Here is a 51,152-nt window from a genome sequence, read left to right on the forward strand (position 1 = left end):
ACACCTATTACATACGAGCAGCCGATTGCCTGGCTTGGGCGCCACATGATGGGCGACCCGTCATGCTGCGTGCGCCGTCGGTTGTTCAGCCGGGCTACCCCTCAATGTAATCAGTCCTCGCGAGGGCGGGCGAGGAGTCGCACGCCCTTGATTCAAGCTCTGATCCAAACCGATATTCGAACTTATGTTCTAATAGATGTCGTGATCAAGGGTGGCAGTCCAGAGGATGTCGAGCGCATGATGGCTCGCATGGATGCGGAAGCCACCCGTCCGATTGACGACCCGGCACCCATCCGAGAGTTCCCCAAGTTCGGCCGACCACTGGTCTACGTTGGCGGTATCTATGGCAAAGCCGTGGGGTGGACGCAAAAGTACGGTCTCATCGAATGGCTGGACTCTTCCGGAAAGTACCACATGGGGTGGGCCCACTCCTCGAGCATTAAACGGTTGCAGCCGGAAGAGTGGAAGGGCAGTAGCAGGCTCTAAGCGAACTGGTTGAGACCTCGGTGGACGCGGGACGGCCTGGCCCCAAGAGGACCAGGCCGGATGCCACTTCATTTTGGTTGTAATGGGCCGGAGCAGTGCCACCCCTATTTAGGAGTCAGCGGACGAAACCGCAGTCACAGGCTGATCTCGTTCCGCACCGGCCCGCCTAAAGGGGGCACTGCAACCGGCCCCTTCGTGGCGATGCTGTAGGCGGGTTGGGCTGCTTCAGGGGCTGGCTGCAGACCAGCTCCCATTGCAGCTTCGGGACCAGCCGCCGCTCGTGGAGAACGGTGATACGCAGCCGTGCCAAAGCGGAGGTCTGGACCGATGGTTTCAGCCACGATGCGCCGCGCTTCACGCTTCTCTCCATCCTTTTCGAAGGCGCGGAACTCAAGTTCGCCCGACACCGTAACTGGGTCGCCCTTCTTCAAGGAGTTCGATGCGTTTTCGGCGAGCGCCCGGAACGCCGAGACGTTATGGAAAACAGGCTCGCCGTCCTGCCAGGATCCGTCTGCTCCTTGAATCCGTTGATTCACAGCGACCCGCAATTTGGCGTGCGCAACACCCGACTCCCCATACGTGAGCTCGGGGTCGGCAACGAGATTGCCGACGATGTTGACCGGAATCTTGGTGCTCATATCTTCTGTCCTTTCCTTCGCAGACGGGGCGGTCCCGTCCAACGCTTTTGGTCGGCTACGGGCCCGATATCTCCAACCCTCGCGAGGGCGCACCCGGCTGCTGCAGGCCCGCATAGGTTTCCTGGCCCTGGAGCCTAGGACCGGCGTCAGCCGCCGGAACCTTTCCACCGGTACCCGGAGGATCCGTTACTTCAAGAATCTCCTTGCTGGCCGCAGTGACCCGGCCCAAGACGGACTTCGCTATGTCCACTCGAGAAGCAGGTTGTCTCCCGGAGGAGTCGTTACCCGCGGCTGAATGCTCCGCCTCAATAACCGCGTCAGCCCAGCCCGATAGGTAGCTTGCTGACTGGGGACCCCGGTCAATTCCGTGCGCTTTAAGCACGGTGTACGCAACTGACTCGGCTTCGACTTCAGCTAGCCCGCGGTGGTCCACGCTGCTCCCATAAAGCTTGCCCACGGCATCGTCCGGACCGTGCAGGAGAACATGCCCAAGCTCATGCGCCAGCACGGCAATACGTTCCTCAGGGTTTAGCCAACCGCCCACTTGGACCTGGCGCTGAGCGAAGTCAGTGAAGCCGCTTGTCAGTCCGTACTGCGCGTCCGTGACGTGGATTGAGAAACCATGAGCCCGGCCAACTCCAGCCAACGCTTCCCACAGCTGAGGCGCCTCGGAAGACGAATGATCAGCTGGTCTCGGGACCAATAGCGGATGACCCTGGGTTTGGGAAACGTCAAAGACCGCTTGGCCGCGCCACCCGGTAATAAGAGTCTTCTTCCCCTCATCAACCGCCCCTCTGGGAAGCTTGTTCCCCACAGGAACGCGCTGACGTGTTCCATCGGGCAGAAGCAGCTGTTGAACGCGGGCGGTCCTGGGCGCAATGACCCAGAGGGCATGCTCACCCCGGAGGACAGTGCGGCCATGCCGTTCCCATTCTTTATACCCCGCTACGAGCGTCGGCTCATCGGTCCCCCGCTGCGCCATCTGCATCATCAGTAAAGCAACGTTCCCACCGGAATAGCGCCATAAAGTGGCGGAAGCGTCCAGCAACACTTGCCAATGTGACGGTGACTCGACCGCCTGCTCCAGGATGGAGTGCAGACCATCCATCAACGCGGCGACGCGTTCCTCCGGCGCCATCCGGCGAGCGCCCACCCCGTCCGGAGCAGAATTCTGGTCAGACGGGACGGTGGAGGGAACTTCAGATCCAGCGGCCACGACAGCCACCCTTCATGCTTCTTGGGCCGCAGCATTGCTGCGCAGACAACGGTTCATGGTTGTGCGCCGCACGGGCGACATGACTCAGAAGTCAGGAACCAGCTGATGGGCGGCCTTACACCACTCCAGGAAGGCAGGGTCATCGTTAGCCAGAATCCTCGGTGCCGGTTCCTTATGCAGCTGCAGCCCCACGCATCCTGCAGTCCTGGTATGCGTCCTCAAGCGTTCGACGGCGTGCGGGAGCCTTTCGTGAAAGGCAAGCGGGCCGAAGCCCGGGTCGTCTGGTGCGTAGGAGGCAAGCTCCGCGCGCTGCAGCGCATAAAGCTCGGCCACTGTCTCGGGGTGACGCCACCAGCAGTCCGGAACGACCGACGTCGTCAGTTGATATGTGGCGACAAGCCACCGCACCCACGAGAAAAGGGAATTCCATACGTCCTGTGACTGCTCTGGCGTCATCTCCCGCCAGCGGCGGGTCACGGACTTGGAGGCCGCAGCCGGAGTGAAAGCCGATCTGAACAACTGTGCGGTGATCTCGTCATCACCGAAGGAACCCGAAGATGGCACATCAAATTCATCAGTGTCGCTATGGCTGCGCATCAGGTGCCACTTCGGTCTTCTGCTGACGCTCCCTGTGCCCGTCAACCAACACCCGTTCCATTTCGGCTTTCAGGCGGCGGAGCTCCCCTGCGTCCTTTCGCTTGTGCCACTCCAACAGGTCCAAAAGGATGGGCCGGGTGCGCCGGCCGAGCATGAGTGCCGTGCCAACAGGCAGGCGTCGGATCTCGTCCAGGGCGATTACCGGGCTTTCGCGTATCTGCTCACCGTCCTGCCGCCCCTGAGAAGACCAGGATCGGGTGGTGAGCGTAAGGCTCCGCTCCCCCAGCAACCCAGCGAGTGAACGCAGGTCCCTTTCGTCCGATCCACCGCCAAAGATCACTTTGATGATGGCCGAGTCCCAGATAGTTGATGCCTCGTCGATGGACCACCCTGAGCGGGCCTGGGATAGCGACTGCAGAACCACCAGTGTTGAGATCCCGATTCCCCCGCCGTCGGACAGCGCTACCGGGAGCCCGGGCCATGGAGCGAGGTTGGCGATCTCGTCGAGGATCAGCGAAAGCGGCGGATCCAGCCGGCCACCAGCTGCGACGAACGCCATTTCCCGTGCTGCATTGTCGATGTCATCGATCAGTGCGGAAAGGTATGGTCCTGCAGCAGCTGCCCCGGCTCGTGTGCCAATGAGATAAAGAGTCCCCCGATCCCGTATGAAGGCCTTGGGATCGAACTCTTCCGACTCCTCCTGCGGATTCAGTGCGGCGAGCACTTTGGGCGACGACAGCGGTGCCACCGCCGCCGAAACCCCGATCCACGAATTGGAAGTATTCCGCGGGTCATCTTCCAAGATGCCCATCAGGTCGGCCTGCCAGCCAAGCGCTGCCCCCGGCTGACTCAACACCTCCAGCGCTTCCCGCGCCAGTACAGGGCTGGAGGACCAGCGTCGGAAAGCCGTCACTCCCTCGCCGCAAAGCGCCGCTGCATGCAGCAGGCACTGAAGGACTATCAGCGAGCGCTTCTGCCACACTGCGTTCTCGCCCTTCATCTCGGTGTCCGCGGTGATGACCAACGCCCGCCGGGTAGCAATATCAGGATCCTCACACCCGCGTACGGGCGACCAACGAAGCGACGATGGAAGTCCTGACATGCCCTGGGGATCAAAAACGGTGACGGGTCGGCCTCCAGAGCCCCGTGCCTTCATCGTCACAACGAGATTGTCCGCGCGCGTTGAAGTCGTGACTACAGCGCCCGGCGCATCGAGGATGGCGTTGATGACGACATAAAGCCCCTTCCCGGATCGCGGAGCACCTTGAATCACCATCGACTCCTCCGTGGAGACATGGACGGTGACACCGCGGGAGCGGCCCAGCGTCCACGACACGTCCTGCACCGAGGGGTTTGCGAGTCCTGGACGCGTGAACTTTCCTCTTTTCCGCACGGCCCTCGCCCCAAAATCGTGGAGAATCTCGGCCCGGCGGGCAACGCCCTCGCGGTTCAATATGTCTTGGCGCAACCAGCCACCCGATTGCTTCCATCGCCGCCAAAAGACCACCGCACCGACGGCGAGCGCAGCAACCAGAAGTAGGGCCGGAGCCAGAACCCACCAGACGCTGTCCGTGCCGAGCGCACAATCAGCCCGGCGAACAACAATCCATTCCATTCTGTTGGCGATAAGTCCGACGGCGGCCGCAGAGTTGAAGGGCGACGGCGGCATGGAGCCGCACTTCCAAGAGCCCGCCACATGCGCTGCGGCCTGCACCACCGCGCAAAGACAGACATAGGCTGCCGCGCCCACAAGGCCAGCGGAGACCAGTGGATTTTCGCTTGCCGCGCGCGAGCTCACTGGCCGTCTCACAGCATCCTGTCATCTGTCCCGAAAACAGCAAGCTCGTCAGTGGTCACTCGGTTGGCAACGATGAAGGAGCGATTGCCCACTTTCCAGAGCCCGACGCCCTTCGGAAGGTTCTCAACATGCTCGCACTCCGCTTCGGTCAGGCCGAGCGCTTCCTTGGTCAGCCGCATCGCGTCATGCTTCTGCCGGTAAATGACCCTAGTGTCAGCCTCAGTCAGCAGGCCCAGTGCTTTCTGTCTGTGTCCGCTCGTGCTGTCACCGATCTCGTTGAGGTCGGCGACCTTGTGCATGATGAGCAGGTTTGCGATCCCGTAGGTTCTGGCGAGACGCCACTGTTCGCTCATCTTTGCCAACATGTACGGATCTGCGAGCATGCGCCACCCCTCGTCGTACACCACAAGCCGCTTTCCGCCGTCGGGGTTGGTGATCGCCGCTTCCAACCAAGTTGCGCCGCAGGCCGCCGCCAGTGAAAGCGCCTGCTCCGAGGCTCCGATCAGCGCAGAGGTATCCATCACCATCATGGGCGCGTCAGCGTCGAAGGCCACCGTAGATGGCGCGTCGAACATACCTTCGAGGTCGCCCGATACAGTGCGTCGCAGTGAATGGCTGACGGCGGTTGCACCGTCAGTTCCAACTAGGGCGGTCATCTCCTTCGACGGCTTGAGGAGGTGGTCCAGCACCATGGGCAGGGTCGGGTTCGAATTCTCGGCCATCGTTTCCATGAGGGCGATGTCCAAGGCGGTGTGCTCCACGGGGCGAAGGGGCGTGCCCTGCCGCATTAGCGAGACCAAGGCCCCGAGGAGATACCGACGCCGTTGCCTCACGACCGCTTGCCACTGAGCCTCGGTGAGCGCAGTGGAGCGAGGACCGGCGTCGAGGGGATTTACCCTTGCGGGTCGGCCCGGGCCGATGGAAATGACTTTACCGCCGACAGCCTCCGCTACTGCAACCCACTCGCCCTTGGGATCAGACGCGACTGCCGCCTTTCGCCCTAGGGTGATTGACCGCGTCACCAGCGACTTTCCGCACATCGACTTGCCGGTTCCAACTGTCCCGATCACAACGATGGACGGGCCGCTGATAATCCCTTTGTCATACAGGATCCAGGGATCGTAGGAGAAGGCCCCGGACCCGAAAACGTCGGTGCCGATGTAGGTTCCCTCATGTCCCAGCCCCGATTCCGTAAGGAACGGGTAAGCGGCGGCAAACGTCATGGTCGATGCGCGGTGGGGCGCCGGGCGCAACCGATGAGGACCTCGCAGGGAGTTCGGCTCGTTGCTCCCCCAGTCACCCGCGAGCCGAAACCCCTGGGGGTCGCGTGGCTGGTCCCCTATCGTGGCACTCGCCCACCCTGCAGCGGGTGGTGCGAGCCGGCGTCGTGCTTTCCTTTCCGTTCGGTTCTTTCCCGACGGTAGATACTCGAAGCTTTTCAATGCTTGTTTCAACGCAGTCCCCTTCCAAGCGGCAGGCCGCCGGCGACAAACGCGGCCCATTGCTGTCCGTAGAGAAGCCGCAGCTCAACGAATGCTCCTGCGGCAGCGGACTCAAGTTCCTGGCGATGCCGGGCCAAGTCCTCCAGTGACGTCGCCGTGACAGTGATGTAGGCCGCCGGGCGGACATCGCCATGGCCGGCAACGATCTCTTCCTCCCTTTGGATGACTTCTTCTTCCTCCGCCTTTTGCTCACGAGTGAGAGGCCTGTCGAAGCGGGCGTTGATGCGGCGGCGCGTCTCGTGCGCTTCCTGCGCGGAGCGGATGTCACGGAGGGCTTCCGCGGTGGGTACTGCCCGTATGACTTCCGTGAACGTGTGGCGGAATTCGCCCACATAGATCAGCGGATGCAGGAAGCCAGGAAAGACTTTCTGGCGCGGCCATTCAGCGATCCAGAAGGTCTGGTGGAATCCGGTGTCGGTCCGCAGGTAGGTCCAGTGTTCCTCCACGGCCATCGGGCCCTGGCGGTGGAGGGAATTCATGTCCTTACTTGTCGGCTCGTCCGACGGCGAGGCTGCCGCCACCGGCGCTTTGGCGGGCGGCAAAGCGGCGGGATCGAATGCCCCACGGATGATGCTTAGCAGTCCGGGTTCACGAACCCACTCTTCTACCTTCACGCTGTGGGTACCGAGCGACGTTTTCATCGCATCGACTTCCAGCCGCAGGACGTGTTCCAGGCCAACCGGTCCCCCACCTGACTCCCTGATCCGGCGTCGAGCCTTGCTCGTGTCCAGGACAACCACCACGAGGAGTTCGTGGCTCATGGTTGATCCGGCTGCACCGAGCAAGTCCTCGTATGCGCGTTGTCCCCACGCAGCCTTATCGCCAGCCTGTGCCGGCACGGCGTTGTCTTTGTAAAACTCCCAGAGCGCAGACGACGGGTAGGGCACTGTGTAATCCTGGACCGCGATCCTGGCCACGCCTGGCCGTTGGGCCATGCCGGCTTGCACACGTGACCAGGCTTGGACAGCCCACGCTTTGTCGTCTGCGTCCAGGAGCGCAAAAGACCTCGTGCTGCATCGCAACACCGCGATCGCCTCCCGGCCGGGGCGGTCAACCATGAAGCACTCACCACTGGCCGTTGTTCTGATCTCCAGATTGCCGAGGCCGCCCGGGAGAGCGAGCCGACCAGCAAGTTGCGGAGCTTGGGGCTTTACAAGGAACCGCGTTTGTCCTGCCGCTGCCCGGTAGAAGAAGACGGCTAACTGTTTCGCCCATACCGGATAAGGGATGCGGGAATACTGGAGGAGCCCGAGCAGCAGAAGCCCAAGCCAGAGGGGTCCGGAAGAAAAAAGGCCAACCGGCCCACTACTCGCAGAAGCAACGACGGCAACCGCCCCGCCCCCTGCAACTATCAACAACTGGTACCACTTGAGGCCAAGGAAGAACCCGCGGCGCTCGTATCTCGGGAATTTCACGGCCTCAAGGGCACGAGCATCTTCAGACATGTGGGTTTCCTCCGTTCGGAGGGTTGATTCTTGGTGGTTGGGGTTTCGGAGGCCTCGCCCTCGAAGGGGCCGGTGCGCTCGCGTAGGGATGCGCTCGCGGTTCGGCACCTCCTGAAGGGACCTGCCGAGTAGGTGCTGGGGCAGTCTCGCCTTGTCCGTGAGGATCTATGCGAATGAGGCCCTGCTCTGCCCCGGGTGCCTGCAAACTGTTCGAGACTCCTGTGGCGGTCCCGGTTCTCAATGCCAGCTGGCCGCGGTCACCGTGGGGCGACGGCATCCCGGACCGGACAGTGGGTGCCAGCGCTTGAGTCGGGAAAATACTGCGGGTTGAGCTGATGGGGCGAGTCATTGCAGAACGACTTACCAGACTAGCGAGTGTAAGGCGACCACCTGTCTGCCTACTGATCTGCCGAGCCGCCACACTACTGCTGCGGGACAGAATATGGCCGCCGCCGGCCGTTTGGGCCGCTGCCGCGAGTTCCCCGCCCGCGAAGCTAACCAAGCGCAGGGCCATCAAAGGTGCGCCGCAGGCAAGCGCCATACCCACCGTTCCGGCTGCCAATCCGGCAAAGGACTTCGACTCTGCGAAGAGCTTCACTGCAACGGCCAGGACCGTTCCGGCCAAGGGTTTCGCCAACACCAGGGCAATGACCACCTCGCACCAGCGGCGTGCCCAGGACTTGGTCTTGTCCCATGGCAGAAGCATCAGGGCCACCGGCGCGACGGCCGCCAAGACGACGAGTGCAAAGGAGCGGAAGATCATTGAGCACATCAGGATGAAGGCAAGAATCCACACGATAATAACTGCCATCACCGTAACGACGACGGCGCCGGCCGGGCCCCCTGTTGTTCCAGGCGCAAGCGAGACCAAGTTCCATTCCCGGCCACTTCCTTCTGGTGCCCGTTCAAAGCCGAAAAGCCTCATGAACACGAGGTACGGGTCTGAACCAATTGACTCGAGCAGCGCGGCTGAGGCTAAGTCACTCGCCCGCGTCAGTTGCCGGACCAGATAGACAGCAGCACCGACAAGTGGAATGGCGGCAGCGCCACCGAGCATCGCACGGCCAATCCGTCTCGGCTGCTGGCTTACCAGGCCCGATAAGACCTGAAGGATCATCACGACGACGAGCGGCGTCATCATGACGACGACCCACCAGCTCGTCAGACCCTCGATGGAGAGCCACTGGGAGTCGTCGACGTTTGAGACAGAGAAGGCGCCAGTAATGAAGGCCCACAGCCAGGACGCCATGTTCTGAAGGATGTTTGCGAAGAGAGACGTGACTGCGCCCATGGCGTTGTCGTTCGCTTGTGAGACCAAACCGCAGCCGGGCGGCCACCATCCATTGAGGTCGCACTCAACAGGCATGAGCTAAAACCCAAGCGGAAAAGCTGTCTGCGACCAGAGGATGTAGCCGTTTATGCCGCCGAGAATGGCAGCCACCGGGCCAGTCCAAAGGAGGATCACGCCGCCGCCCGAGGCAAGGCGTGACGACTGGCTAAGTTTGCCAGCCAAAAGCATCGCGGCACCAATGATGGCCACGATGGCAATGATGATGAAGGCGCCGACGAGGATCCCGCCGCCTATCTGTTTGAGCGATTCCAGGAAGGGAAAGCTCGCGTTCGGGGTGATCCCCGGGTCCACCGCTGCGAAAAACATTGGTGCTCCGTCCGTTGGATTCCATGGAGTGAGCAGATGAGCTCACGGGTTCATGGAAGTTGCGGGATGAAGCGACATGACTTCCCCCAAGTTACAAGCGGCAAGAGCGCCAGACTCGTAATGACTCCGGTGAGGCTCATGATTGGCAGTGGGCCGGTTGAAATCTGTAAAACCGCTCTTTAGCAGGCATTAAGGAAGTTGTTCACACCGCCACCGTCGGGTATCAAACTCCCGTCGAGCCGTCATTCGATCGACTTCTCGATAGATCGCATACGCCTTTTCGAATTGTTTACGGATGCCACTACTTGTTCACGGGATGACTATCGACGCCTTACCAGAGCGGCTATGCGCGCTTCTAGATAGGCCCATCCCGACCGTCTTTCATTCACAACTTGGTTACGAGGTACTGCGGCTCGAAGCGGGATGGACCCCTTGAGCGGTGGGCAGGGGCGACGGGTCAGCGCTCTTGGTCCTCACCGGTATTTCGCCGACCCAACGTAGCCCCGGGTGCATTTCAAGTCCTGCAACCCCAGAATGCCGGCGCGACCTTCGAGCCGACCAATGACACGACTCGACTCTAGCTCGAGTCTCAACTCGATCGGAATCTACTTGACCGGGGCTAATCCTTCCTCGCGAGGTTTTCGATCTCCTTCTTCAATGCAGCAGGTATCTCGACCGCCGAGAAGTTGGTGGCACGAAGCCAAACCAAGGCTTCTTGCGTGGTCCAGTCTTCAGTCACAATGAGATGGGAAATGGCAATTGTGGCCGTCCGTGATAACCCAGCCGACATCAAGGCAACTTGGCTAGGCCGCGCCACGCCAAGTTCTAGCATCATCGTCACGTCGAATGTTGGAACCGCATCGGTAGCTCCCTGCTGGGCGGCGTATGTCGCGAGCACATCGTTGTAGCACGCGAGGTATTTGGCCGACTGGAATCGCACGACCGTTTCGATGTCGCTCATAACGTCGCGAATCGCTCGAGGCAACGGGTACTTCTCCGTCTTTCTCTGCTCAATGAGCGGAGCCAGCGGCATTCCGTTCATCCAGTTAATGACCAGGCCAGCGATCTGCCACTTCCGTTTGTCCTCACCTGTCTGCGGTGAGTGACCGAAGGCTGTTGTCATCGTCGCTCCCAGCCGCGCATACACGTTCTTATAGCGCTCCTTCACTGCAGTCGCGGGCTTCGGAATCAATAGCGCTTTCGCGGGCAATCCGCTCTCCTGGAAGTTCTTCAGGAGCCTCATCATGGCAATTGGGGAAATACCCGCATGTTTGGGGATGAGCGAGGCGGGTGGTTCAAACTCATTTACAGCGAGCTCAATCCGCGCATACACGTACTTACGGACGCTTTCGTCTTCGATAGAAGCAAGTTCGTGTTCTAGGCTGCTGCCGCTGACAAAGCGTGCGGCCAAATAGCTAAAGAGCCCCTCTCCATCAGCATTCGCATCCACGGACGTTTCTGCAGTCTCGAGATACTCGAGAAGTCCGGTCGGGTCCGAAAGCCCGGAGGGAACCGCCCTCCGGAGCATGAACCGTCCTCGCACCGCAGGTATGTGCGTCCATGCGCCCGGCTTGTTAGTGTCAATGCAGATAACGTTCCCCTGAAACTCCTTCCCCCAGCGCCCCGCTCGGCCCGCCAAATTCCAGAAATCCAATTCGCTCATCGGATTGCCCTGCCCCTTGCGCGGAGCACGAATGAAAATATTCCTGCACGGCAAGTTTACGCCCTCGAGCAGGGTTGAGGTGCACACGAGATAAGCGATTCGGTCTTCCTCGAACAGCCGCTCGATTTCAGCTCGCACAGCCAGGGGCATGTTTCCGTAGTGAAAAGCAACACCGTAATTGAGCGCCTTTATCAGCGCGTAATCCGGATGCACCGCAGTTGCAATGAGCGACTGTAACTCAATGATCTCGGGATCCAACGCTGCCGAGGTCTCACCTATAAGGGAGCAGAGTTCGACCGAGATCTTTTCCGCGTCGTTGGGTGTGTTCGCGTAAATGATGTTGCCACCACGAGAGCCAAGCGACTGCGCAATCGCCGCGATTGTCTTGTAAACACCGGATGGACGGCTCGGTAGCGAAACCGTACCGATAGGGACGGCATCGCCGCCATGGATTAGTGCCACCGATCGCTCGCTACGGGTGCCGGGGATGTGTTCAATCCTGAATAGGTTCTGGTTTACTGTCACGGTCTCGGAAGCGAACGCTGAGCCTCGGGCGAAAACGGGCTTGTCGCCAAGGAGCAATTCTGGATTCTGGCTCATGGGGCTTGCAAAAAGCACCTGAGTCGCCGGGTTAGCGGCTACGGTTCGGTCAATGACCTGCTGAAGAAGGATCCCTCGGTGCGCTGAGCCCAGCCCTTGCGCTTCGTCGATGAACAAGAGGTCCACGTGAAAGTCCGGCCGTGCTACCTGCACGAGATGCAGCCGCTCCTGGGTCATCACCAAAACGCGATTTCCGGTTTCATGGATCGATTGGTCCCACGGCATCATGAAGACCGAGGTCTCTTTTTCAACTGTCGCACGGAAGCTCGCGGCTACCTCTTCGACTAGCGCGCGCGTAGGCACAATGTAGGCGGCAGAGAAATCATCGTGGACCCTGAGCTGCTCCAGGAACCACTCACGTAAGATTCTGGACTTTCCGGACGATGTTGGTGCCGAGACGCTGAGCCAGTCATTCGCCTTGGCATCAAGCCAAAGCTCGATCTGAAATCCATTCACGGCGAGGTTCTCGCCGGTTGAAAGAGGAATGGAATGCTTCAGCTTGCTATTGATCACTTCCAGCTCAATGGCAATAGGCAAGGATGCTGAAGCGGAGCGGTCGAACAACCCCTGCTTTTCCGCAAGGCGTACGGCGAGCCCATTCCCGTCCCTCTCGAGCAGTGCTGTCGCGGCGAGTCGCTCTTCGGGGCGAGCACCCTGGTCTTGCAGACAGCCGGAAGCCACGCGCAGCACAGCGATCTGGGAGGCTTCGGACGGCTCCGAGGTTAGCGCACTCGCGCATAGAAGTGCGAAATGCCAACTGACATCAGGAATCTCGGCCTGCAGGTTCAGCTTCGGCAGGTCCGTCTGTATGGCTCGCAGGCGAAGAGCCCAAAGGATCTCTCTAAACTTTCCAGATTCAAGTGCGGCAACAGCCGCGGCCCCCGCCACTATTGCGCTCCAACTCGTGCGCGAACGGCCTGACGGAGCTTCATGACGGACGGAACAGGGACGCAAAAGACATCGATGGACACCGAGAGCAGATTGTTGTCAGCGACTCGCTTACGGATCGCTTTGTGCCATCGCTCTACTTGTTCAGCGATCTTCGCGAACTCAGTGTCAACAGCGACTGCGACATTCGGATAACTCGAGATGTCAAAACCGACCAGGCAAACTCCATTCCAACGGACTTGGATACTCTCGGGGTAACCCTCATCAAAGTAGCGAATTAGGTGGGCGACAATTTCCTCATCGTCTACATTCAGGTGCTCTCGCACTAGAAGAAGGTCACGCTCCCGGGTGTCATATCTCTCCGGATCTAAGAAGGGAGCGATGCTTTCGAAACAATCAGTAAAGGCTTTTGTGCTGTTCTCGTAGAGCTTCGACTCTCCCCAGTAGAGGTCTAGGATGCCGTCATCTCGAAGCGCCGCGTGAACGCCGTCAGAACCGTGAACGTGCATTGAATTGTTTGTCTTGAGCGGCATCTTCGACAGTATCTGCGGGTATCCAAGTACGCGCTCCATCAGAAGAAATAGGAGGAGCTCCCCACCCTCTCCTGAGGTATCGGATCTCACGAGCAGATCCCTTGCTTCAGCTTGCAGTGCAACGATCTGGTCGGTAGCGCCCGTCGTTTGAAGGTGCTCCCACGCACTCCTGATTCGATCTCGAGGGATAGCAAAATCAAGTAGCGCGTTGCCCATTGTGTTCGCCAACTGCTGCGCCACAGGCTGTCCGTTTGGGTCGACCGCGAGAAAATGGGTGCGGACAGTCGTACGTGAATCCTCCAGAATTACCGGGTCGGCATGCGCCGTTAGAAGATGAGCGAACGAACTATCGTCTCCACGAGCAAGCCTGCCGAAAGCTTCGACTACCCACTCTTGGTCGGTCTCAGCCGAAACACTACTCAGAACTACTCCCCAATTCGCGCAACTTCGCGATTTCGCGATTGAAGGGAACACTACTACGATGCATTCGCCGCCGCGATCATTCGTGGGGCGAGTCACGGCTTTAGTCCACAAAGCTATAAAGAGCGATGTGCAGATGGCTAGAATCAACTCTTGAGCTCTGCACGATCCTGACGAGAGTCGAGATTCGGACGTGGGTCGGACTGGACAGCTTGGGCGTGTCGCCAAGACGGCGGCAGCGCCAAGGTGCGGTTCACGGGGGCGATGCGAAATTCCGTGACGGCTGCCGTCCTCCTGCATCTCACCAAACATCTCGATCTGAGACTCAGTCACGTCATCCGAAGGCCGCATGTGGACGCGCCGTTACGGGCATTGCCTGTCCCCGAGATGTCGGGATTGCCTTCGCCAAGTTGAGGGGAAAAGTGGTAACTAATCAGCGGACCCGTTTTTGACACTGTTGGCTCGCTCAGCAGCCGTAACGTACTCTCACGTTTTCTAAGAAGGCTCATGCTCGCCGAGGCTTGGCGCTGGCGGGCGTGCTAACAGCTTCCTTTAGCGGGAAAGTCAAGATTTGTGTACAACTCGCGTTGTCGAGTTGAGATAGCCGCCGTCTCGGATCCAGGCGACACGAGCTGAATCAATCAGGTGTGACCAAACATGGCCTGGTGCCGCGAGCTCGCTAAGCTGTGAAATTATTTCGCTGTTTGACGCACCTGCCGTCCCGGCGGACACCAGCGCTTGCATTCTGGCCGCATGAAGCGTGTCAGATTCATCAAAGTAAATGGTTGGATCGTTCGAGATCTCGCGTATTGAACGACGTGCTACAAACAGATTGTCATAGACCCCTTCCATTAATCCGATGAGCGCCGAACCGCTACCGTCTAGCGCCCGCGACTTGCCATCCATACTTCCACCTATCTTGTTCCACGGCGGTAGCAGACCACGGTCGAGGACGGCAGTCTCGATCAATTGGCCTTCGAGCATGGCGATCGAGCGTCGAGCCTCGATGTCGTGGTCGAAGTCGATCGACCAGTCCACGACAGTCGAACCAATCTCCTTCTTCAGTCGGGCAATGTTCGCTTGATGGAGCGGAGACTGCACGAAGGCGGAATAGCCGAGAAGCGGGTGCTTGTCGAACCACGCTTCGATATTTGAGAACTTCGATGAGCCAGGCTTTACGTCAACAATCCCATTGTGTTGTGCAAACCTCGATGAGAGATCTGTTGCGAGACCGAGGTAGCGCAGCGCATGGCTCGACGGTGATTGTTGTCGTTGTGGATCCGGGTCGTAGAACGCGTAGACCCCACTACTTGACCACCCAAGGCTGTCGGTCGCAGAAGCGAGATCCTCAATGGCGTCGCGCAAGTCCTTCGCTTCGTCTCTGCCATACACATCCCAAATGACTGTTCCAAACATCGAACAAGTGTTGCATATCTCCCATTCGGTAAATTCGCCAGGCCAATAGAGCGCGTCTTTATCTATAATTCGGCCTACAGGTATGCGGCATGGCCTCTACTCGTAAATAGTCAGCCAGCGCATCCGCAGAGTCCAGAACCCGGTTCAGTTCGCCGCGCTCGATTCCTGCCAGATGGCGCGGCCTGTCCCCGAGTTCTTCAGTGGGGCCCCTCCAGGGACAGGCCTCCGGAAACGGCGAAGGTCAGGCAGCTGCGCGTCAAGCACCGACTCGAGGGGACTAGCCGCTCCACAAACCTTGGATCACTTCCAGAAAGCATAGGTTCCGAATCGATGATCGATACCCATCCACTTCGAGCAGGAACGAGCCCATAACTGCCCTGAGTACGACCGCCGTAACACCGGGCCGCCCGGGGAGACCGGGGAGACAGAGCAGATCACCGTCCAGCTCGACCGGTTGAGCCTAGCGGCGCTCGAGGTTCTCCGTTCCGATGGCACCGGCACATCAGACGCCGTGCGCGCGGCGGTCATCGCTGCTGCAAAGCAGAACCCGAAGCCATCACGCTGCGACGTCAGGCCACTCGTCATTGATCTGCTGTATGCCGATCGACTGGACGTGCTAGCCGCTGACGCTCCCCCGTTGACCAACTGTCAGCGATACGTACTGACCGCGGCGTTCACGTGCCGACGCAGTACGAGGCTCAGCGAAGGGCAGTGGTAGCGATGCGAAACGTGGGACACGACGCGTGATTCTGGGCATACGAGGCCCGCCAGACCGCACTCACAGACATGCAGGGCGGGGTGCTTTGCATCATGCGGACTTGGTGTAGGAGCAACGAAACGCATGACAGCGGGAGAAAGCCAGATCGACCACCTCGCTACCTGCTCAGTTCGATCGCCGTGTGCGGCGTCTGCGGTGCGAGCACAAGAATCGGCTCACAAAACACCGGCTGTCGGTCACCCGAGGCAAAGAGCAATCCTCCCGCTACCGCGTATGCGCGTGCGCTGGCTCCAAAGGCAGAACCGCCTTCCACGTCTCGATACGCCAGGAGCACCTGGACGAGATCGTCACTGACGCGGTGCTGGCACGGATCGTCGAAGCTGAGTTCCAAACACCCCGCGGTCTGGCCGAGGACGAGGATGATACAGAGCGCCGAGCATCGCGTCTATAAATCAAGGGCCACTACGTTTGGTTCGCGACCGTGCGTGAAGAAGCTGAGAGGCGCTCGCGACAAGAGTGGGTCGAGACACAGGAGCAAATAGTGCTTCCGAAGATCTAGGCAGCTCTTTACCATCCACGCTCTCGAAAATCTGGACCCCCTGGTGCGCCATCTAAGAAGGCACGTCGTCCGCACGCTCCTGATTCCTGGGATCGATCCTGTCAATGCGAAACGGGGTCAGCGGGGCCAGAACCCGGGCAGAGTCAAGCTCATTTGGCGAAGCCACTCCGAGTAGACCTGCCATGGTTCAAGCATCTGTTCGAAAACAACCACCTCAAAGAACAGCGAAATGGGACTTTGCTCAGGTCAGATGCCATTTCAGTACCCACCTCAATACCTCCGCCAGTACCCACCTTGAAATACTTTCGGCGAGTCTGAAATGTCTGCTGATTCGTTGGTAAGCAGCTCGTGGCAATTTGATCTGGTGGTTCGGGCGACCACAGTTACGAAGGTCGCGATTGGCCTGCGGATCGCTCCTCGACCATACGTGTCGGCGTCAGTGTCTGGAGGTGTGTCCTCCAGGATCGGTTTATATGCCGAAATTCCTCTGGCCTGGGCCCTGCGTGCGCCATCGAACCTGACGTGAGCACTTAGCGCCGTAAGAGGTCAAAGTAGGCCGCACCAGGGTTCCAGCTCACCGGATGCAACAATGTTCCCACAGCCGGGTTTAGCGCACTCCACATCATGCCGTCGCCCGCGTATATGCCGACGTGGCCCCAGTTATCGGGTCCCTGAGGATTTTGAACCACAAGATCTCCTGGTTGGGGATCCTCCGTTCGGACACCCACCCGCCACTGTTCTACTCGCGGCAACTCGATACCGGCTTGCCTGTAAATCCACTGCACGTAGCCAGAGCAGTCCCATGCTTTGAAGGCAGTCCCTCCCCACACATATCTCCCACCCAAACCTTCCTGCGTGAATCTCAGAATGTCCTGACGCAGCTGGCTCAAGTTCGGGGAAGACCCCCCCATGACGCGGCGCGGTCGAGGAATCCGCACAGGAGGCAGGAGCAGTGCCACCCTCAAGCGCAGCGACAATTGCGGTCGCAGCCGGCTCCCAACGCGCATACAGTTCAGGAAAGGCAGACACCTGCACCGCTTGGGCCGCTAGACCTTTGTCCATTGTCTGCCAGCCGGGAACGTCCAGCAGTCCGCGAGGACTGCCGCGATTCGGTCCCGACGGCCCGCCAAAGAAGGCACGCGCGTTGTAAGAGGCGTCCATCAGCTGCTCAACCGTCCCCCAGCCCGCCGCCGGACGCTGCTGGGCTGAACCGATCGAGTCGTGGTCACGTCCAACGCCGTCATTGGGGAAATGCAGGGATGCCGGCACGCTGGGGTTCGCGAGCATGCGCAGGCTCGACTCCTGCAACGCCATCATGATGGCGATGATCTGGCCGGCGCGCGGTATTCCAAACTGCTTGCCCACCGCGATGTACGTTCGTGCAACGCTCTCCTGCCGGGGCGTCAGCTCGTAAAGCACGCTCCCAGTATTCCGAACCTCCAAGCCAGCACCGGTGACGCTAGGGGCAGTGTCCACCTCGGTTCCCGCTGGCGTACAGGCAACTGCGGATTGGCGCGCCGTACCAGTTACCGCCGCCACGCCTCCGGCAAATGCCACGGCGCCAACAAGCAGAGCGAGGAAAGCGGCCGCCGACACGACCTTCACCAATGCCCTGCGCCGCATGAGGCCTGCGACGACCACCAGTGCAGCCACTAGTAGACGATCCTGTCTGCGGTCGCGTAGAAGCCCACCATGGCGCAGCGCTCAGCTGGCGCGGTGGTGGCGGGAGGACAGTTAACCATCACCGTGACCGGTGCGGCATAGGCACTTTTGCCGCTACTGGACTCGTCCACAACTTGCACCGTTACCGTACACACGTGAAGACCCTCCCACGGCGCCGGATACTCCTGAACTTTGGCCAAGTCGAGATCACAGCGCAGGGACTCAGCGGTGCCGCTTCGGCGAGCGGACTGGTCTGCCAGGGTGGTGAACGTCCCCGCCATCACGCCAGTCCCTTCAAACTCCCGAACCAAGACAGATAAGGGATTCGATCCGTCAGGCAGCAACTCCCACCACGACCGCACCTTGGCATATACATCCGAGTACGACAACGAACGGCTGTCCCAGCTATAGATTCCCTCTGCTGCCGCAACGGCGAGCGCCCGGTAATCGCGGGTACGTGGCAGAACATCCGGCGTTGCCTCCGCCGTAACGGTCGCCTCGTCAGTAACACCGGACCTACTGCCTGGTGCATTGGATGTGCCTGATGGCTTCGTCGTTGCAGGCGCAGTTGCGGACGTGGTCGGCGGGACTTGTCCTTCGGGGCTATCGGCAGGCCAAAGTACGAAGACTGCACTAATAATGAGCAGGGCAACCAGCCCTGCCGCCAGCGACTCCCGGAGGCCAAATCTTCGGAACCAATTCATAGCCAACTCCGGTGAACGACAACCATGATCTAGAGAGCCGGCCTGTTCACTTCATGCTGAAGCACGCGCCAAGCTGCCTGGTACAGCTGGCGGGCAAATCCGATATTCACCGCGATGTATCTCTCGGTGACGCCGAGCTCACAAGCCAGAGCAGCCATCTGGACGGACCTATCCAGTCCTCGAAGTCCCGGACGGACAATAGTCTCCGCGACGCTCCGGAGGACGTTTGTGGGAAGGCAGTTGGCAGCGCAGCGGCAGAGATCGTCGATGCCTATTCCTGGTTCGGGGTGGCAGTTCAAGGCCGTGTTGATAGTTTTGGCCGTCAGCCGAACGACGGTTACGGCATGCCATCGACGCCGGTCCTTCGGAGACGGAGGTCCGTAGTGCCTCGGCCCTGTAAGGCTGGATACGGCTAGTCTCCAGATGTCCTCACTGACGCTGCGCTGGACCAGGCCAAGCATGGCCTGTGCCCAGGCTTGATCAACATAGTTGTCGACATCGTTTCCCGCCGACCCAGCATGGACGATAGCAAGAAGCTCCGGCGAGCTTTCCGTCGTCGTGAAGTCGACAAGCAAGGGCAACGTTTGATGGCTAAGCTCGCGTCGGATATGGGCAGCGCAGATCTTGTTGCAGACACCTTGGACCCATGCTTCAAACGGGATGCCGGGCACTTCCCGGTAACGTCCCCGCGCAACTCCGTCCCAAACGGCCACTCGGATGTCCTGCATGACGTCGTCGACATCGCAGGATCGCCCAATCCGCGCGAGCCGAGAAACGACGTAGCGGTGCACCCCATCAACCGCGACCATGATGCGGTCGATCTGGATGACGGGTTCTCCCGGCGGCGGTGCGCTTCGCAATGAGACGTCAACATCAGCGACCGTCTCTGATCCCTTTGTAGATTGATACGCCTTGGCTTCAATTTCCATGGCTTCACCGCTTTGACTGTTCAGATCGAGTAGTTCTCAGAGTCGCGCAAATCGGCCACCCCAGTTCGTGGATCTGGAGATCCAACAACCGCCAGAAGAAGGTATAGGAATTATTGTCGAAGATAACTAAAGTATCGTCAAGAGTGCTGTTCTTACTTTTTGCGCTACCTTCGGGAAGAATGACGGTATGCCGAGAATTACGCAGCCTCACGACGCCGCCTGGTCGGCCGACGTCGAGGCTGCCGTCGCAACCTTCGGCAATCGAGCGCGAAACGAAATTCTTCGATTCCTCACGGCCAGTGGGCCTGCCACGCGCGGCGACATTGTCGCCGCTGTCAGCGCGGGCGATCCCAGCGTGGCCAAGCATCTGGCCGCACTCGAAGAGGCAGGAGTGGTGATGGTCGACGTCGAGCCTGGACGTAGACACGGACGGTCACCGCGGTATTCGGCGAACCCAGTCCGGATCAAGGAACTGCTCGACGCTCACCTTAATTACTTGCTGGAACAGTAACCGCAGCGCGCTGAAAAGGTGAGCCCGAGATTAGTCGGGGCGTTCCGGCGCCTCATCCGCGTGCAACTGCGGAGTGGCCTCGGCCCTCTCCCCTTCTGGCCGACGGCTGATGTCCTTATTCAAGTACTCCGTGATCGCCCGAAGCGTCTCTGGCGACACGTCACCTAGGGTGCGGGCAGCGAACGTCTTTACTCTCGCGGCGCGAAGAGATTTCACAAACTCAAGCTGGGAATCGATGCGCTCGGGAAGGCTTGAGTCGTCGCTACCTAGCAGATATGCGGGATCTACGTTGAATATCTCGCACAAGGCGCCAAGAAGTGCCGAGTCGCTCACCAGCCTTCCCGTTCCGTCCTTCATGTAGAACCAACGGGCCCTGGAGAGTTTGATCCCCTTGTCTTCCAGCTTTTCCTGGACTTCACGGAAGGTGACGGGTTGTCCTCGCTCGGCAACAACAACATCGAGCAGCAGGTTCAAACGGCGTGCAAGTTCGGCTTGAGGAGACAATTCCGCGCCTTTGAGACCTTCCTCGTCTCCGGACACAATGCACCTCCCAGCCCTGACATGACTACCGTCAGCAAGCACTAATTGTTGCCCAGTATTGTCGTGACCCTCTCCACATGCAATGAATAGCGCTACGTTCTTCCATCAGTATCTTGATGAGCGTATCGTTTTGCTGTAGACCCGTCTACATCGGGCAACAGCCGTTCCCTCGTCACCTGATTGTGGTCTCTATGGCGAACATCTTGATGAACCGGACGCGAAGCCGCCTCATTCGCTATTTGATCACCCATGGTCCGGCGAACTGCAGTGAGATTACTGCAGCCCTCACCTTGTCTGCTTCCACTGTCCGTAAACACCTCAGTGTTCTATGCGAGGCAGGCGTAGTCATCCTCGGGTCGGGAATGTATAAAGCGCGACGGGATATGGTCGAAAGGGAACTTGTAGACCTTGCGGCCACGTTTCAGTCAGCCGGCAGCGACTTCAGGAAGCGCGGAACGGACGACTTCCACTTGTCGGTAAAGGCGTTCCACTTGAATGAAGGCCAACCCCCCAATGCATAGCTTCCCGACGATCGTAGCTCTAATGGCAGGAGAACCGGCGCGCTTATCTTGAGGCAAGCTTGATCAGCTGCGGTTTGCATAGCCCGATGGCACCACAGGGGTCTCGCAGCCTGCCCACCCGTGGATTGCCAGGTTTGGTTCCTGCGCCTTGGCGGTTGAATCGGCAGGCATCTGCCGCTGAATAGCAATCCTGGCGAGGGGATAGAATTTATCGGCGTCGGCGCTGTTCCCGGCGGCCCGGAATTCGTCGACTTTGCGGGATGCGCCTATCGCCTTGCTGCCCCAGGTGTTCACGGCGCGGGCGTGGTCGTCTTCGCCCATCCGGAGGTTGCCGATGGTCTGAGCACGCCCTCCTCGAAGCAGCTCGTTTTCGACCGCCCATACAACCGGCACCTCGATATGCCCCGGATGTCGGACTGGCGGAACTAGCGTGCAGCGGTCTACCCGATGCTGGAGAAGTCCTTCGCGATGCGCTGACGGTTTAGACCAACCGGCCCGCTGCCCCAATTTTCGATCGGACAGCGGTCTTTTAGTTGCCTACGATCCCGCCTCCTGCATCGCCGAAAACGGCCGTCCGCATGAAAAACCCACCCTTTTGAGGGCAAAACCCACCCGTACCGGCCGGGAACGAACCCCCGGTCGGTCTAATTTATGCCCCGTTTTGTCGCGGATTCTAGGGGTTTTTTGGTGCCTGGAGGGGGTAAACCGGACTGCGTCGGCGCTCCCTTCCCTCCAAAGAAGAACCGGAGCAAGCGGGATTACCGGCTGGCATGGCTGGAGGCGCTCCAATGATCTGGAACGGCAGTATGAGCAATGGCAAGAGATTGCTGCTATCGCACCCGGCCCAAAAATATCTCCACTGCGAGCCTTGGACATCATTGGCTGGGAGCTGGGCAGGCGTACGCATTGAGGGGCGGTGCTCCGGCGCGAACGACATCCAGGCGTCGCATGCTGCGTTGGCCAGGATCACGCTGACGGAGCGGCCCGAGCGCGCAGGACTACCGCCGGGCAGGCGGCTTCGTCTTAGCGGCGTATTGCGACCGGCCACGGCCATGCACCGTCTCCCCCGCCTCCGGTGGGTGTTGGCGCGGTACTTCTTGAGGTACCGGTTCAGGGTCGCGCGCGACGAGACACCCGCTGCCGCGTGTCGTGCTCGAGCACAGCTAAGGGCAACGGTATGAAGAAGCTATGAGTTCTTTGACGGTGCATGAAGTCGAGCAGCTCGTCGCTCTGCGCCTTTCCCTAGAAGATGCACTGACTCGCGCCAAGGGTGCGACCAAATATCGACGAGGGACTGCGATCGTAGCCTTGGACGCAACAGTCGAGCGTGCCAGCTCGATAGTAGCGGTCACACGCAGCCTCCCGATTCCCAAAAGCGGCAAACTGGAAGACCTGATTAGTAGCCTTAGGGAGAGTTTCGGCTCCAGCTGGAAGCCCGCGGTGCTGCCGGACATTCGGCATCTGCGGCGCGCACGTAACGCCTCTCAGCATGAAGGACTCGAGCCGGACCGCGAACAGGTTCCCCTTTGGGCCAGTGCGGCCAATGTCTACGTTTCCAGTCTTATCGATGCCCAGTTCGATGTAGACATTCTCACGGTGGCCTTGTCGGATGCCATCCGCGATCCACGACTCCGTCAATTCATTCGTGAAGCCGAGACAGCACGGGCGGCGGGGGAACCCGGTTCCTGCGTTGACAAAGCCACAGAGGCCTACGGGGAGGCATCGACGAGGTGGACCAGGCTCCGAGGTGACCGTCGACCTGCCTTTGCCCCTACGAGCAGCCAGCTGCTCGATAAGAAGAGCCACGATTTCGTCAACGGTCGGATCGACAACGTCCAGTCGGTATTGGACGCAGCGGCTTTTTCCCAGGACCTGGCGGAAGCGGAGTGGTTCACGTCGGCCATCGCTGAGCCAAGCGAAGTGATGGACGCAGACGATGCTGAACGGGTGTTGGCCTTTGCTTTCGAATGGATAGTCGAATACGAACGGGCCGCAGCTTCGTGGACCCCGAATCGAAGACATCGCGCCGCCGTGGCCCGGCGGAAGGTGCGGTCCGGGGCCGGTCCGGCTCGCATCGACAGTTGCGTATCAGTCGACTTCAGATATGGGACCATCCGGGCCATTTTCAGCATCGCCGATGTCCCGCCTGAAAAGGATTACAGCGTATGGGCGCGGACTGTCCAGGACTTGCTTGCTGAGGGTGATCTCACCTCATCCTGGACGGTATCCGATGACGGAACAATCGAGGTACGCAGGGCAGTCAAGGCACCATCAGATACTGCAGACGAAGTGGAGGTATTGTCTTCCGCGCTAAAACAGGCTGACGTCGTCTTAAACGAGAAGCTGCAGGCGGCAGCGAAGGAAGATCGGCTGGCTCGGCAGAGACGCGATGAGTATGCCGAATCTCTGGAAACGGTCCGCGCCGATCTTCCGGCCTGGGTGGAGGACATTCAGTGGTCTGACGAGGGCTTCGGTGGTGGGAAGACAGAGCAGCTGCTGGTTACACTCGCCAAAGATATGTGGAGGTTGCGGTTTGGGGAACGCGGTGAGGGCAGTTTCTATGACAACCGGACGACCATCTATGACGTCATTCGAAATCACGAGCTGGTCGACCAGTGCTACGGCACCGGGGGGCGCAGTGATATGGGCATTATGCCGGTTCTCAATGCAGAGCATCTGGCGCGCGTGTTCAAGGATGCTGATGTGGTGGTGAGTCGCCAGCTCGAGATTGAAAGGGCTAAGACGGACGAGCAAAAAGCTGCAGTTGTCGCTGTGAAATCGCGTATCGCGGCGCGGTTGACCGAACTATCGTAGTGCTGCTTCCGTAGCCATTTAGCGCACACAACAGAACCCAGTTGTCTAGCCGTGGACTGGAGAACGGGATTCTGCGATGGTAATCCGGAACTGCATGCCGCCGGAGGTATGGCAGATTACTTCCCGATCATCAGGCGGTGGGACGGGCGCAGCAACTCCCCGGACAACTCGCTTACCGTATGACCACGAGCCAGATCCTTGGGGCAAAGCCCCAACAGGGTGCATAGATTACCTCGCACCGATTTATTTTGAGAAGCCGGAGCTGTGGCGAGACCACCGAACCCACGTCTGGTCAGCGGACCGAACAAATCTGCAGGCCATCGCAACAGGCAACCCGAAAAACGGGCGCAGGCATACTCCCTTCGCACCAAAGAGCAGGACGGTGCTATTCACCGGGTTCGGACACGACCGGCGGCATCATCGAATAGAGAATGAGACACGCACTTTGCGAACACGTCTCCCTGCTTCGAACTATCTCGCGTAGTCGAGCTTCATCGAATGCCCGAGTCGCTCAGTCCGGATTGCCTTGAGGACTTTCTGAGACAACAACTTGTACCGGCTTTATGAGACATTTACAGCCCAGAAACGGCCCCAGACCACGGATTTGGGCATTGGTCCTATTACCTATAGTTCGTGAGACGGTCGAGCACCCCACGGTGAGGTGAGTTCCAGGCTGTCCAGCCAGACCGAGATCTCCTCCATCACTTTCTGCGGCTGAGGCGCGGCCGAGTAGACGCGGAGTTCCCAGTAACAGGCGTTGGCGATGTCCAGAGAAGGGAGGTCGTCTTCCCTGAGCCGCACCACGAGGTAGCCGGCAGCCAGCAGGTCCGTCGTCTTCCGCGTATCGCCAAGCACCTGGTTCGCGTCCTTGTGCCAGTGAGCTCCGTCGTACTCCACAACGAGGAGGCGGTCGCCGATCTGGGCGCTGATGTCCGCGGACCAGGCCTTTCGTGTCGTGAACGCCTTGTCGCGCAGAATGGCTCCTGAACGCGCTCCAGGAAACCTGTCCTCCGCCGCCGCAAAGTGTGCCAGTTCAACCTTGGACTTGCCGACCTCGCGGCATTCCTGGCAGCCCGCTCCGTTTGATCTGCTGCTGAGTGGGCTACTCCAAACATGAGCGGGATTGGTGCTACATATCCACTCGGGCAGGTATTGCGTTGAGGCGTTCGGTCGCACCTGCCAAGCGCTTTCAGGATTGGCAGGGCTCCATTCCGCGGCCAGGCCGGGGTCTTGCCATGCCAGGGAGCCGAGAATCGTGCGGCATTGCGGGCAGCGGAGTCTCTCGTATTTGTCCCTTTTAAGAGGTGACTCTGGCCATTCGTAGCCGCAGCAGTCGGCGAGCCACCACACAGTGCGTTTGGAATCCCAGACGACATCCGCCGGAGTGATCTTGCCGTTCTTTGTCGGGTGCCATTGCGAGGCGATCTCCGGCAAGGTGTCGGCCAGCCAGTTCTTTTGGGCCTTCCGCGTCTCCGCTCCACGACAGCTTGGGCACCCCGACTGGAGGAAGGTCAGCGGGTTGATCCGCGGGTGGTGGCCGGCGGGGCACCGGAAGCGGCGCAGCTCCCAGCCGCCCCCAACCATCACCGTGCGGGGATCCGTCTCATCAGCCCAGGCGCCGGCCAGTGCGGGGACGTCAGCGACCGGAGTAAGCTTCCACCGCTCGTATTCCTCACTCCACGCTGCCTGACGGACGGCTTTGCACTCGGGGCAGGAGTGTCGGCCGGCAGTCATCTCCAGCACCTTTTCCCTAAACTTGTGCCCGCAATCCGGGCAGACCCAGTGGCATTCACGCTTGGCTCGAAGCGTGAGGGTGCGGAAGTACTTCTCGTCATTGCGTTCGTGGTCCCACCACCCGCGGGCCGGATCGTCGGAGTCGGCCAGGAGCATCTTGGCCGTGCTCGGCCGGGCTGGATTGGCGGAACGGATATTCCTGCTTGCGGTTGCGGCAGACGTGCTTGACGTTGGCGTAGTTGAGCGAGCGTTGCGTGAGCAGGAGCAGCCCCAGCCAATGTCACCCATCCGGTCGGCCGAGATTCTTCTGCACGATCGACACTGCGTAATCACCGGCTCGTAGCCGTCGGTGACCTCGCCCGTCGTGGCGATGAAGTCGAAGCCGTTCGCGTCCAGATGGGCAATGATTTCCTCCGTGGAGTACGTGCGCCCGGGAAAGACTTCACCTGAGAGTGCCCTTGCCTCCTTCGCCCATGCCTTCCAGTAGCAGGCCCTACAGGTCTTCTCGCCGACGGCGTTCTTCTCGATTGTGTAAACGAGCCGATAGTGCGCCTGCACGCCGCAGTCTAGACACTCGGTCAGCCGCCAAGCCTTCGGGCCCTCGAACGGATCCACAGCGACAATGCCGCCCGTTCGCAAAATGACATCTATGCAGCTGATGCACCAAGACGGCTGGGTCCGGGTTTTGTACGCGGCTGCATTCGGACAGCCGTCGGTCGAACACAGCTGGCCCGTGGCTGAAGAGACGGTGGTGGCAGTTACTTCCATGGTTCCTCACAATTTCTTGGCCGTACCCTGCGAATCATGTGCAGAGCAGCGATTAGACCCTAACCGGTCCCGCAGTCCCCGAGTGCCAACGACACCTCCTGCCCACGCCTGTGGCGAATGCACCAACTCGGGTCTCGGACCGGACCTACGGCCGTAACATCGGCCCCTCGCCGCGAACCCATTTGCACCGCACCTACCCTGACCGCTTTGATCACTCCATGACAAGCGGATGGGTGTACGACCTGCGAGACAAGGAAGTTGTCTTCACCGGGAATTTCGACGGTTACGTCAAAGCGGACCTGGCGAAGATCGCCCGGAAGCTTGGCGCCAGGAACATTTCGGGTTGGATCCGCCAGTCCAGCACCGACGTGCTGGTACGCGGTGCCAGCACTGCCTGGAAGTACGGGGACTACGGTGACCGGGAAAAGCAGGTCGCAGATATGCAGGCGTATGGTCACCGCATCCAGCTCATCGACGAAAAGGGCTTCCATGGCCTCCGGTCCGGCTTTCCCGCACCAGCTCTGAAACCTCATTCGCCCAACACGCTGATGCGTGCCGCGGCGGAAGGCGGAGTGGTGGGTGCCCCATACCGGGCAGGGGCTTCTGCCGGACCACTGCAGGGCGACGGTGAGCACTACCGGGATCCGGACATCATGGAACGAGGCCTCAAAGCGCATTCGGCCACGCAGGACAAGCTCGCAGAGCTGATCGGGTTGCATGGTTTCACGCCACTGTCCCCATTCGACAAGACCTGCAATTTTGATCTGGCATGGGAGCGCGAGGACGGCACGGTCGGTGTCGCCGAGGTCAAGAGCATCACAGAGGGGAACGAGGCCTTCCAGGTCAGGCACGGACTAGGCCAGGTGCTGGACTACGGCCACCGACTGAAACACCGCGGCTTCCGCACCAAGCTCTTCCTGGTCCTCGAGACAAAGCCTCGGGATGCCGCGCATTGGAAACCACTCTGCGCCGGTCACGATGTCACATTGGTCTTCGGACCCCACTTCGGTGGGATCCCCGATAGTGAGCTGGGCCTTGGGATGCCGCCCAGGTTGTTACGCGCTCCCGGGTTTTGCTGAGCACCGCGGTCTACGATAGCGAGAAGGACCAGCATCGAGGAGTGGACTATGGCAGGCAGCCCTCTGCCGGGCAAGCCCGTAGTGCATTTCGGTGAGCGACTGCGTGCCAGCAAGTACAGTCACCGGCTAAAGCGGGATGAGTACGCGCTGCCGAACAAGACGAATTCGTCCTGGTTCCCCCGTGAAATGTACGGCGAAGCCATGTGGGCGTCCCAGGCCTGGATGTATGAGGACGAGGACCACCGGGTCTACGCGGATGAGTTCTGTGAACTGCAGCGTGAGGCCGCTTTGGAGAACTTTGACCTGAACAAGGCCTTCTTCCGGCAACTCTCCGCCAAGGACTTCGAGGAGGCCCTTGCCGAGATGCTCCGCAAGCACAAGTATCTCCGGCCCGTGACCGATCTGATCGCCCTCGACGGCGAGATGGGTGTCTATGTCATGGTGCTGGGTCTCTACAAGCAGGTTTACGTTGGCCAGAGCTGGGACATTCGGAAACGGATAAAGCAGCACTGGAGCGGGGTCAAACAGTTCGACCGCCTGATTTTTCCGGACAAGGAGACCTCGATCCTTTCCATTGACTCCTTCCGGGCCCTGGATACCACCCGCATCTTCGCTGCGAAGACGATCCGAGGCGATCAGCTCGAGAGGCGATTGGTGAACACCTTCCCGCCGGACTTCCTGTTGAACAGGGTCGACGGCGGAGACCGGATCATGGGCGGACTGTTCCTGCCCGGGGAGGTCAAGCAACGGCAGTTGATCGCCGACACTCCCCAAAGCCCCGCGTAGCGGAGTGGCGTCTCGTTGGTAGAGTCGTGCCGCTGCTGCTGTTAGGCCGTGATCGGTACAGGGGGATTCGGTGGGTCTTGGTTCGTGGCTACGTGAAGCAATCGGCGGCAGGCGCCCTCCCGGCAGGTGACTCCAGACCAGCATCAGCCCACCGTAACCGTAATCTTCGAACTCGGAGAAGTCCGCGTCCCCGACATTGCGGTGGACGTCCTCCACTCAGTCCAGGGTGACCGTCAGCCGGGACTCGACGCTGGCTTTGCGGATGACGTACAGCCAGCCGAAGCCGGGGTTGATGGCCAGCAGCTTCGAGGAGATGTGCTGCACGTAGGCGGCGGCCTCGAGGTTGAGCTCGGCGGCGTGCACGGACTGTGCGCGGGCCCGTAATTGGTCAGGTGCGCGAGCGGATCGGTGGAGGGCAGGGCCAGCGGCGGTTCTGCATGGGGGTGTGTCGACGAAGTGGCCACCGAAGGGGATGTCTTAGGGTTGTCGGCTGGGCATGTCGAGTCGCTGCTCTGCCACCTGAGTTACACAAGCATGAAGAATCCACTGCCGCTGCATGACCATGGATTCTCCCGCCGTGACGCGGCGTTATCACGTCCGAAATTTTCGGCACTGCCCGTTGCCGTGGCCTAGGTTTACGGATTCCGTGCCTGCACAGGGACTTGAACCCGGACTTCTTCCATGTGAAAGAGGCGCTCTACCAACTGAGCTTTACAAGCCCAGACCTGCGTTCTATCCCGCCCGCGTTGACCGGCCGGGCAGCCACCGGAACTTGGACCACCAGCCATGCGGGCTCTAAGACTGCGCGCAGGCCTGCGCAGCGGTATCCAACTTCTTCAATGTGGGCGGCATGGCCGCAGTCCCTCACCGCCCGCGCTGACCAGCCGTTGTAGGCTCTACCCTGGCGCTGCCCTGCAGTGGGCCATGCCATCAAGGAACGAGGAAGCGATATGGGCTTGTGGGACAGGCTGAAGCAGATCAAACAGAACCGGGCCGGCGTTGGTCCCGAACAGGTTGCAGAAGGTGCCGATACCTCTGATGCGATGGAAGGCTGCACGGAGATCATCGCCAGCGAGATCACCGACGAGAAGACCTGCGGGCGCTGTGCCGCGAACGACGAGCACGAGTACACATCCATGGCTGAAGCCAGGGACGACTACCCGGACGGAGGCTACCGGCACTGCGAAAGCCCTTCGGGTTGCCGAGGGACGTTGGTTCTGATGCGGGATGGGGACTGAACGGATTTCGCACGCCTAAGTGCCCGCCCCCGGACTCGAACCGGGAACTTCCGACTTTTGAGGCCGGCACCTCTGCCAATTTGGGTTGGGCGGGCGAAAAACCAGAGTCGAACCCAACTAGACTATCGTCGTTCAAAAAGCACAACCTGGGGGACGAATGCAGGCAGTCAAAGAATTCAGGATGAAAGCCTTCGCGGCTCTCGCGATCGTGGCGCTTCTCCTTGGCGGCTGCTCATCAAAAGAACCTGCACCTGAAGTCGAACCCTCCGTCCCCACCGATATTCATCAGCTGGACAGCTGGGCTGTTGAGATGGCCAAGCAAAACGACGTGCACCCTAACGACAGAGAGACCATCACGTCGGTGGTCCGTGTACTCTGCACACTCATTCCCAAGCGCGACAACCTCGAAGACCTCGCCTGGGAGGCTGCCAAGATCGACAGGATGGGCATCACTGACACGGTGCCTCTCATAGGCATCGCGATCTACGGTTATTGCCCCAAGTACAAGCAGATGTGGAAGGACTGGGGGTACAACGATGGCAAGTTCGACTTCCAGACCTACTAGTCCTGCGTAGCGATAACTGGACTTGAACCGGTGACCTAAAAATATGAGTTCTTCGCTCTACCGTCTGAGCTATGCCGCCAAGGTGTTTCGTCTTGCCTGCGCCCAGAGAGACTGGAACTCCCGGCCTCCGGTTTTGTAGACCGGCGCTATATCCAACTGAAATATGGGCGCGTGATGCTGCGTAGTCCAGCGGGATTCGAACCCGCAGTTCCCGCCCTGAGAGGGCGGTGTCTTAGGCCGCTGGACCATGGGACCAAGATGATGCAGCGCGGCCCGAACAGAGGCCACGACCGAGGCCGAAGCTGCGAAGATCGGCCCGGCACAGGTTACCGGCGACACTGTCCAGTTCACGGCCAACACGACAGCTGCAGCCGCAGCTGCCGCCGTCCAGGAGGCCACCGTGGCGCAGGCCAACGTGGTGACCGCTGCGACGCAGCTCAACACCCTGCAGCCCGGTTCGGTTCCCGTCCCGTAGCCCCACCCGCAGCAACGGAAGAGGCACCCCGGCGGCTCATGCTGGCGGGGTGCCCTTCTTTTGCTTGGCTCTCTAGTTGCTACAGCTCACGTGATTTATCTGGACCTGATCGGGTTTTAGCCCTGAAGCCGCCTGGATGTGTACCCGCTTAGGTGAGTCTCGCGTTAAGTTGTTCACTGTGCTGCGGGCAGTCCCAATGGCCTTCCCGTCCTGAAGCAGATCCACCATTGCTTCAGCCGATTTACACCCACCGTAGAGCGGTGTCCACAGCCATATCTCCGTGCAGGCCGCCCCTGAAGTGCAGCTGTACTGGTCGTCAGGGACCCACTTCATATAGAAGGAGCCGCTCTGAGCCCAGTCGCCCTGCCTTTCCAGGTTCTTCACGACCGCAGGGTCAAAGCCGTCCTCCATTGATGGCGAGGCGGCGGATGAACTGGGCGTGAATCCTGCCTGGACGCCAAAGACGACGATGCCGGAGACAGCCAGGATGCCGAGCGCTACCCAGCCCAGTATGCGATCACGGCGCTTCAGGGTTTGGTCTGGTTTAACCTTGGCCCGGGTCTCCTGGGACAGAGGAACGGTCCGGATAAACTCCGGAGCCGGCCGGGGTGCCGGTGGCGGATCCTGTCGAGGCGGGGCGACGGCAGCGGAGATGACGGCCTTGATCCTTTGGCGGGAACGGGCCGCGAAGGCGTCGCGCCTTTCCAGGATCATCCGGGCGTGCTGAAGGGCTGCCTCCCACTCATGGATGTTCGCCTGGGACTCCTGGACCCAGGCGTTGGTTTCTGCGAGGAGCTTGGTGAAGATCCGGTCCTGAGCCTTCTCCGTCGCGGTCTGGACGTGATCGTCGAGCTTGCTGAGCGTCATCAGGGGGTTTTCAGTACTCTCTCCTGCAACCCTGCAGATTTGCCACGCGATGGCGTCTGCAGCATGGTCGGCCGCCTCGTTCAGTCTCTTCTTCGTCACCTGTGCCGGCGGCCCGAAGTCCAGATCATCGCTCAGATCCAAGGGCGACATCAGGAGCTCCGAACCGACCAGGAGACTCCATCCCTTCGGAGGTGCCGGCCAGGAGAGGTCCGGCTTCCAATCCAGTGTCGGCCGCCATCCTTCGGGCATCCGGGGCCATCCCGGGGGCGGGTTGAACACCTGCCCAGACGCCTGCGGGGCGGGACCGGCGGCCGCACGGGTTGGCACGTTCTGCGCGGCCGGGCGGGTACCTCGGGCTGCAGTCTTGATCGAATTGATTTTGGACCGCGTCCGCAAGTACCTGACAACGTTGATGACGGCGAAGACCGGGCCAAGGACAATCGCCCCTTTTAAGGCCACGTATGAACCGCTCAACGACGCCGTGTTGTACGAGGCGAGGGTCAGGAATCCACCTGCTACGGCGATGCCTACGTTTATCCACGCCCAGAGTGCGAACCGCCGGGCAGCCCGCTCCAGCCCGGCAATGACGCCGTTGTCCCCCACCATGTATTCCCTTTCAACCAGCGCGGTGTGATCCACCTGCGCCAAGCGTAATAGGCTATTCGCCCTCCCGGTCTCAGCGTGTGGAATATGTCGACTGCGAGGACAGATGCCGGGCAGCCTGCCTGTGTTTTCCCTAACTGGCGAAACGTGTACCAATTACTCGGGCACCGGCCGGCGGCTGAACGTAACGTGGTGGCTAGGGTCGGCGGCGTTGGTGCCATCTCTTAGTGCGTGAACAGGAGCCTGCGGTAGGGCACGGATACCCTCACCGAAATGAAAAGGTCAACTGGTCGATTCTTGAGCGGACGAGCCGCTTCCCACTCGACGAAACCGTCGCCACATGAGAAGGCTCAAGGGGCCGGTGGACCGTAGGTGCTGTGACTTTTTTCCTTTACTCAATTACAGCCTTCAAGAATACGGACGATTGCGTCGTGCTCGGCTGTAATGATCCAGAGACTGTATTTGGTCTTGACGGCAGTTTGGCGGGCGACGTACTCGCATCGGAAGGCTTTGTTCGGCGGCAGCCATGTAGCTGCATCTTTATCGCCTTTGGCGCTGTTGGTGGGGCCGTCGGCAGCCATGAGATTCAGCGGGTCGTTTGCGAGTTCCTTGCGCTGGTCAGCGTTGAGCTGCTGTGCGCCCTTCTGCCAGGCATCGCTAAGGGGAACGATATGGTCGATCTGGACATCGGAGCTGGTGTCCTGGCCGCGCGTGAAGGTAACCGTGGTGCCGGTGTACTTATCGGCCAGGGTTCCTGTCATGACCACGCAGTTGTTGGTGCCTGGCTTGAACGTTTCGTTCGTCAAGTCACGGGCGAGGATGTCGTTGCGGGCGTCGCAGCCATTGCGGTCCGTGTCCGCCCAAGCCGGTCCAAACTCATCGCGGGTATAGCCGGTCTTTGGCGCTCGACCCTTAACCGGAATGCTCTCCAGTTGCACAAGGGCGTTGCCGGCAGTTGCCGGATCTACCGTGCTCGAAGCACCAATGCCTCGAGCAGTGTCGATATCCTCAAGGGCGTTGGCTGCAGCGTCGCAACCTACAAAAGACCCAGCCAGCATCATCGCGGTGACGGCGGTCAGGACTTTGGCGGGAGAACAGGTGGTCTTCATGGTCCTTCTGGTTCTAGGGCGTTGTTCCACGCTAGCTTCGACCACCATCTGCCGCGTGTAACTCAGTCCGTGGCGCCAGCCACACCCACGCCCTTCGTACTCCACGCTAGGTCCGCTTCGAGAGTGTCACTGCCTCAACTGTTCAGACCATGGCCCTTACGGAAGCGTCACGCTTACTCAACGCGCCGTCGCCAGTCTGACTTTGGACCGAGTACCGATGAGCCTCTCCTTCGTCACGGGCCCACTGCCGGAGAGCGGGAAACCAGTGCTGGCGGGAAGGATCTCACTCAACTTTGCGATTTCCAGGATGTGTTCGGAGGTAAAAATAATCTTTCCTTTCCCCCAGCAGGCATGGGGGAAGCGCCCACTAGCGGCGCCGTCACGGAGCCATGATTCGGTGCAGCGCATCAGCGCGGCTGCTTCTGCGGGTTCAAAGAATTCGATCTCCACGGGATCTCCAAAAGAAAGGCGGTTGCTTTCCACTTTCATGACGGCTTGGAGACCGACCGACATGACCGGCGCTGCGCGGCGGCAAGGGAACCCGGGGACACACATTCCGCCATCCGCAGTAGTGGGACGGTCACCGCAGGAAAGCCGTTATCGACCGCTCAGTCGCGTCAGCACCAGCCTGAAGCGCCTCCGGCATTAAGTGTCCGTACACCTGCTCTGTAGTCCGGGTGGAGGCGTGCCCGAGCCGGCGCGAGATGGTGAACAAGGGCACGCCGTCCTGGATCAGCCAGGATGCATGAGTGTGGCGGAGGTCGTGGATCCGCGGATTCTTAGTGAGGCCTATCGCCTGGGCCGTGCGAACGGCAGGAACCCAGTAGTGGTGCCAGTAAAGCTTGTGGATGATCCGCCCACCCTTGGGCGTCGTAAACACAAGCTCCTTCCCTGGCCTGCTTGCGACCAGCGGGATCAGCAGTTCCACCAGGGCAGGGTTTAACCCTATGGTCCGCTTACCGGCACCTGTCTTCGTCGCCCCGATGTAGTACTGGTTCTGGCCGTCCCGCTTCCAAGCCTTGTTGATCCGCGCGGTGGGCGGCTTAGACAGCAGATCAACGTCCGCCACAGTCAGCGCGGTGGCCTCGCCAAATCGGGTACCGGTCATGACCAGGAAGTTGGTGAAGGCCTTGTAGCGCTCCCCCATTCCTTCCATGATGAGGCTGAACTCCGCATGGGTGAGGAACATTGCCTCGTCCTCAGCCTTTTCAATCCCGGGAAGCTGAACGCCTCGGCATGGGTTCCGCGTAATATAGCCGAGCATCTCTGCAGTATTCATGGCGGCCGATATCAGGCCGTGGACGTTGTGGATGGTCTTAGGTGCCTTGCCCTTTGCCATCATCGACTTCACCCAGTGGGCGATCAGCCGGTAGTCCAGTTTATCCACCGGCACATGGCCGATGACGTTCCGGATATGCAGGTCCAGCATCGTCTGGTACGTCTTCGTGGTTCCGCTCGACGGACGGATCAGCAGGTCGATGTGCTCCTGGATGACCTCGGCAACAGTCGGTGTGCGCTTCTCGTTGGAGAGGATGGCATGCTGCGCGATTTCGAAGGACTGGCCGTTGGCGTCCAGAAGCCTCTTCAGCGTCTCGGCTTCGACGAGGGTAGCAACAGTGATGCCCTGCTGTTCGCGGCTCTTCGGGTCCCGCCACAACACCATGTAGGACGATGAGCCGTCCTTTTTGGTGCGTTTTCGAATGCTTGCCACACAAAAAACGATACGCCGCTGTCAACACTTTGGGCGGTTTTGTCAACACCCAAAGATGAAACAGGCCACTGACCTGCGGAAACACTGTGCCCGAGGTGGGACTCGAACCCACACACCTTTCGATACCGCATTTTGAGTGCGGCGCGTCTGCCAATTCCGCCACTCGGGCGCGGATTACACGAAGCAAAAGGCTACGCCCACAGCTGATTGTGAGCAACGCGATCGCTTCACGTACGCGGAATTACTCTACATGCAGATAGGCTGAATTCCAGAATCGCGCCGCCGACGCCGCAACCGACCATGCAGATCAAGTACTGGACCGGGCGCACACCTAAGATAGTGATGTCCCCGCCGTACCTTTCCAAGGAGATCCCGTGACTGAACAGACGGAGTCAAAACCATCGTCCCAGCCGGCGCGCCGCGTCATTGTGGCCGAGGATGAAACCCTCATCCGCCTCGACATCATCGAAATCCTGCGCGGCGAAGGCTATGACGTCATCGGCGAAGCAGACAACGGCGAGAAGGCCGTCCAGCTGGCCGAGGAACTGAAGCCGGACCTGGTCCTGATGGACGTCAAGATGCCCGTCATGGACGGCATCTCCGCAGCCGAAAAGATCGTCAAGGCCCGCATCGCACCCGTGGTCCTGCTGACCGCCTTCAGCCAGAAGGAACTCGTGGAGCGCGCCCGCGACGCCGGCGCCATGGCCTACGTGGTGAAGCCCTTCACCCCCGCTGATCTTATCCCGGCGCTGGAAATCGCCCTCTCCCGCCATGAGGAGATCAAGGCACTCGAAAGCGAAGTCTCCGACCTCCAGGAGCAGTTCGCCACCCGCAAGCTCGTGGAGCGCGCCAAGAGCCTGCTCACCACCAAGATGGGCCTGACGGAACCGGAAGCCTTCCGCTGGATCCAGAAGACCTCCATGGACCGCCGCCTGAGCATGCGCGAAGTGGCCGAAACGATCATCAACCAGGTCAACTAAGAGTAAACAAAAAGGGAGGATCCCCGCCGTGGGGCGGGGATCCTCCCTTTTTTGTTGCTTAGAAAGCTTAGGCCTTCTTCTTTCTTTCCGGCCAGGGGCCGAGCTTTTCCTTGTTGCTGGTGACTTCACCGGCGCGCGTGGAGTCAGCGAGGTCGCCAACCTTGTGCACCTTCAGCGAGTTCGTCGAACCGGCCTTTCCGGGAGGCGAACCGGCGGCGATGACCACCAGGTCACCGTCCTCGACGAGTCCCATTTCCTCGAGGCTGCGGTCCACCTGCGCGGTCATGGCGTCGGTGTGGTCCACCATCTGCACCAGCACTGGCTGGATGCCCCAGGTCAGCGCCAGCTGGTTCCAGACCTGCTCCACCGGGGTGAACGCGAAGACCGGCTTGATCGGCCGCAGGCGGGACAGGCGGCGGGCGGAGTCGCCGGACTGGGTGAACGCACAGATGTACTTGGCGTCCAGCTGGTCGGCGATTTCGACGGCGGCACGGGTGATGGCACCACCGCGGGTCTTGGGCTTGGTGCCCAGCGGGGGGACGCGCTCCAGGCCGTGGACCTCGGTGGATTCGATGATCCGGGCCATGGTCTTGACGGTCTCGATCGGGTATTTGCCCACGCTGGTTTCGCCCGAGAGCATTACGGCGTCGGCACCATCAAGCACAGCGTTGGCGCAGTCGGATGCCTCTGCGCGTGTGGGGCGCGGGTTGTCGATCATGGATTCCAGGACCTGCGTCGCCACGATGACCGGCTTGGCCCAGCGGCGCGCCAGTTCGATGGCGCGCTTCTGCACGATCGGCACTTCCTCCAGCGGAAGCTCCACACCAAGGTCGCCACGGGCCACCATGATGGCGTCGAACGCGTCGATGATCTCGGGCAGCTGCTCCACAGCCTGCGGCTTTTCGATCTTGGCGATGACGGGCACGCGGCGGCCTTCTTCGTCCATGATCTCGTGGACACGCCGGATGTCGGAGGCGTCGCGCACGAAGGACAGCGCCACCAGGTCGACACCGCGGCGCATAGCCCAGCGGAGGTCGTCCTCATCCTTTTCGCTCAGCGCGGGGACGTTGACAGCCACACCCGGCAGGTTGATGCCCTTGTTGTTGGACACCATGCCGCCAACGGTCACCTCGGCGACCACCTTGACGTCGTCGACGGCCGTGGCACGCAGGGCCACCTTGCCGTCGTCGATCAGCAGCGCATCCCCCACGTTGACGTCCTCGGTGAGGCTCTTCAGCGTGGTGGAGCAGATGTCCTTGGTGCCGGGAACGTCCTCGGTGGTGATGGTGAAGATGTCACCGACGGCGAGGGCGTGCGGGCCGTCAACGAACCGGCCCAGACGGATCTTGGGTCCCTGCAGGTCGGCCATGATGGCCACAGCCTTGCCAAGATCGGCGGCTGCCTTCCGGACATTTTCGTAGGTGTTGTCGTGCACGGTGTAGTCGCCGTGGCTCATGTTCATGCGGGCGACGTCAACGCCGGCTTCCAGCACCGCGAGGGTGTTTTCATAGCTGGCAATTGCCGGGCCGAACGTAGCCACAATTTTTGCGCGTCTCATATACCTACCCTATTGGTCTCTTGCATTGGTTAAGTTGTCGAAGAGGTGAACCCTCGGTGCAGCTCTAGAGGACGGCGATGGCCCGGTCGGTGGGGGCCACGGGTGCGGGCAGGATGGTGCTGCCCATCAGGTACTTGTCCACGGCTGCGGCGGCGGCGCGTCCTTCGGCGATGGCCCACACAATGAGGGACTGTCCACGTCCAGCGTCACCGGCCACAAAAACACCCTCGGTGTTGGTCATGTAGTAGCCGTCGCGGGACACGTTGCCGCGGCCGTCGAATTCGGCGTGCACCTGATCTGTGATGCCCGCAGGCTCCGCGCCGGTGAACCCCAGGGAGAGGAATACCAGGTCAGCGGGGATGATCCGCTCGGTGCCGGCCTTGGGGAGGCGCTTGCCGTCCACGAATTCCGTCTCGGCAACCTTGACGCCGGTGAGCTTGCCGTTTTCGCCCACGAACTCCACGGTGGAGGCGAGGTAGGTCCGCTCGCCGCCTTCCTCGTGCGCGCTGGCAACTTCGAACAAGGTGGGGAACGTCGGCCAGGGCTGGTGGCTGGCACGCTCGGCCGGCGGCTGCTTGCCGATGGCGAGGGTGGTCACCGAGGCAGCGCCGTGGCGGTGCGCGGTGCCCAGGCAGTCCGCGCCGGTATCACCGCCGCCCAGGATCACCACGTGCTTGCCCTGCGCGTGGATCTGGTTCTCCACCTGCTCCCCCGCGACAACGCGGTTGGCCGGCACCAGGTAATCCATGGCGAAGTGGACGCCGTCGAGGTCGCGTCCGGGGATGGGCAGGTCGCGCGGAACCGTGGCACCGGTGCACACCACGACGGCGTCGTACCGCCTGCGCAGCTGCTCCCAGGTCACGTCCGTGCCCACGTTAACACCGGTGCGGAAGCGGGTACCTTCCGACTTCATCTGCTCGATGCGCCGGTCAACCTGCTCTTTTTCCATCTTGAAATCGGGGATGCCGTACCGCAGCAGGCCGCCGATCTTGTCGTCCCGCTCGTACACGGCAACAGTGTGGCCCACGCGGGTCAGCTGCTGCGCCACGGCCAGGCCGGCAGGGCCGGAGCCGACGACGGCAACGGTCTTTCCGGTCAGGCGTGCCGGCGGCAGGGGGCTGACCCAGCCGTTGTCCCAGGCTTCGTCGATGATGGAGACTTCAACCTGCTTGATGGTGACGGCGGGCTGGTTGATGCCCAGCACGCAGGACGCCTCGCACGGGGCGGGGCACAGGCGGCCGGTGAACTCCGGGAAGTTGTTGGTGGCGTGGAGCCGCTCGATCGCTTCCTCACCCTTGTCCCGCCACATGAGGTCGTTCCACTCGGGAATGAGGTTGCCCAGCGGGCAGCCCTGGTGGCAGAACGGCACGCCGCAGTCCATGCAGCGGCCGGCCTGGGCCTTCAGCGTGCCCTTTTCCTGTGCCTCGTACACTTCCTTCCAGTCCATGATGCGGACGGGAACGGGACGGCGCGGCTGGGTTTCACGCTGACGTACTTTCAAAAATCCGCGTGGATCAGCCACCGGTTACCTCCAGGATTCGAGACCACACTTCTTCGCCGTCGGGGTCCAGGCCCTCTTCAATGGCGTCGAGGCGGGTTTGCAGCACGGCCGCGTAGTCCCGCGGCAGCACCTTGGTAATGCGGGCAGCGGTGTCATCGAAGTTCTCGAGGAGGCGCGCCGCCAGCTGGGAGTCAGTTTCTTCAACGTGCTTGACCAGGAGGCCGTGCACAATGTCGCGGTCCTCGGCGTCCAGCTCGCGGAGCTGGAGTTCGCCGGACTGCAGTGCGTCCTTGTTGACCTTGGCAGTGTCCAGGTCCAGGACATAGGCGGTGCCGCCGGACATGCCGGCGCCGAAGTTGCGCCCGGTGCGGCCGATGATCAGCGTCTGGCCGCCGGTCATGTACTCGCAGCCATGGTCGCCGATGCCTTCGACGACGGCGGTGGCACCAGAGTTGCGGACCAGGAAGCGTTCGCCCACCTGGCCGCGCAGGAACATCTCGCCGCTGGTGGCACCGTAGCCGATCACGTTGCCGGCGATGACGTTCGTCTCAGCCTTGAACACGTTGGTGCGGTCCGGCCGGACGATGATGCGGCCGCCGGAAAGGCCCTTGCCCACGTAGTCGTTCGAGTCGCCGAACAGCCGCAGCGTGATGCCTGCGGGCAGGAAGGCGCCCAGGGACTGGCCGGCCGTGCCGCTCAGGGTGACATCGATGGTGTCCGTGGCCAGCACGTCCGTGCTGAACGTCTTGGTGACCACGTGCCCCAGCATGGTGCCCACCGAACGGTCGGTGTTTATCACGTCAACGGAGATCTTCACCGGGCTGCGGTCCGTCAGGGCCTCGGTGGCCATGGTGATCAGCCGCTGGTCGAAGTGCTTGTCCAGCTCGTGGTTCTGGCCGGTCATGTTCCGCAGCGGCGCGTCGTCGTCGAACTCCAGCCCGTGCAGGATGGGGTCCAGGTCCAGGCCGTCGGCCTTCCAGTGGTTGACCGCCTCGCGGGCATCGAGGACCTCGGCGTGGCCGATGGCCTCTTCCAGGCTGCGGAAGCCCAGCTCGGCCAGGATCTCGCGGACTTCCTCGGCAAGGAACTCGAAGAAGTTGACCACGAACTCCGGCTTGCCGCTGAAGCGTGCCCGCAGTTCCGGGTTCTGCGTGGCAACACCCACGGGGCAGGTGTCCAGGTGGCAGACGCGCATCATGATGCAGCCTTCCACCACCAGCGGTGCGGTGGCGAACCCGAACTCTTCGCCGCCCAGCAGCGCGGCGATGACCACGTCGCGGCCGGTCTTGAGCTGGCCGTCAACCTGCACCACCACGCGGTCGCGCAGGCCGTTGAGCATGAGCGTCTGCTGGGTCTCGGCCAGGCCGAGCTCCCACGGGACACCGGCGTGCTTGAGCGAGTTCAGCGGCGAGGCGCCGGTTCCGCCGTCGTGGCCGGAAACGAGCACGACGTCGGCCTTCGCCTTGGTCACGCCGGACGCCACGGTGCCGATCCCCACCTCGGAGACGAGCTTGACGTGCACACGGGCCGAGGGGTTTGCGCGCTTGGCATCGTAGATGAGCTGCGCGAGGTCCTCGATCGAGTAGATGTCATGGTGCGGGGGCGGGGAGATGAGTCCGACGCCGGGGGTCGAGTGCCGCGTGCGGGCCACCCAGGGGTAGACCTTCTGCGCCATCAGCTGGCCGCCTTCGCCGGGCTTTGCGCCCTGCGCCATCTTGATCTGGATGTCGTCGGCGTTGGTCAGGTAGAGGCTGGTGACGCCGAAGCGGCCGGAGGCGATCTGCTTGACGGCGGACCGGCGCTTGGGGTCGAGCAGGCGGTCCACGTCCTCGCCGCCTTCACCGGTGTTGGACTTGCCGCCCAGCTGGTTCATGGCGATGGCCAGCGTCTCGTGGGCTTCCTGGGAGATGGAGCCGTAGCTCATGGCACCCGTGGAGAACCGCTTGACGATGCTGGAGACGGGCTCCACTTCCTCGAGCGGAACCGCGGGGCGCTCGTTCTTGAACTTGAGCAGACCGCGCAGGGTCATCAGGTTCTGGGACTGGTCGTCCACGCCCTTGGTGTAGGCCTTGAAGATGTCGTAGCGGCGTTCACGCGTGGCGTGCTGCAGCCGGAAGACCGTCTCCGGGTTGAACAGGTGCGGCTCGCCGTCGCGGCGCCACTGGTACTCGCCGCCGCCCAGCAGCGGGCGGTGGGGCTGCTCGATGCCGCCCTCGGGGTAGGCCATCTGGTGCCGCGCAGAAACTTCGGCCGCGATGACATCCAGGCCCACGCCGCCCAGCTGGGAGTGGGTGCCGGCGAAGAATTCGTCCACCAGCTCCTGTCCCAGGCCCAGTGCCTCGAACGTCTGCGCGCCGGTGTAGGACGCCACGGTGGAGATGCCCATCTTGGACATGATCTTCAGGACGCCCTTGCCCAGGCCCTTGATGAGGTTGTAGACGCCGTCCTGCGCGGTGACGCCGGTGACGTCGCCGGCAGCAATCAGCTGCTCCACAGATTCCATGGCCAGGTACGGGTTGACGGCGGAGGCGCCGTAACCGATGAGCACTGCCACGTGGTGCGTCTCACGGACGTCGCCGGCCTCGACCACCAGGGCGGTCTTGGTGCGGTTGGCGCTGCGGAGCAGGTGGTGGTGCACGGCGCTGACCAGCAGCAGGGACGGGATGGGCGCCCACTGCGCGTTGGAGTCGCGGTCAGACAGCACGATGTACTGCACGCCGCGGTTGATGGCGCCGGAAACCTGCTCGCAGATTTCGGTGAGCCGGGCACGGAGCGCGTTCTCGCCGCCTTCGGGGCGGTACAGGCCGCGGACCTTCATGGCCACGCGGTTGCCGTCGGCGTCCTCGATGTTGGCGATCTTGGCGAGCTGGTCGTTGTTGATCACCGGGAACGGCAGCTGGACCTGGGGCTGGCGGACCTGCTTGGTGTCCAGGAGGTTGCCGTTGGGGCCGATGGCACAGGTCAGCGACGTGACGAGTTCTTCACGGATGGCGTCCAGCGGCGGGTTGGTCACCTGCGCGAAGGACTGCACGAAGTAGTCGAAGAGCAGCCGGGGGCGCTTGGACAGCACGGCCACCGGGGTGTCCGAGCCCATGGCGCCCAGCGGTTCTGCGCCGGTGCGGGCCATCGGGCCCAGCAGGATCTTCAGTTCCTCGGTGGTGTAGCCGAAGGTCCGCTGGCGGATGTTCACGGAAGCGGCCGTGTGGACCACGTGCTCACGCTCGGGAAGCTCGTTGAGGTCGATCAGGTTGTCCTTGACCCACTCCGCCCACGGGTTGGCTGCGGCCACCTCGGCCTTGACCTCTTCGTCGTCGATGATGCGGCCGGCCTCGGTGTCCACCAGGAACATCTTGCCCGGGGACACACGGCCCTTCTTGACCACCTTGGAAGGTTCGACGTCGATCACGCCCACCTCGGAGGCGAAGACGATCAGGCCGTCCTCGGTGATCCAGAAACGTCCGGGGCGCAGGCCGTTGCGGTCCAGGGTGGCGCCCACGAGGTTGCCGTCCGTGAAGGAAACAGCTGCGGGGCCGTCCCACGGCTCCATCAGCAGGGAGTGGTACTCGTAGAACGCACGCCGTGCCGGATCCATGGTGGCGTGGTTTTCCCACGCCTCGGGGATCATCATCATGATCGAGTGCGTGATGGGGCGGCCGGACAGCCAGAGCAGCTCAGCTACCTCGTCGAAGGAAGCGGAGTCGGAGGCACCGGGAGTGCAGATGGGGTACAGCTCTTCCGGTGAGTCACCCAGCAGCGGGTTGGCGAGCTGGGACTGGCGGGCGCGCATCCAGTTCCGGTTGCCCTTGACGGTGTTGATTTCACCGTTGTGGGCGATGGTCCGGAACGGCTGGGCCAGCGGCCAGGACGGGAAGGTGTTGGTGGAGAAGCGCGAGTGCACGATCGCCAGCTTGGTCTTGAACCGCTTGTCCGAGAGGTCCGGGTAGAACGGCTCCAGCTGGGCGGTGGTGAGCATGCCCTTGTAGACGATGGTCCGCGAGGACAGCGACGGGAAGTACACGCCGAACTTGTTCTGGGCACGCTTGCGGATCCGCCACGCGCGGGAGTCCAGTTCGTTGCGGTCCAGTTCCTCACCCGTGGCCGATGCCAGGAAGGGCTGGGAGAAGTAGGGCATGCAGGCGCGCGCCATGGCGCCGACGAGGTCGGCCACAATGGGCACCTCGCGCCAGCCGAGGACCTTCAGGCCCTCGTCAGCCGCCAGGCCTTCGATGCCGGCCTTCGCGGCGTCGGCTTCGCGCTGCTCGGCGGGAAGGAACGCCGTACCGGCCACGTACTGGCCGGGTGCGGGAAGTTCGAACTCGGTGACTGCACGGAAGAACTCATCCGGGATCTGCATGAGGAGGCCTGCACCGTCACCGGTGCCTTCATCCGCACCCACGGCACCACGGTGCTCGAGGTTGCGCAGGGCGGTGAGGGCGGCGTCCACGATGTCGTAGCCGGGCTCGCCGCGGAGGGTGGCGATAATCGCAAGACCGCAGGCGTCCTTCTCCTGCTCGGGGTTGTACAACCCGCTGGCCTCCGGCAAGGCCGCGAAGCGCTTGAACGGCGACATGGCAGTCTCAGGCTGATCCGGTTCAGACCAGCTGGGAGTGTGAAGAGTTTGGGTCATGGGAGACGTCCTTCCTCCTGATCGTGCGTATGGAAGGGACACCGTTGGCCCCACTCGTCGGGCGCCGCTCACATGGGCACAACAAAGTGTTACTTACTGGAAATTGTAGGTCAGCCCGGCCTGCTGAACTAACGGTTACGCAGGCCCCTGCCCAGGGCTTCATCTGACAGCAGCTCTATGCTGTCCAGATTGGCCCCATGCCACGACACTGTGGTTTTCGGGAGCTTCGAGCGGTGGCCCTGCTGCCCTTTGGGCCGGCGGTTTACTTGCTGGTGCCGGCCTCCGGTGCGGCTCCTGTGGCTGTACTGCCGGAATGTCCGGCAGCCGTTGCATCCTGTCCCGGCTTGACGCCGGCCGGTGCTGCCGAGGCCTCTTCCGTGGGGACGGAAGCGGGCCTGGAACCGCTTTGGTTATCAGGGAGATTATCACGCGATTCACTATCTGAGACAACAGGGTCCGTATCACGGACCGAATCGTCGTGGCCTGTTACGGCTGCTTCATGCTGCTTTTCCGCAGGTTCCCGGCCCGGAAGATAAGGGCTTTCGGCGTCCGCTGGCTTCTTCAGTCCGAGCAGGATGAACGCCACCAGAGCGGCCAGGAAAACGAAGATGCTCGTCCAGACATTCAGCCGGGTGGTGATGCCGAAGAGGGAGATCTGTTCTGCATCGTCGATGCGCATGGCTTCGATCCAGACCCGGCCCAGCGTGTAGTACATGGCGTAGAGCCAGAACAGCCTGCTGCGGCGGAAGTTGAACTTCCGGTCCAGGGCGAGCAGGATGACGACGCCGGCAAGGTTCCACAGCGATTCGTAGAGGAATGTGGGGTGGAACAGGGTGTCCGCGGCTACTCCCGCCGGGAAGTTGGGGTTGTCAGCATCAATCTGCAGCCCCCAGGGCAGCGTGGTAGGACCGCCGAAGAGTTCCTGGTTGAAGTAGTTGCCCCAACGGCCCACGGCCTGGGCGAGCAGCAGCCCGGGGGCGGCGGCGTCGAGGAAGGCGCTGAGCTTGACGCCGCTGCGGCGGCAGCCGATCCACGCACCCACCACGCCAAGGACCACGGCGCCCCAGATGCCCAGGCCGCCGCGCTGGATCTGCGGGATCAGGGAGAGGTCGCCGGTGCCGTCAAAGCCGGGGCCGAAGTAGGCGTCCGGCGACGACACCACGTGGTAGAGCCGGCCGCCGATGATGCCGAACGGGATGGCCCAGACCACAATGTCCCAGACGCTGCCTTCGGGCGCGCCGCGCTTGGCCCAGCGGACCGATGTGAGCCACAGGCCCACCACGATGCCGGCCAGGATGCACAGGGCATAGGCGTGGATGCGCAGCGTTCCCCAGGGCAGGGGAATATCGAACCCGGACCAGTCCGGGCTGGGAATACTGGCGGGCACCAGGGCCGCCGCCTGAAGGAGCGTCTGCATGGATTAGGCTTCTTCCCCGGTCAGGCCGGTTTCCCTGGCCAGTCCCGTGCTGAGGTCCTTGGTGAGGGCGGCGACGGCGTCCACGCCGCCGTCGCGGATTGCGGCCACGAGTGCGGTGCCCACGATCACGCCTTCGGCATAGGCCGCAATCTCGCGGACCTGTTCGGCATTGGAGACGCCCAGCCCAACACACACACGCTCGGCACCGGCGGCATGCGCTGCGGCCACCACGTCCTTGGCAGCAGTGCTGACGGAGGTCCGGGCGCCGGTGACACCCATAATGGACACGGCGTAGACGAAGCCGCGGCTGGCGTCCACGGTGCGCTGCATGCGCTCCGTGGTGGAGGATGGCGCCACCAGGAACACCCGGTCCAGGCTGTACTTGTCCGAGGCTTCCATCCACTCCGCTGCTTCGTCGGGGATGAGGTCGGGGGTGATGAGTCCGGCGCCGCCTGCTTCGGCCAGGCGCCGGGAGAACTCGTCCACGCCCATCCGGATCACGGGGTTCCAGTAGGTCATCACCAGGACGGCGGCGTCGGTTTTGCTGGTGATGCCTGCCACCACGTCAAAGACCTGGCGGACGTGGAAGCCTTTGGCCAGGGCCTCGGTGGTGGCGGCCTGGATGACCTGGCCGTCCATTACGGGGTCCGAGTACGGGATGCCGATTTCGATCAGGTCGGCCCCGTTCTCGGCCAGGGCGATGCCCGCGGCGATGGTCTCCTCCACGCTGGGGTAGCCGGCGGGGAGGTAGCCGATGAGGGCGGCGCGGCCTTCGGCGCGTGCCTTGTCGATGGCCGCGGCCGACTTGCTGGTGGTCTGTGCAGTGCTCACAGCTGCTCCCCCTCTTTGCCGATTTCGGACTCGGCGGAATTCTTGTCCAACAGATCGAACCATTCGGCGGCGGTGGCAACATCCTTGTCCCCGCGGCCCGAAAGGTTGACGATCACAATCTTGTCCTGTGCGGTGCCGCCGGCATCAGCGGCTTCGGCAGCGAGGCGCTGGCCCACCTTGATGGCGCCCGCCAGCGCGTGCGAGGACTCGATGGCGGGGATGATGCCTTCGGTGCGGCACAGGAGGCGGAAGGCCTCCATGGCCTCGGCGTCGGTGATGGGTTCGTAGCTGACCCGGCCGATGTCCGACAGGTAGGAGTGTTCGGGGCCGACGCCAGGGTAGTCGAGGCCCGCGGAGATGGAGTGGGACTCGATGGTCTGGCCGTCGTCATCCTGCATGAGGTACGAGCGGGCGCCGTGCAGGACGCCCGGCTTGCCCAGCGTGATGGTGGCCGCGTGGCGGCCCGTTTCCACGCCGTCGCCGCCTGCTTCGAAGCCGTAGATCTTCACGGACGGATCGTCCAGGAAGCCGTGGAAGATGCCGATGGCGTTGGAGCCGCCGCCGATGCAGGCGCAGACGGCGTCCGGGAGCCGGCCTTCCTGGTCCAGGATCTGGGCGCGTGCTTCCTCGCCGATCACCTCGTGGAAGTACCGGACCATCGCCGGGAACGGGTGCGCACCGGCGGCGGTGCCCAGGAGGTAGTGGGTGTTGTCAACGTTGGCCACCCAGTCGCGCAGGGCTTCGTTGATGGCATCCTTGAGGGTCTGTGAGCCACTGGTCACGGGAATGACGGTGGCACCCAGGAGCTCCATCCGGGCAACGTTCAGGGCCTGGCGGCGGCAGTCCTCGGCGCCCATGTACACCACGCACTCAAGCCCCATCAGGGCCGCTGCGGTGGCGCTGGCCACGCCGTGCTGTCCCGCGCCGGTCTCGGCGATCACGCGGGTCTTGCCCATGCGCTTGGCGAGCAGCGCCTGGCCCAGGACGTTGTTGATCTTGTGGGAGCCGGTATGGTTCAGGTCCTCGCGCTTGAGGAAGACCCGGACTCCCCCGGCGTGCTCCGAGAACCGCTTTGCTTCAGTCAGCAGCGACGGGCGGCCGGAGTAGTTTTTGTTCAGGTCCGCCACCTGGGCGCGGAAGTCGGGATCGTCCTTGGCCTTGTCGAACGTCTCCTCGAGCTCGTCCAGGGCGGCAATGAGGGACTCGGGCATCCAACGCCCACCGTAGCTGCCGAAGTACGGCCCCGGGGCGTGTTTCAGGGAGCCGCCCTGCAGGAATGCTTCCGCGGCGTTGTTGTCAGCGTTTCCTGAGGGTGCGTCAGCCATCAGTCCCGTCCTGTTCCAAGTTGATCGTTCGGTAAGTTGTGGTGTTCCCGCCCGTGGGCCGGAACAAAACCGCGGGCGGCAGGCAGCCCCTGCCCACGCTGCCGTGGCCAGGGGCGCTGCGTCAGCCTCGGGCGGCGATGGCGGCGGCACCTGCCGCCGTGAACTCGGCAATCCGCTCGCGCGGGGTCGAGTGGCTCACCAGGGCCTCCCCCACCAGGATTGCGTTGGCGCCGCTGGCGGCGTAATGCGTCACGTCATCCACGCCGCGGACGCCTGATTCGGCAACCACGAGGGCCTCCGCCGGAATCAGGCCCGCCAGGGACGCGAAGACGGAACGGTCGACGTCGAGCGTCTTCAGGTTACGCACGTTCACTCCGATGATGCGCGCCTGGGCTGCGACCGCCCGCTCAATTTCCTCTTCGGTGTGCGTTTCCACGAGCACGTTCATGCCCAGTTCCCGGCTCAATGCCGAGAACTCGCTCAGCTGCGCGTCGGAGAGCGCGGCCACGATCAGCAGGATGAGGTCCGCGCCGTGTGCCCGGGCCTCCCAGATCTGGTACTCGTCGAGGGTGAAGTCCTTGCGCAGCAAGGGCACGTCCACCTCAGCGCGCACAGCGTCGAGGTCCGCCAGGGACCCGTTGAAGCGGCGCTGTTCGGTGAGGACGCTGATGACGGAGGCACCGCCGTCGGCATACTGCCGTGCAAGTGACGCGGGGTCGCCAATGGCTGCAAGGTCGCCTTTGGAAGGGCTGCGCCGCTTGATTTCCGCGATGACTTTGAGCTGGTCACGTGACGGGGAGGGACCACTGAGGGCAGCCCAGGCGTCACGGGCCGGTGCTGCGGCCTGGGCCATGTCCTTCAGTTCAGCCAGGGAAACAAGGCGTTTCCGGGCGTCCATATCCTCCCTGACACCGGCGTTGATGTCATCGAGAACAGTTGCCATCAGTGGCCGGAGTTCTTCAGCTTGCTGCCTTCGACGCCGTAGCCTGCCTTGCGCATGATGTAGCCGAGGATAAGGCCGACGACCATCACGGCGATACCGGCGATGAAGATGGGGGTGCTGGCGATAACGAAGGCGATTGAGGCGATGAGGGCCCCCACCAGCATCACGATGACGCAGGTCCAGGCTGCAGGGCTGTTGCCGTGGCCGAGTTCCTGGCTGTGGTCAATGGCGCCGGGGGCAACCGTGCGGGTGCCTGACTTGGAAACGGATGCAGGTGCTTTGCTCATGGAAAATCTCCTCAGGGTGGATACTGCTTACATTCTGCCATTTTTTGGCTGCCCGCCGCGTATTGTGCCGCCGGGCTGGGCGGGCCGGGGCAGCCCGTGGCCTGTTTATGTGGGATCGTCGCCGCGGGAGAGCCGGTCCCAGCTGTCGATCTCGTCAACCGGTCCTGACGCGGCCGCGGTTCCGCCGGTGGCGGGCGCGTCATATTTGGTCCGGGATTTCCAGTACCGGCTGGCCGGAATGATGAGCAGCGCGGCCAGCGCCAGCAGGCAGCCTGCCACGACGGCGAGGACCGGGAAAGCCGTGACGGCCACTTGAGCCTCGCTGCCGGTGACGCCGGTGGCTGCGGCGATGGCACCCTGGGCTGCCGCCAGCGGGTCAGCCAGGACGGTGACGGCAGCGGCGACAATCCCGGCCGAGGCCAGGAGGATGATGGCGGTGATGATCCACCGGGCGATCCTGCCGGCGATGGCGGCTGCCAGCCCGCCGGCGAGGGCCACGAGGGCCAGCGCGGTGACGGCAGTGGCAGCCTTGCTGCCCTGTACCTCCAGTGCCGTCTGGGCCGCGCCGGACTGGCCCACCTGGTTGGGGTCCAGCGTGACAGTCATCCACGTCTGGGTGGTGGTGCCGAAGACTGCCAGCGCCAGGACGGCTACCAGCAGCACCAGCGTGGACTTGCGGGCCCAGGCGGGTGTGGCCGCCCGCTTCTTCGACATTCCTTGCCCGGCTGCCGGTTCGGCGTTCCGGGGGACACCAGGCATCAGGAGTCCATCCCGCCGGATACAGCGCCTTCAGAATCCGCGGAAAGGGAGTCTGCAGTGATGTTCTGCAGCGAACTTGCCGTGTGCACGGCGCGCAACGGGGCGGCGGCCTTGTTCACGGTTTCCAGGGCCTCGGTGGGGTTCACGGAATCGGCCACGATGCCGCCGCCGGCCTGGACATAGGCCCGGCCTTCGCGCAGCAGTGCGGAGCGGATGGCGATCGCCATGTCCATGTCGCCCGCGAAGTCGAGGTAGCCCACCACTCCCCCGTAGATGCCCCGGCGGTGCGGTTCGAGCTCGTCGAGGAGCCGCAGGGCGCGGGGTTTCGGTGCGCCGGAGAGTGTGCCTGCCGGGAAGGTGGCCTTCAGCACGTCATAGGCCTTGGCCTGTGGCGAGAGCCGGCCCACCACGGTGGAGACCAGGTGCATGATGTGGCTGAAGCGCTCCACCTCCATGAACTGCGTGACATCCACGGTTCCCGCGACGCACACCTTGGACAGGTCGTTGCGGGACAGGTCCACCAGCATCAGGTGTTCGGCGCGTTCCTTTTGGTCCGCGAGCAGTTCCTCGGCGAGGGCTTTGTCCGCTTCCACCGTCTTGCCGCGCGGCCGGGAACCGGCGATGGGGTGGGTGATGACCTCTTCACCGGTCACGGTGACCAGTGCCTCAGGCGAGGACCCGACGATCGAGTATTCCCGGCCATCAGCGTCCTCGAGGCTGAAGATGTACATGTACGGGCTGGGGTTGGTGTTGCGCAGGACCCGGTAGACGTCCAGCGCTGAAGCCTTGCACTCCATTTCGAAGCGGCGGGAAATCACCACCTGGAACACTTCGCCGTCCACGATTGCTTCCTTGCCGCGGTCAAGGGCTGCCAGGTACTCGGCCTCGTCCCAGCGTTCCTGCACGCTGGCGGCAAAGTCCAGCGCGGCAGGGGCCAGCACTGAGACGGGCTGGGCAACGGGAGTGCTGACTTGGGTGAGCAGCGCCCTGACCCGGGCAACGGCGTCGTGCCATGCCTCGTCCACGCGTTCGGAACTGTCATCGAAGTTGATGGCGTTGGCAATCAGCAGCACGGTGCCGTCCACGTTGTCGTGGACCGCCATGTCCGTGACGAGGTTCAGCGCCATCTCCGGCAGCTGCAGGTCGTCCTCGGGCGGACTGACCAGGCGTTCCCAGTGGCGCACTGTTTCCCAGCCGAGGAAACCCACCAGGCCGGAGGTGAACGGCGGCAGGCCGTCGAACCTGTCGGTGCGCAAAGCTTCGATGGTGTCGCGGACGGCGTCCACCGGGCTCCCGCCCACCGGGACTCCCACTGGCGGCTCTCCCAGCCAGTGGGCTTTACCGTCCTTGGTGGTCAGGGTGGCCCGGGACCGGGCGCCGATGAACGAGTAGCGGGACCATGCTCCGCCCACGGCTGCCGACTCCATCAGGAATGTCCCGGGCTGCCCCTGGGCGAGCTTGCGGTACAAGCCGATGGGCGTTTCAGCGTCGGCGAGTACTTTGAGCCGGACGGGGATGACGCGGCTGTGGCCGGCCAGTTCCCGGAACTCCTCGAGGCTTGGGCTGATGGTTCCAAGGTCCTGCATGGCTATGCTGTTCCGCCTGTTCTCGTCGGGGCCGGTTCTGGTTCTGGTGGAGCCGGTGCTTTATCGGGCCTGCGCCGGCACCTGTTGCTGGTACTTGCAGGGATGGCCAAACCTGTCCTGCAAGCAGGGTGACTGCGGTCAATGGAAGAAATTCAGAGTGCCTGGCCGGTGCTGACTGCCAGGTCCCTGCCGTCGAAGCAGGTGCGGGTGCCGGTGTGGCATGCGGCGCCCACCTGGTCCACGCGCACCAGGAGTGCGTCGCCGTCGCAGTCCATGGCCACGGACTTGACCCATTGCACGTGCCCGGACGTGTCTCCCTTGCGCCAGTACTCCTGCCGGGAGCGGGAGTAGAACGTGACCCGCCCGGTAGTCATGGTGCGGTGCAGCGCTTCGTCATCCATCCAGCCCAGCATCAGCACCTCGTTGGTGTCGTACTGCTGCACGACGGCGGCCACCAGCCCCGCGCTGTCACGCTTCAACGCGGCGGCCAGCTCAGACGGCAGCGGACTGCCCGCGGGTACAGCGGCGGGAGTCCCTGCTGGACCGTGCGAAGGTGTTGCGGGCAGAGTGGAAGCAGGGGTGGGGA

Annotated in this window: 42 protein-coding genes and 4 tRNA genes; 9 read left to right on the forward strand and 37 right to left on the reverse strand. The window is 62.1% G+C overall.

Annotated elements, in window-relative coordinates; all coding sequences use genetic code 11:
* Positions 1–147: 147 nt before the first annotated feature.
* Positions 148–486: a hypothetical protein gene (locus FNL14_RS14780; RefSeq protein WP_142061244.1), complete on the forward strand. Its 339-nt coding sequence runs from the start codon at positions 148–150 to the stop codon at positions 484–486.
* 134 nt (positions 487–620) lie between these two features.
* Here the strand turns inward: FNL14_RS14780 and FNL14_RS14785 are convergent, their stop codons facing one another.
* The 14 genes from FNL14_RS14785 to FNL14_RS14840 all read right to left on the reverse strand — a co-directional run bounded on the left by FNL14_RS14785 (position 621) and on the right by FNL14_RS14840 (position 19,431).
* On the reverse strand, positions 621–1,124 hold the full coding sequence (locus FNL14_RS14785) for a single-stranded DNA-binding protein (RefSeq protein WP_181762658.1): 504 nt from the start codon (positions 1,122–1,124) through the stop codon (positions 621–623).
* A 55-nt stretch (positions 1,125–1,179) separates the two neighbouring features.
* Complete coding sequence (locus FNL14_RS23845; protein ID WP_220126187.1) at positions 1,180–2,262, reverse strand: ArdC-like ssDNA-binding domain-containing protein; 1,083 nt, start codon at positions 2,260–2,262, stop codon at positions 1,180–1,182.
* A 162-nt stretch (positions 2,263–2,424) separates the two neighbouring features.
* Positions 2,425–2,937 carry a hypothetical protein gene (locus FNL14_RS14790; RefSeq protein WP_142061248.1) on the reverse strand — a complete coding sequence of 171 codons (513 nt, stop codon included), beginning with the start codon at positions 2,935–2,937 and terminating at the stop codon, positions 2,425–2,427.
* Positions 2,924–4,687 carry a type IV secretory system conjugative DNA transfer family protein gene (locus FNL14_RS14795; protein WP_142061250.1) on the reverse strand — a complete coding sequence of 588 codons (1,764 nt, stop codon included), beginning with the start codon at positions 4,685–4,687 and terminating at the stop codon, positions 2,924–2,926. The genes FNL14_RS14790 and FNL14_RS14795 overlap by 14 nt, the downstream gene beginning before the upstream one ends.
* 56 nt (positions 4,688–4,743) lie before the next feature.
* Entirely contained in the window at positions 4,744–5,958 is a 1,215-nt protein-coding gene (locus FNL14_RS14800; protein ID WP_142061252.1) for an ATP-binding protein, read from the reverse strand.
* 227 nt (positions 5,959–6,185) lie between these two features.
* Positions 6,186–7,682, reverse strand: a complete 1,497-nt coding sequence (locus FNL14_RS14805; protein WP_370455864.1) for an SCO6880 family protein — start codon at positions 7,680–7,682, stop codon at positions 6,186–6,188.
* Positions 7,675–8,973, reverse strand: coding sequence for a type IV secretion system protein (locus FNL14_RS14810; RefSeq protein ID WP_181762659.1), 1,299 nt, complete (start codon positions 8,971–8,973; stop codon positions 7,675–7,677). The genes FNL14_RS14805 and FNL14_RS14810 overlap by 8 nt, the downstream gene beginning before the upstream one ends.
* 78 nt (positions 8,974–9,051) lie before the next feature.
* A complete protein-coding gene (locus tag FNL14_RS14815) occupies positions 9,052–9,339 on the reverse strand; it encodes a hypothetical protein (protein ID WP_056084497.1) in 288 nt (95 codons plus the stop codon).
* A gap of 619 nt (positions 9,340–9,958) precedes the next feature.
* Positions 9,959–12,490, reverse strand: coding sequence for a DEAD/DEAH box helicase (locus tag FNL14_RS14820; RefSeq protein ID WP_181762660.1), 2,532 nt, complete (start codon positions 12,488–12,490; stop codon positions 9,959–9,961).
* Entirely contained in the window at positions 12,490–13,542 is a 1,053-nt protein-coding gene (locus tag FNL14_RS14825) for a DUF1837 domain-containing protein (RefSeq protein ID WP_181762661.1), read from the reverse strand. Before FNL14_RS14825 ends, FNL14_RS14820 begins: the two co-directional genes overlap by 1 nt.
* Positions 13,543–14,007: 465 nt before the next feature.
* Positions 14,008–14,859, reverse strand: a complete 852-nt coding sequence (locus FNL14_RS14830) for a GIY-YIG nuclease family protein (protein ID WP_142061263.1) — start codon at positions 14,857–14,859, stop codon at positions 14,008–14,010.
* 1,807 nt (positions 14,860–16,666) lie between these two features.
* Positions 16,667–17,143: a C40 family peptidase gene (locus tag FNL14_RS14835; protein WP_370455865.1), complete on the reverse strand. Its 477-nt coding sequence runs from the start codon at positions 17,141–17,143 to the stop codon at positions 16,667–16,669.
* Positions 17,144–17,788: 645 nt separating this feature from the next.
* Complete coding sequence (locus FNL14_RS23340) at positions 17,789–17,929, reverse strand: hypothetical protein (RefSeq protein WP_181762662.1); 141 nt, start codon at positions 17,927–17,929, stop codon at positions 17,789–17,791.
* 602 nt (positions 17,930–18,531) lie between these two features.
* Positions 18,532–19,431: a sigma factor gene (locus tag FNL14_RS14840; RefSeq protein ID WP_142061264.1), complete on the reverse strand. Its 900-nt coding sequence runs from the start codon at positions 19,429–19,431 to the stop codon at positions 18,532–18,534.
* Between the two features lie 187 nt (positions 19,432–19,618).
* On the opposite strand from FNL14_RS14840, the gene FNL14_RS14845 reads away from it, so the two are divergent.
* On the forward strand, positions 19,619–19,942 hold the full coding sequence (locus FNL14_RS14845; protein WP_142061266.1) for a helix-turn-helix transcriptional regulator: 324 nt from the start codon (positions 19,619–19,621) through the stop codon (positions 19,940–19,942).
* Positions 19,943–19,972: 30 nt separating this feature from the next.
* Here the strand turns inward: FNL14_RS14845 and FNL14_RS14850 are convergent, their stop codons facing one another.
* The gene (locus FNL14_RS14850) at positions 19,973–20,482 is read right to left on the reverse strand and encodes a hypothetical protein (protein ID WP_255470854.1); all 510 of its coding nucleotides are present in this window, start codon (positions 20,480–20,482) and stop codon (positions 19,973–19,975) included.
* 206 nt (positions 20,483–20,688) lie between these two features.
* On the opposite strand from FNL14_RS14850, the gene FNL14_RS23850 reads away from it, so the two are divergent.
* Complete coding sequence (locus tag FNL14_RS23850; protein ID WP_370455867.1) at positions 20,689–21,003, forward strand: ArsR/SmtB family transcription factor; 315 nt, start codon at positions 20,689–20,691, stop codon at positions 21,001–21,003.
* A gap of 63 nt (positions 21,004–21,066) precedes the next feature.
* On the opposite strand, the gene FNL14_RS14860 is transcribed toward FNL14_RS23850, so the two are convergent.
* Positions 21,067–21,396 (reverse strand): hypothetical protein, encoded by a 330-nt coding sequence (locus tag FNL14_RS14860; protein WP_370455866.1) that lies wholly within the window; start codon positions 21,394–21,396, stop codon positions 21,067–21,069.
* Between the two features lie 795 nt (positions 21,397–22,191).
* On the opposite strand from FNL14_RS14860, the gene FNL14_RS14865 reads away from it, so the two are divergent.
* Positions 22,192–23,817, forward strand: a complete 1,626-nt coding sequence (locus FNL14_RS14865; protein WP_142061270.1) for a hypothetical protein — start codon at positions 22,192–22,194, stop codon at positions 23,815–23,817.
* Between the two features lie 624 nt (positions 23,818–24,441).
* Here FNL14_RS14865 and FNL14_RS14870 read toward each other — a convergent pair.
* A complete protein-coding gene (locus FNL14_RS14870; protein ID WP_142061272.1) occupies positions 24,442–26,319 on the reverse strand; it encodes a zinc-ribbon domain-containing protein in 1,878 nt (625 codons plus the stop codon).
* A gap of 218 nt (positions 26,320–26,537) precedes the next feature.
* Here FNL14_RS14870 and FNL14_RS14875 point away from each other — a divergent pair, with 218 nt between their 5' ends.
* Positions 26,538–27,398: a hypothetical protein gene (locus FNL14_RS14875; protein ID WP_142061274.1), complete on the forward strand. Its 861-nt coding sequence runs from the start codon at positions 26,538–26,540 to the stop codon at positions 27,396–27,398.
* A 48-nt stretch (positions 27,399–27,446) separates the two neighbouring features.
* Positions 27,447–28,184 carry a GIY-YIG nuclease family protein gene (locus FNL14_RS14880; protein WP_142061276.1) on the forward strand — a complete coding sequence of 246 codons (738 nt, stop codon included), beginning with the start codon at positions 27,447–27,449 and terminating at the stop codon, positions 28,182–28,184.
* A gap of 216 nt (positions 28,185–28,400) precedes the next feature.
* Here the strand turns inward: FNL14_RS14880 and FNL14_RS23345 are convergent, their stop codons facing one another.
* Positions 28,401–28,547: a hypothetical protein gene (locus FNL14_RS23345; RefSeq protein WP_181762663.1), complete on the reverse strand. Its 147-nt coding sequence runs from the start codon at positions 28,545–28,547 to the stop codon at positions 28,401–28,403.
* Positions 28,548–29,134: 587 nt separating this feature from the next.
* Here FNL14_RS23345 and FNL14_RS14885 point away from each other — a divergent pair.
* A complete protein-coding gene (locus tag FNL14_RS14885) occupies positions 29,135–29,422 on the forward strand; it encodes a hypothetical protein (RefSeq protein WP_142061278.1) in 288 nt (95 codons plus the stop codon).
* A 20-nt stretch (positions 29,423–29,442) separates the two neighbouring features.
* On the opposite strand, the gene FNL14_RS14890 is transcribed toward FNL14_RS14885, so the two are convergent.
* Positions 29,443–29,517 (reverse strand) — tRNA-Leu (locus FNL14_RS14890).
* Positions 29,518–29,579: 62 nt separating this feature from the next.
* Here FNL14_RS14890 and FNL14_RS14895 point away from each other — a divergent pair.
* A complete protein-coding gene (locus FNL14_RS14895) occupies positions 29,580–29,987 on the forward strand; it encodes a hypothetical protein (protein WP_142061280.1) in 408 nt (135 codons plus the stop codon).
* A 97-nt stretch (positions 29,988–30,084) separates the two neighbouring features.
* Here the strand turns inward: FNL14_RS14895 and FNL14_RS14905 are convergent.
* The 7 genes from FNL14_RS14905 to FNL14_RS14935 form a co-directional block, all read right to left on the reverse strand.
* A tRNA-Cys gene (locus FNL14_RS14905) sits at positions 30,085–30,158 on the reverse strand.
* 10 nt (positions 30,159–30,168) lie between these two features.
* Positions 30,169–30,243, reverse strand: a tRNA-Glu gene (locus FNL14_RS14910).
* Between the two features lie 291 nt (positions 30,244–30,534).
* Positions 30,535–31,977, reverse strand: a complete 1,443-nt coding sequence (locus tag FNL14_RS14915) for a hypothetical protein (RefSeq protein ID WP_142061281.1) — start codon at positions 31,975–31,977, stop codon at positions 30,535–30,537.
* Between the two features lie 350 nt (positions 31,978–32,327).
* Positions 32,328–33,041 carry an HNH endonuclease family protein gene (locus FNL14_RS14920; RefSeq protein WP_255470855.1) on the reverse strand — a complete coding sequence of 238 codons (714 nt, stop codon included), beginning with the start codon at positions 33,039–33,041 and terminating at the stop codon, positions 32,328–32,330.
* Positions 33,042–33,218: 177 nt separating this feature from the next.
* Positions 33,219–33,491, reverse strand: coding sequence for a hypothetical protein (locus FNL14_RS14925; RefSeq protein ID WP_142061283.1), 273 nt, complete (start codon positions 33,489–33,491; stop codon positions 33,219–33,221).
* 130 nt (positions 33,492–33,621) lie between these two features.
* Positions 33,622–34,752 carry a site-specific integrase gene (locus FNL14_RS14930; RefSeq protein WP_142061285.1) on the reverse strand — a complete coding sequence of 377 codons (1,131 nt, stop codon included), beginning with the start codon at positions 34,750–34,752 and terminating at the stop codon, positions 33,622–33,624.
* 87 nt (positions 34,753–34,839) lie between these two features.
* Positions 34,840–34,921 (reverse strand) — tRNA-Leu (locus FNL14_RS14935).
* Between the two features lie 205 nt (positions 34,922–35,126).
* Between FNL14_RS14935 and FNL14_RS14940 the strand changes: the two genes are divergently transcribed.
* Positions 35,127–35,732 (forward strand): ANTAR domain-containing response regulator, encoded by a 606-nt coding sequence (locus FNL14_RS14940; protein ID WP_050055425.1) that lies wholly within the window; start codon positions 35,127–35,129, stop codon positions 35,730–35,732.
* A 67-nt stretch (positions 35,733–35,799) separates the two neighbouring features.
* Here the strand turns inward: FNL14_RS14940 and pyk are convergent, their stop codons facing one another.
* From pyk to hisI, 11 genes are all read right to left on the reverse strand, one after another.
* A complete protein-coding gene (gene pyk / locus FNL14_RS14945; RefSeq protein ID WP_142061287.1) occupies positions 35,800–37,290 on the reverse strand; it encodes a pyruvate kinase in 1,491 nt (496 codons plus the stop codon).
* 64 nt (positions 37,291–37,354) lie between these two features.
* Positions 37,355–38,812 carry a glutamate synthase subunit beta gene (locus tag FNL14_RS14950; RefSeq protein ID WP_142061289.1) on the reverse strand — a complete coding sequence of 486 codons (1,458 nt, stop codon included), beginning with the start codon at positions 38,810–38,812 and terminating at the stop codon, positions 37,355–37,357.
* Positions 38,805–43,418 carry a glutamate synthase large subunit gene (gene gltB, locus FNL14_RS14955; protein WP_142061291.1) on the reverse strand — a complete coding sequence of 1,538 codons (4,614 nt, stop codon included), beginning with the start codon at positions 43,416–43,418 and terminating at the stop codon, positions 38,805–38,807. Before gltB ends, FNL14_RS14950 begins: the two co-directional genes overlap by 8 nt.
* Positions 43,419–43,680: 262 nt before the next feature.
* A complete protein-coding gene (gene lgt, locus FNL14_RS14960; RefSeq protein ID WP_142061293.1) occupies positions 43,681–44,835 on the reverse strand; it encodes a prolipoprotein diacylglyceryl transferase in 1,155 nt (384 codons plus the stop codon).
* Between the two features lie 3 nt (positions 44,836–44,838).
* The gene (gene trpA / locus FNL14_RS14965) at positions 44,839–45,666 is read right to left on the reverse strand and encodes a tryptophan synthase subunit alpha (protein WP_142061295.1); all 828 of its coding nucleotides are present in this window, start codon (positions 45,664–45,666) and stop codon (positions 44,839–44,841) included.
* The gene (trpB, locus tag FNL14_RS14970; protein ID WP_142061297.1) at positions 45,663–46,991 is read right to left on the reverse strand and encodes a tryptophan synthase subunit beta; all 1,329 of its coding nucleotides are present in this window, start codon (positions 46,989–46,991) and stop codon (positions 45,663–45,665) included. The genes trpA and trpB overlap by 4 nt, the downstream gene beginning before the upstream one ends.
* 121 nt (positions 46,992–47,112) lie before the next feature.
* Positions 47,113–47,934: an indole-3-glycerol phosphate synthase TrpC gene (trpC, locus tag FNL14_RS14975; RefSeq protein WP_142061299.1), complete on the reverse strand. Its 822-nt coding sequence runs from the start codon at positions 47,932–47,934 to the stop codon at positions 47,113–47,115.
* On the reverse strand, positions 47,934–48,221 hold the full coding sequence (locus FNL14_RS14980) for an HGxxPAAW family protein (protein ID WP_142061300.1): 288 nt from the start codon (positions 48,219–48,221) through the stop codon (positions 47,934–47,936). Before FNL14_RS14980 ends, trpC begins: the two co-directional genes overlap by 1 nt.
* 105 nt (positions 48,222–48,326) lie before the next feature.
* On the reverse strand, positions 48,327–48,935 hold the full coding sequence (locus FNL14_RS14985) for a Trp biosynthesis-associated membrane protein (RefSeq protein ID WP_142061364.1): 609 nt from the start codon (positions 48,933–48,935) through the stop codon (positions 48,327–48,329).
* A gap of 44 nt (positions 48,936–48,979) precedes the next feature.
* Positions 48,980–50,566, reverse strand: coding sequence for an anthranilate synthase component I (locus FNL14_RS14990; protein ID WP_142061302.1), 1,587 nt, complete (start codon positions 50,564–50,566; stop codon positions 48,980–48,982).
* Positions 50,567–50,718: 152 nt separating this feature from the next.
* A complete protein-coding gene (gene hisI, locus FNL14_RS14995; RefSeq protein ID WP_142061367.1) occupies positions 50,719–51,132 on the reverse strand; it encodes a phosphoribosyl-AMP cyclohydrolase in 414 nt (137 codons plus the stop codon).
* Positions 51,133–51,152 lie beyond the last annotated feature (20 nt).

Source organism: Pseudarthrobacter sp. B4EP4b (assembly GCF_006680095.1).
GTDB lineage: Bacteria > Actinomycetota > Actinomycetes > Actinomycetales > Micrococcaceae > Arthrobacter.

Excerpts from the sequence above, each read along its gene's own strand:
- FNL14_RS14785 (WP_181762658.1), bottom strand. The coding sequence starts at position 1,124 with ATGAGCACCAAGATTCCGGTCAACATCGTCGGCAATCTCGTTGCCGAC.
- FNL14_RS23845 (WP_220126187.1), bottom strand. The coding sequence starts at position 2,262 with ATGGCGCCGGAGGAACGCGTCGCCGCGTTGATGGATGGTCTGCACTCC.
- FNL14_RS14790 (WP_142061248.1), bottom strand. The coding sequence starts at position 2,937 with ATGCGCAGCCATAGCGACACTGATGAATTTGATGTGCCATCTTCGGGT.
- FNL14_RS14800 (WP_142061252.1), bottom strand. The coding sequence starts at position 5,958 with ATGACGTTTGCCGCCGCTTACCCGTTCCTTACGGAATCGGGGCTGGGA.
- FNL14_RS14805 (WP_370455864.1), bottom strand. The coding sequence starts at position 7,682 with ATGTCTGAAGATGCTCGTGCCCTTGAGGCCGTGAAATTCCCGAGATAC.
- FNL14_RS14810 (WP_181762659.1), bottom strand. The coding sequence starts at position 8,973 with ATGGGCGCAGTCACGTCTCTCTTCGCAAACATCCTTCAGAACATGGCG.
- FNL14_RS14815 (WP_056084497.1), bottom strand. The coding sequence starts at position 9,339 with ATGTTTTTCGCAGCGGTGGACCCGGGGATCACCCCGAACGCGAGCTTT.
- FNL14_RS14830 (WP_142061263.1), bottom strand. The coding sequence starts at position 14,859 with ATGTTTGGAACAGTCATTTGGGATGTGTATGGCAGAGACGAAGCGAAG.
- FNL14_RS14835 (WP_370455865.1), bottom strand. The coding sequence starts at position 17,143 with ATGCGCGTTGGGAGCCGGCTGCGACCGCAATTGTCGCTGCGCTTGAGG.
- FNL14_RS14840 (WP_142061264.1), bottom strand. The coding sequence starts at position 19,431 with ATGGAAATTGAAGCCAAGGCGTATCAATCTACAAAGGGATCAGAGACG.
- FNL14_RS14845 (WP_142061266.1), top strand. The coding sequence starts at position 19,619 with ATGCCGAGAATTACGCAGCCTCACGACGCCGCCTGGTCGGCCGACGTC.
- FNL14_RS23850 (WP_370455867.1), top strand. The coding sequence starts at position 20,689 with ATGAACCGGACGCGAAGCCGCCTCATTCGCTATTTGATCACCCATGGT.
- FNL14_RS14865 (WP_142061270.1), top strand. The coding sequence starts at position 22,192 with ATGAGTTCTTTGACGGTGCATGAAGTCGAGCAGCTCGTCGCTCTGCGC.
- FNL14_RS14870 (WP_142061272.1), bottom strand. The coding sequence starts at position 26,319 with ATGGAAGTAACTGCCACCACCGTCTCTTCAGCCACGGGCCAGCTGTGT.
- FNL14_RS14875 (WP_142061274.1), top strand. The coding sequence starts at position 26,538 with ATGACAAGCGGATGGGTGTACGACCTGCGAGACAAGGAAGTTGTCTTC.
- FNL14_RS14880 (WP_142061276.1), top strand. The coding sequence starts at position 27,447 with ATGGCAGGCAGCCCTCTGCCGGGCAAGCCCGTAGTGCATTTCGGTGAG.
- FNL14_RS14885 (WP_142061278.1), top strand. The coding sequence starts at position 29,135 with ATGGGCTTGTGGGACAGGCTGAAGCAGATCAAACAGAACCGGGCCGGC.
- FNL14_RS14895 (WP_142061280.1), top strand. The coding sequence starts at position 29,580 with ATGCAGGCAGTCAAAGAATTCAGGATGAAAGCCTTCGCGGCTCTCGCG.
- FNL14_RS14920 (WP_255470855.1), bottom strand. The coding sequence starts at position 33,041 with ATGAAGACCACCTGTTCTCCCGCCAAAGTCCTGACCGCCGTCACCGCG.
- pyk (WP_142061287.1), bottom strand. The coding sequence starts at position 37,290 with ATGAGACGCGCAAAAATTGTGGCTACGTTCGGCCCGGCAATTGCCAGC.
- gltB (WP_142061291.1), bottom strand. The coding sequence starts at position 43,418 with ATGACCCAAACTCTTCACACTCCCAGCTGGTCTGAACCGGATCAGCCT.
- lgt (WP_142061293.1), bottom strand. The coding sequence starts at position 44,835 with ATGCAGACGCTCCTTCAGGCGGCGGCCCTGGTGCCCGCCAGTATTCCC.
- trpB (WP_142061297.1), bottom strand. The coding sequence starts at position 46,991 with ATGGCTGACGCACCCTCAGGAAACGCTGACAACAACGCCGCGGAAGCA.
- trpC (WP_142061299.1), bottom strand. The coding sequence starts at position 47,934 with ATGGCAACTGTTCTCGATGACATCAACGCCGGTGTCAGGGAGGATATG.
- FNL14_RS14980 (WP_142061300.1), bottom strand. The coding sequence starts at position 48,221 with ATGAGCAAAGCACCTGCATCCGTTTCCAAGTCAGGCACCCGCACGGTT.
- FNL14_RS14985 (WP_142061364.1), bottom strand. The coding sequence starts at position 48,935 with ATGTCGAAGAAGCGGGCGGCCACACCCGCCTGGGCCCGCAAGTCCACG.
- FNL14_RS14990 (WP_142061302.1), bottom strand. The coding sequence starts at position 50,566 with ATGCAGGACCTTGGAACCATCAGCCCAAGCCTCGAGGAGTTCCGGGAA.